The sequence below is a fragment of the Hanamia caeni genome, assembly GCF_003721595.1.
Lineage (GTDB): Bacteria > Bacteroidota > Bacteroidia > Chitinophagales > Chitinophagaceae > Ginsengibacter > Ginsengibacter caeni.
This window is the reverse complement of the sequence record NZ_RJJR01000004.1, coordinates 230687-288357: the sequence shown is the minus strand read 5'-3', so window position 1 is coordinate 288357 and position 57671 is coordinate 230687. Positions and strand designations below refer to the sequence as shown.

Sequence of the window (57671 nt, the reverse complement as noted above, 5' to 3'; positions counted from 1 at the left end):
TGATATTTTACAAGCGCAGGAACAGGTACATATTGATGAATTGCATTTTAAAAGCAAACTCAGCAGCAGCGCGGTTGCACAGGCCTTGCTGATGCTTGAAATGCAGGGTGTCGTTTTCTCCTTGCCAGGAAAAATTTATAAGATGAATTGATATGGCGACTTGTAAGTTGTAAGTTATGAGTTATGAGTTATGAGTTATGAGTTATGAGTTATGAATGAGTGGAGTTAATAAATTGGAATTGCGAATCGTCTTCTGTCTCTTGCCTTTCGGCCTTTCGGCCTTTCTCTTACCTCCCATTCAAACTTCAGCAGTAAACGAACAAAAATATGTGATTACTATTCTACTGATTAATACTTACAACTTACTGCTTACAACTTATAATCCAACTTTTCTTACCTTTGCTCATGGCTACAATAAATAACCCATCTTCCCACACAAAAAAGATTTTTGGAGAAGGATTAACCTTCGATGATGTGCTTTTGCTTCCTGCATACAGTGAAGTTTTACCGCGCGACGTAAATACATCAACCCGGCTTACAAAAAATATTACGCTCAATATTCCAATGCTAAGCGCTGCGATGGACACCGTGACAGAGGCCAATTTAGCAATTGCGTTGGCACGGGAAGGCGGTCTTGGCTTTCTTCATAAAAATATGAGCATTGAACAACAGGCGGCGCAGGTTAGAAAAGTAAAGCGAAGCGAGAGCGGCCTCATCCTTGATCCCATCACACTTATGCACGATGCCACCATCGGTGATGCGCTGCATTTAATGAAAGAAAACAGGATTGGAGGCATTCCGATCATTGATACCCGAGGAAAGCTCGTTGGAATTTTAACCAATCGCGATCTCAGGTTTGAAGACAATATGAAGCGCCCGATAAGTGAATTAATGACCTCCGAAAACCTAATCACAGCGCCCGAAGGAACCGATTTAAAGAAAGCCCAATCTATATTAAGAAAACACAAAATCGAAAAGCTACCGGTCGTAAATAAAAAAGGAATTTTAAAAGGGCTCATCACTTACCGTGATATTTTACAGGTGCACAATCACCCGCTCGCTGCTAAAGATCAATTTGGAAGATTGCTTGTGGGCGCAGGAGTAGGAATCACTCATGACATCATGGACAGGGTTTATGCACTGCAGCAGGTAGGCGTAGATGCCATTGCGCTCGACAGTGCTCATGGCCACACCAAAGGCGTGATGGATGCATTAAAGAAAATTAAAAAAGATTTCAAAGACCTTGAAGTGATTGCAGGCAACATCGCTACAGCTTCCGGTGCCAGGGCGTTGGCGGAGGCTGGCGCTGATGCAGTAAAAGTAGGCATAGGCCCGGGTTCCATCTGCACTACAAGAATAGTGGCAGGCGCGGGTGTTCCGCAGATCACTGCCTTGCTCGAAGTTTATGATTCCATTAAAAATAAAAATGTAGGCATCATAGCAGACGGCGGTATCCGCTATACGGGCGATATGGTAAAAGCCATTGCAGCAGGAGCCGATTGTGTAATGATGGGCGGCGTATTTGCAGGAACAGAAGAAAGCCCGGGTGAAACAATTATTTACGAAGGAAGAAAATTCAAACAATACCGCGGAATGGGCTCTTTAGGCGCTATGGCGCAGGGAAGCAGCGATCGCTATTTCCAGGACAATGAATCCCAAACAAAGAAATTTGTTCCTGAAGGAATTGAGGGTCGCATAGCTTATAAAGGCTTTTTGTCGGAAGTAACTCACCAGTTTACGGGCGGCTTAAGGGCAGGCATGGGTTATTGTGGAGCAAAAGATATCCAGGCTTTAAAGGGCGCAACTTTCATTAAAATTACCAATGCAGGTATGCGCGAAAGCCACGCCCATGACGTGGAAATAACCAAGGAAGCGCCGAATTACAGCCGATAATAACCTCATTTAAAAGAAAATATAATTACCTCATTTCCCCTCTGTATCGACGGTGGTGGAAACTGTCGGCAAACCATCTGATACTGCGGTTATTGTAATCTTTCCTTTCTTTATGCCGGATTCTATAACAGCAAGGCAGAGGCCGTTAAAAGCTGTATGAGCTTTAGCTTTAAATGATTCATGATTGGTTTCGCTGCCATTATCTACTCCCACAAGCGAACCATCTCCAGTTACTTTAAAATTTATAAGATTATCCGCATGAGGCACTAAATTGCCATTCGCATCTTCCAGCTTAACCGTTACAAAAGATAAGTCTTTGCCGTCAGCAGAAATTTTGTTTCTGTCTGGCTCAAGCACCATTTTTGCCAACTTGCCTGCAGTATGGATTTCTCTTGTTAACACTACCTTGCCATTTTTATAAGAAACTGCTTTTAATGCGCCAGGCTGGTAGGGCACCCGCCACATTACATGCATTTCATCACCTTGTTTCTCCCTCGCTCCCAACGATTTGCCATTGAGAAATAATTCAACTTTATCGGCATTATTGTAGTAAGCCCATACATCAACCGAATCACCAGGTTGCCATCCACTCCAGTCTGGCAAAATGTGCAAAACCGGCTTATTTGTCCAGACACTTTTGTATAAGTAATAAGCATCTTTGGGAAAGCCTGCCAAATCAATAATACCAAAATAAGAACTGCGTGCCGGCCATCCGTAAGGTGTCGGTTCGCCAAGATAATCAAATCCTGTCCAGACAAACATTCCTGAAACAAAATCATGTTCCATTACAGCTTTCAATGTCGCTTCATGCGTAGAGCCCCAGGGAACGCGGCAATTATCATAAGCCGAACAAGTGAAATTTGCATTCATTTCTGCGCCTTTGTGTGGCCAAATAAAAATGCTGTCTGACGGCATATTATATTCGCCGCGGGTTTCCAAAGCAGAAGTAGTTTCGGTAGCGATAAATTTGCCCCCGGGAAAATTCTTAAAAAAATCATCATAATGTTCATGCCTGTAATTGTGGCCAATCAAATCCATAGCGCCTGAATGAGAAAGAGAATTATTTTTTGCTTCAGGGTCGTTCATCGCTGAAGTGATTGGCCTTGTTGTATCCAGTGAACGAACAATTCCGGCAAGTTCCCGTGCAATCGTGGCTCCGGCGCTGTCCCATTGATCAGGAATTTCATTTCCAATGCTCCAGATAATCACAGAAGGATGATTGCGATCGCGAAGTATAAAATCTGATAAATCCCTTTTGTGCCATTTGTCCCAATACAAATGATAATCGTATTTATTTTTTCCTTTCTTCCAGCAATCAAACGCTTCATCCATAATCATAATGCCCATTTGGTCAGCCAATTGCAACAATTCAGGCGCCGGGGGATTGTGCGAAGTCCGGATCGCGTTACATCCCATATCTTTCAATATTTGCAATTGACGTTGCAACGCCCTTTCATTAATGGCTGCTCCAAGGCAGCCAAGGTCGTGATGGTCGCAAACGCCTTTTATCAATACATGCTTCCCATTTAAAAAAAATCCTTCTTTACTATCAAAATGAAAATAGCGGATTCCAAAAAGCGTATTGTAATTATCCAGCTCTTTTCCATTTGCTTCTACCACAGAAACGGCTTTGTATAAAACCGGATGGCTAGTTGACCACAATCCAGGATTAGTAATTTTCAGTTGCTGCGAAAAGGTTTTTGAAGAACCACCGCTGATAGATTCTTTTGCAGATGAACTTGCTACTTCTTTTCCATTTTTATCCTGTAGAATTGTTTTTAAAGTAACTATGGAGGAATTAGCCATTTCATTTCGAATCGTTGTTTGAACATTTATAATTGCCTTGTTTTTGTCAACGGTTGGAGTAGAAACAAATGTGCCCCAATGATTCACATGAATTTTACCAACCGTAACCAACCATACATTCCGGTATATGCCCGAACCTGAATACCATCGCGAGTTGGGTTGGTTTGAATTATCCACCCTTACAGCAATAACATTCGGCTTATTTCCATAATTCAAATAGGGCGTCATTTCATAGCGAAACGAACTGTAACCATACGGGCGATTGCCAAGAAAATGGCCGTTTATCCAAACATCACTATTCATATATACGCCGTCAAAATCGATGAACACAGATTTATTTTTGTCAGTTTCAGGAAGGGTAAAAGTTTTTCGATACCAGCCAATGCCACCCGGCAACGCGCCTCCACCCACGCCCGCAGGATTGTCTTTGCTGAACTCACCCTCTATACTCCAATCGTGAGGAAGATTCAATTGTCTCCAAGAATTATCGGCAAAATTTATTTCTTTTGCCGCCGGCACCTCTCCCAAATGAAATCGCCAGCCCATGTCAAAATCCGCTTTTCTGTTAGCGTTGATTCCCTTATTGCCGGGCAATGCAATACTGTTTTGTGTGACTGTAACAGCGGCCATAAAAACAAGTAAAAAAATATAGCCTTTTTGGTTCATGATAATTGGAATTTAATTTTTGAAAATATGAAATGAGGATGTTAAGGTACAAAGTGTTTGAAAATTGAATCGCGAAAATGTTCATGTGGGACTATTTTTAATTTTGCTTCAACCGAATTTACAACACTTTGATACGGTGAATTTCACCGCAAAAAAAACCTGAGAGAACCAGAAAAAATAACTTAGGAATAATTTCCTTCACATGAAACCAACGCACTCTGCAAGCCTTGCATAGCTTCATTTATCAGTAAAAGAACAATTAATCCAAATTTTTATTTTGCAGATGAGTTATCTAACTTTTCCTATTTCAGGATCTTTCACCATTCAGCTTTTGTCTGTATTCGCCAATCATATTATCTGATAATTTTTTTCCCTGCTGTGTTTCTTTGACGAGACTTTCAATGTCATCTTGCAAAGTTTCATTTTTCATATCGGGATAAGGCGCTCCTGAACCAAGCCGCTCGGGCCATTGGCGGGCATCGCTAATTTTTTGAAGTGCAGTTTTATATTTATGTTTTTGTAAAAATTCTAAAGCAAGGTTCAGCTTTGTCTGAACATACAACCGGTGCGCTTCATTCGCTCCTTCATAAGGAAGAACATGAATGTGATCAAGTATTTTTTCAGCAGATAGATAATCCCGGTTTAGCAACAGGCACCACGCGTATAGCAGGCCCGCCATGTAATTGTCGTTATCTTTTTTATAGTAGGGCGCTATTGTTTGTAATGCTTCTTTAAATTTTTTTTGTGTTAATAAAAAATCAGTAAGGTATTTTCCATACCTCCAGTCATTTTTATCGATTGCCATAGCCCGCGTTAAATCAGACTGAACAGATTGGGTATCCGAATCGGATCGCAATCTTGAGCGCAACACATAGTATGGCGCAAAATTTTGAGGAGTGCTCTCGTTTTGCAATAATTCGAGGGCTTTATCTTGATGGCCATGAAATGCCTGTATCATTGCAAGAAAATAACGGCATTTCCAATCAGTGGGTTTAGAATTATTCATAGCCCAACGCATTACCACAGCGCTTTCTGCGCGAAAAGGAAAAATCAGGTATGCATCACCGTTAGCAGCCTGGTTTAAATATTGATTTCCGGAGGCATTGTCGCGGTTAAGCCAAGCCAGCCAATAAAATATTTCGTCATTTTTTTCAGGACAACTTTCCAACACTGCTTCGCTTTCTTCCTGTAAGCCAAGATTTGAATACCAGACAGCCAGGTTCAGATAGGTTTGCTGAGGCAATTCATCGCGAATAAGAAAATTGAATTTTTGTTGATTTACTGCATTCCTGTTTTGCCAATACTCTTCAAAGCGGATAAAATGATTCATCGGATCCAGGCGCAGAATTTCATCTTTTATTTTTTCCTGCTCCTCTTTATTATTCATTAGCCGTGCACAAACATATTGCAATTGCATTGCCGAAATATTTTCGGAATTATTCACCAGGCTTTTAGTGGCATACTCAAAAGAAAGCGCATAATTTTTTTGCCTCAATTTTATTTTACTCAATTCAGTATAAGCTGCAGAGCTGTATTCAGGCGTAATTGCAGCAACTTCAAAGCCATCTTCCGCATCGTAGATTTTATTAAGCTTCAAGGATGCTAATCCATAACAGTAGTTAGCTGCCGGGTCGTAGGTATTAACGCTTAATGCTAAGCTCGCAAAATGCCAGGCCGAATCATAATTCATTTTCCGGTATTGCAAAAATGCCATTTCATCCAAGGCAGGAACAAAGCCCGGTTCTTTTAAAAGAGATTTCCGAATATTGGCTTCTGCTGAATCATAATGCCGCGTATCCGATAGGTATTTCCCTTTCAGATAAAAACCATAGGCCGTATTCCAATCAAATTCTTTAAAAGGTGTTAGCGGCCTGTCCAGGATTTTTTCGGTGCTATCATTTTTGTTGATTACCGTTCCTGCAAGCGAAATCCTGGCAATCGATTCACCATTCTCAAGCGCTATATCTTGCTGGAAAGATTCAAGTGGAGCAAGGTTTACGAACTTCTCCAAAATTATTTTTCCTGCATTGTTCCATGCTTTCAAAGTATCATTGATATAGCTGACAGGCGAAATAAAAATAACCTCCTTGCCATCTTGTTTTTTAATATTAAATACGCCGTTTAAATCTGCTTTTGCTACCCCATCCGTATTCTGAAAAGGATACCAATACTCGCTCCATGAATCTGTGTTGTATGGAGCAAAATCAAATTGTTTAAACGGGCTGAATAAGCTTTCGGCAGCGTTTTGATTATACAATCTTCCGCTTTGTATTTCCGTGTATTGGCCACTGTTATCTGTCAATAATTTTTCCCAAATCATTCCCTGGCGCGACAAACCCCATATCCAAATCTTCTTCCCAATCTTCGCTTCGCGCTCGGCGTAATGTATCATTCCAAAATTTTCTTTTTGCCAAAGTACTCCGAAATATTTGCTGTGAGCGCCGGTAACGTGATACGATTTGGGGCCGCCAAAATCATTTTGATTGTAGATAGAAATGTTTTTGTGATTGTTGGGATTTATCGGAAAGTCATACACTTTTCCATCATGATAAATGTATTTGTTTCCGGGAAAAATATATTCAAGGCTGTCTGAAACCTTTTCTCCAAGATTCATCCATGTGTAATAGGGCTGAGGCAATGGCGTGCTGTTTTGCCACAAAAAACGCGTGATGAAGAAGGCCTTATCTTTCGGTAAATTGATTTCCATATTCCACCGCGTATCAGTAAGTAAATCCAGGAGACTGATAACGCAGCTCACGCTTCCATCTTCATTTTTTTTAGTAAGATAATTTACCGGAGTAGCCACGCCGGGCGTATGGCCTATGATACCAAAATTAGCTTCGAGGCCGCCACTCGTCCATGGGCCGCGCATCGCAATATCCCTGAATTTAACAGCATCATTGTCATAAATGAATGGCTTGTTATTTTTCTTGTCAATGGCCGTCCATATTTTGCCGCCAACTTGGGGTAAAATTAATATCCGGATAAAATCATTTTCCAATTCCACTACCTTCCAATCTTTTTGAATAGCCTTATCAGTAAAGCCATCATACCTGAAATAGGGATAGATAAGAGAAAGCGGATTGGGATCAGGATTTGGATTTGAAAAAGGATAGGTGGTGAAAGTTTTATTGTATTCTCGGAAAGCCGCATCTGACTGGGCTTTCATCGCCTCCGGAATAGCAAGCAATAAAAGTATATTGAAAAATATTTTAGGATAAGCGCTTTTCATTCTTACATTTTTAAAGTTCTGCATGATGAATGGTTTATAGTAACATTTTCATTCGCAGAATATTGCAAAAGAGTTTTATAATGCGCGCCAAATGCAGAGCCGCGTTTTAGCCGTGAAGCATTTGGCTGCAATCAAACACAAAGAAATTCTTATGCAACATTCATCAAAAAATAAAATTGATTTATTTGTTCATTTACTGCCAACTATTCCTATATCTAAGAAACCACTTTTAAGTTTTTGGGATCCCATTTGATTATTTTATTCTCAAAATAGCTTTCGTTACACAGAAGCGCCGGCGCAGCAGCCCTGTAGCCAAACAATGCGTCTTCAACTACTTTTCCTTTGGTACGGATAGCATTTATCCAATTATAATGGTGATCGAAATGAGCGCCCTTGTATCCCTCTTCAGCCGCATAAATCATCGTATCAGGCGGAAGCATTTTCTTGCGTGTATAAACATATTCTTTTTGCGCTGCAGAATTATTTTTGGTTTTTAATAAAGGATCAGTTGCATCAACAATATTGCGATTTCTATAAAGTGTTACCTTATCCCATTCTACAGTCATGGAGCCTTCGCTGCCTACCATTCTAAGATAATTTGTTCCTCCCGTTCCATCTACAAAGTTTACCCTGAGCGACAGGTTAAACGCGGGATGGACGTCGGTTTCAGGATAATCAAAAGTGCCCAACATAATGTCAGGAACTTCTCTGCCATCTTTCCAATAACGCAAGCCACCTGTAGCCATAACTTTATTCGGGCCAAGAGAATTGGTTATAAAATGCAAGCTTGAAAATACATGCACAAACAGATCGCCTGACACGCCGGTTCCATAATCCCTGTAATTGCGCCAGCGAAAAAATCGCAATGGATCAAATGGCCTTTTTGTGGTAATAGATAAATACCTGTCCCAATCTACCGTAGCGGGTGATGCATCGTCAGGAATAGGATATTGCCAGGCGCCTTCCGGCGACATGCGTGCATAAAACGCTTCGGCATAATTAAGCGTGCCAATGGCGCCTTCTTTCAGTAGCTGTTTGGCTTTTTCATTTCCTAAAGAACTCATTCCCTGGCTGCCCACCTCAAAAACTACTTTGTTTTTATTTTGTGCATCTATTACTGCCGGCGCTTCTGAAATATTATGGACCATAGGCTTTTCGCAATAAATATGCTTGCCTTTATTCATGGCAGCTACAGAAATATCCTTGTGCCAGAAGTCAGGCGTAGCCACAATTACAGCATCAATATCTTTTCGATCTAAAATTTCTTTATAATCGCGTGTAGTGTAAATATCGTTTCCCCAACGTTTTTTTGCTTCTGCCAGGCGGCCATCATATAAATCACAAACCGCCACCAATTTTACGCCCGGTACTGTGATGCATGTATTGGTATCTGCTGTACCCATTCCTCCAGCACCAATCAGTGCCACCTGAACCTGGTCATTAGGCCCATAACTATGCGGAGCTCTTATCAGTTTTTCAATATTCCTTTGAGAATTTCCGGCTGTTACGATTGAAGGAATCAAAGAAGCGCCAATAACGCCTTTGGTTGCATTAAGAATAAAAGAACGTCTTGAATTTGTAGATTCATTTTTTGCCATAGTAATGTAATTATGCTGTTTAAAAACAAGTTTTAGAATTAAAGAAATAATTTTAAAAAAAATGAAATGGTAATCTAAAAAGAAATAAATATAAGAAGGAAACTTTAAAGAAAGGCAGAGGACTGGTTAATTGCTATCTCGCCAATCTCGTTGAACAATTACCAATTATTCCTGATTCCATTACCATGAAAATAAAAAGAAGTTTTATTACGCATTAAATTAGTAACACATTGCGATTGCCGGCGCGAATACTGCAGATTGAACAAGGAAAGTTTTCATTATTCTAACGGAGTATTCAAAGTAGTATTTGCCATCCTTACCTCTTCGCCAGATACAGCTTCCACATATAGCCTATAATATTGAGGATTGGACGGAATTTTCAGCTCGATATATGGCTGATCGCCTACCTTGTTCATAAACATAGTATTTCCATATCGATCCTGCCTTACGAGATACCATTCAAAGCGAATATCTTTTTTATCATCATTGATAAGTTTCCACAAGTCGCTATTTTTATCCTTATACACTATATGGTATAATAGCTTGTCGTTAGCAGCGGCAAGCTCTGCAGGCTTTAGAATTCTTATTTCCGGTACAGGAGATGAGCTTGTCTGCTTATTCCCCCAAAAATTTAGTACATCCCTGTATCCTTGTTTTTTTCTACCCTCCAGGTCAAGCAGTCCTTTTAGCTTTACATAATCCGTGGTTTCAATATCCTGCCATTGAGGCACAGTACCGGATTGCTGAATGCCTGGAATAAGGGGCCATAATTGTACGTCCACCTTTCCCCATGTCATTCCGTGTTCCAGCGGTTCTTTCAGTAAAGCCGAATCTTTTACATTTACGGATAACATATAAGTATTTATCTGCGGTATATGGCTTTTGTAATTATTAAATTGTTTCCGGCCATTTATATCCCAGTCTAAATCCATAACGATAGGCCTTATAGCATCTACTTTTCGTATTTCGCGGCACAAATCCTCTAACCAGGCAATATATTTTTGTTCGTAGTAAAAGTAGTCTGGCTTATAGGTTTGACTGGCAAGATCATGCAGTACATCATCTCCAAGATTCCATGCTATAATATATTTTTTATCAAGATTATTTCTTATCACACCGAGAATCTTTTCCTTCTGCTGCTTCATTTTTTTATTGTCGTCAATTACCTGGGGCGTAACCAAAAAAGAGAAGCGAACTATTAAATTCATTTTATTTGATATCACCGCTTTTTTGAAATCACGATCGTATATACCGGGCATGATTCTTTCGACTGTGTTCGCTCCAATTTTCTTTATTGCTTGCAGGTCTTCTTCCATTATTTTCAGGCCAAGCGTATGCCTGTTTCTGAACCAGTTATATCCCTTGTCATAAACAATACTTTTGACCGGAAAAGGCAGATTTTGCAATTCAGGGTGAGTGTAAGTCTTTTGCCAAATTATTTCATCCACGTTTATTGGCATATTCGCTCCAGGTAAATTCGCGAGCATAGTATAATCGCCAGGATTAACGAGGATCGATTTTATCTCTTTGAATGCTGTATCAAGCGTTTGCCAGGTTTTATTCCACCATTCTACTCTGTTTGCTGCTGAACCGGCTGTTTCAGTCAACATAACCGGCAAACCCGATTTGAAAAGTTGTAAAGAGTGGTATGGCCGGTAAAGGGAATCGAAAATATTCTGATCGTTTTTACTGGTCTGCCAGTTTGTGTCCAGTATATTTACGCCAAGCCAGTCAACAAAATTGTCGCCGGGAAAGTAATCATTGGCTTTGGCTGCATCCGGTGGATTCCATATCCAGATTACTTTATTAGCGCCAGCTTCGTCAAATTTCAGATGTACATATTGCCATGCTGCTTTAAAATCACCAGGTTTACAACCTGAATAGGAAAAAAGGGAGCGTTTATCAGCAGTATTCTCATTTATAAAACGCAGAAATACAGGTTTATTTAAAACGGCAATTTGCTTGGCAAACGATAAAAACAGTTCATCATATTTGCCTTTAAGAATATCCTGTATGTTTTCATTATCCGTAGTTAAACCCGAAGTACCCCTTTGCCATGGATTCCAAACAATGAGTGGTATAGCGTGACGCCTATAAACCTGCTGCAAATAATTCGTGTCAAGGCGATTATTTTCATCCACGTTCCAGGCAATTTCGGATGAAACGATAGCAATATCCCTGCTTTTATCAGCTATGGCAAAATTTAATTTTTCACTTCCATTATTTGTAGTTTCATGGTGGTATAAACCGCGGTAAAATACCTGTAGCCCTTTCAATGGCTTAGGCAGAAATTGCGGTAACTGTTGGTTCTTCCAATAAGCAAATCCAAAAAAAGCGATAACTAAAACTGAAAGAGCCAACGAATATCTTCTTAAAAAGCCGTGTGTTTTTTTAATAAGCCAGGTATACTGCCTCAATTTCATAACGAAACTACCTACCCTACTCTTCTTGTTAATGTACCCTGAAATCGAGAGGTTAAAAACCATAAAAGCTATCTGCAAACTTGCCAAGCCTGCCATAAAAATAGTATACGGATTAAAATCTTCGAGCAAACCATATATAATAGCTGCCAATGAAATCGCTGCCACAAGTATATTTGGGACATTAAGCAATAAGGGTAAAGGTTCATTATCATTCTTGGGAGTTGGTATATACGGTACCTTTTTTCTAAGTAGCGTATAAATAATACCGACCGTATGCACCCACCAGGCCCCAATTTGAAGAATGCCTCCAACTATATGAAAACCTCTTTCCTTTTCATCTGGTAGCCACTTTTGGGCATAGTGCCTGATAAGCAAGCTCATGGAGAATAATGGCAAAGCTGCCAGGAAGAAAGTAAGCACATCCATTTGTAGAGGGATGTAGCCAGTGAAAAGAGAAATTACCGGTATTAAAAAATTAATAAAAAAAATCAAGCCGCTGAGATAATGAAATGGCAGGGTGAAATAATGAACTTTTTGCCTCCAGGAAAATTTGGAAAACAGCTTTGGATAAGTAATGAAAAAAAGCTCCCAAACCCCGCGGCTCCACTTTAATTGCTGCTTATAATAAGACGACATGGTCGCTGGCACCAACCCCCGGGTTAAGATAGCGGGCACATAAAATGAGCGCCATCCCGCAGCATGCAACTTCATCGCTGTATGCATATCTTCTGCGAGCCCGCTTGCATGGCCTCCTATTGAATCAAGTGCTGATCTGCGAAAAGTGCAGTTGGCACCAATAGCCTGGACAGTACCATACTTATGCATGCTCATCATCATAGGGCCATAAAAAGGATATGTTTGCTGAGCCGCCCCTTTAGCCACTAAACTTTCTTCCTGGTTATAATAAGCTTGTACGATCTGTACGAATCCAACTGAAGGATCATCAAAATAATCAACTACCCCATCCAAAAAACAAGGTGCCGGAATATGGTCGGGATCGAGCACGACACATAACTCTCCGGTGGCAAACTGTAAGGCATTATTGATATTGCCGGCTTTAGCATCTTTCTTGACAATCCTGGTAACGTGCTTAACACCTAACCGACAACATAGTTGTTTCACCCTCCTATCATCCGCTTCATCACAGCACCAGGCAGTATGAGGATAAGTAATATTCTGTATGGCAGCCAACGTTTGTTCCAGCATATCAAAAGGTTCGCCGGCACAATAAGTAGTTAAAATATCAACAGTATAGTCTCTTTGCCGAGCGGGCTTTCTGTCAGATGAAATTGAAAAATAATGGTACCATTCATGCAGGTATTTCAGGGAATAATAAATCATTGTTATTACCAGCAAAATATATAGTGGAAAATAACTAACTGCTTTATTTTGAAACAAGACATGCAACAAAAGTCCCATGGAGATAAGCCCCCCGAAAATCATCAGGCGGAGCGCCTTTTTCTCATTAGGCGACGGGGGTTGTACAGGATTAATTCTAAAGTCCATTAACGTATTACATAAATTGGAATATTGGCTGTGGCAAAATATCCCTTTGAATTATACACGGTTATAAATACACGGTATGGCCCCTCTTTCTGGGGCGCCCTAAAATCAGTAACTGGCAAAGTACTGTCTGCAAATAATCCTACTTCTGCAGGGCTCATTCCATAGAACCAGTTTTCTTTATGAATTTCCCACTTATATTGAAGAGTGTCCGATCTTGTGGACGATTGCATTTCTAATAAAGCATTATGTTTTGAACCGCCGGTTACAATAATATTACTTTTTCCATCAAGATTATCTATTAACATAAAATTGATCTTTGGAGAAAGATGTTGTGTACTGGTATCTTTCCAGCAATCATTCAATGCTTCTTCAATTTCATTCGGATAACCGTTTTTGCTAAAAATGCTAAACCAGCTCTGTGTGTACTCTTGCCGGTGGCCCCAGTAAAAAACCAATGATCCCATAAAGCGAGGATCTTTTACTGGCATATATTTAGTAAAAAATTCGTAAAAAAGCTGCGCCTTTGTAGTGCTGGAATTTTCTATCGGCGCTTGCCATGCTGTCATAGGTGCTTCCCACCCGCCTTCCGGGGCCCATTCGCCTACCAGGTAGGGTCCATCCCAAAGCCATTTAGTGCGTTCAAGGTTATGCTTCATAATCTTTACACTATTATAAATATTCATTGAATAAAAATCAAGAGCAGGCATGCGCCATTTCAACGTCAGGATCTCGCCTATTGTTATATTTAAAACAGAAGTTGATACCGGGTGGTTTGGGTCAACATTATGTATGCGATCAAGGATCCTGTTGTATGTTTTGTAAAATGGCCCCGGAGTTAACGAGTTGGGAAGTGTCATTTCATTCCCAAGGCACCATGCCAACAAACTGGGATTATTTTTATACCGGGTAACCACATCGATATAGGCGTTATACAAATCTTCTATTTTTCTTTTATTATTGTAAAAACCCGATCTTTCGCCAGGTACATCTAATCCTATTATAACGGCCACATTGTATAGTGCGGCTTCTTTGAAAACGCTTTCCAATTTGGAGGTATCCCAGCACATGATAGTGTTGCCACCAGTTTCCGACAATTCTTTAATATGGTCCAGGCCAGTTCCTCCTTTTACAAAAAAAGGTTTGCCGTCTTTATAAAAGCTGTACTTACCATTTTTATTTTCGATGCTTACCTTACGGGGCCCCCTATAGGTACTGGTATTTTTCGGCCCCATGTTGATATAAAAAAAGAACATTAACGCCGCTATAAACGCACCAAAAACCACCAGCAATATGATTATCAGGGTTCGTATTCTTTTTAAAAGTTTTGACCGCTTATTCAAGCTGTTCATATTCTATTAAAGACTTCGTTTTATATGATTAATTGGGAGTTACTGAAATGCAAACGAAAATATGTCTCAATTATGGTGTTACGGTTATTAAAAATCAGGTCGTTATTGTAAAAATCGCATTTTTAGGACAAAAACAACTTGTATTTTGATAATTCTTCCAATTTTAGCCCTCTCGTTCCAAAATAATAATACCTTATATATTTAGCTCCGGCATTGGTTATCTTCCCTCTTTGCAGGATCTATTGTGACGTATTGAATATATCAGTGGTCAGCTGGGAGATTTTTTTGCAAGAAATTAAAAGCGTTTGCCCAGTAAACAAATAAATAACCGTGATTCATGTTTTCATTAAATTTAACTTTTGCCTCTGAACGTATTTTCCCTAAGAGTTTAAACAATATTTCAAGTTTTGAAGGCCCACACATGTTCAATTTATTTCCAGTTTATAATTTCAAACCTGATTTCTTTATATCCATCGGCCTCATACAAAACGCCGATTTTATTTTCTGAAATTTTTACAATATCTGAATAGGCGGTGTTCTTTGGATCAATTAAAAATTTCTTTTTCCAGGTTTTGCCTTCGTCAAAGCTAATCCGCAAGGTAAGGCTATCACGATTTTTTTTACTATCATTATTGCAAAAAGCCAAAACAGATTTTCCGTTTTTAGTTCCAATATTTAATAAGCTTCCTTCGCAGATAGGGTCGGGCAAGTTTGTATCAATAAAAGTGGTATCCCATTTTTCACCACCATCTTTACTTAGGGAAACAATACGAAAATTGCCTACCTGGTTTCTGCTGTTCATCATCAACCCATTGTTGCTTAATTCTGCAGCAGTGCTTTCATTTGAACCTTCAAAAGTCACCGTTTCGCTCAAATGAAAAGTGGCGCCATGATCATCTGTAAAATATCCATGTGCCTGGTAATCTCTTAGTTCAGGTTTCGGGTCACCGGAAGAATGATTCGCAGCTACGTAAATTCTGCCTTTATATTTTCCATGTTCAAACTGCAAGGCATGCCCTGGTGTATTTGCGTAACTGCGCCAGTCTTCTTTAAAATTCCAAAGTTTATTTATTTCCGGCTGATTAATCCTGTTGACCTCCAGGGTAATGTCTGTGGGTTCGCTCCATGTCTTGCCATTGTCAATGCTCGTTTTGAATAACACGTCCCGATGCCCATGGCCTTTCCTCAATTCCGCTTCATGGCCATTACCTGTATTATAGAAAAGGAAAATTCTTCCCTTTGGAAATCGCGGATCAGTAAAATCTGCAACCGGCGCGGGATTGCCTGCCTGCAAACTATCATTGCTCGCTACAATTTGCAATGCGCTCCATGTTTTTCCATTATCACTGCTTCTTTTCAACACGACTTTGATATCTCCAAAATCTCCTGCACCGTTAACCCTTCCTTCGCAAAATGCCAGCAGGTCTCCGTTTGGCGCCGTTATAATTGCAGGAATGCGGAACGATTTGTATCCCTCTGTTCCCGACACATACACAGCGGTCTTTTGCGCAAAAAGAGCTGAATAAAAAAATATTAATGTAAAAAACGTTACGGCAATATTTTTCATACGAAAGATTTAAGTCTTAATTTTTGAAAAGGATTTCTTTAATAATTAAAGTAAGAATAAAAATCCGGTTATTTGTTTGTTTACTATTAAACACGAGCAATTTCTTCCAGCAATTTCCAGCAATACCATTCCTGTCGCGGCAAATGAAAAGGCCCTTTAAATAAATTTCCCTTTGCAGGCTGCGCTACAGTTCCATCGCGATGCAGATAGCCAAACCACTCGCCAAATTCCTTATCATGAAATTTCGTGTAGGCATAACCGTGAACCTGTTGATGCCATTGTTTATATTTTTCATTGCCAGTCATAGTATAAGCCAACAATGTTGCAATGATTGCTTCATTTTGCGGCCACCAGAATTTCATATCCTGCCAGTATTCCTGCACCGGCTTATTATAAACATCCCTGTAATACAAAATTCCTCCGTATTCTTTATCCCATCCCCGCTCCCACATATAGTCGAGCATTTTGCAACCGAGTTCAATAAGATGTTTGTCATTATTTCTATATTTTGCTTCGTGTAAAATAAACCAGGCGCCTTCAATTGCGTGGCCAGGATTTAAAGTTCTTCCATCGATGTGGTCAATAATGCTTCCGTCCGGCGCTACCTGCTCCATTACGCATTTGATATCATCTTTTACAAAATACGTTTCAATTTCAGTTATCCATTTATCTATCCCTGCCTGAACGGCAGACAGGCATTCACTGCAGGTTGGCTCACCAATCGTTTCACGCAATTGCTGTGCAGTATTCATCATTATCATAGGAACGCCTATCCCTTTTGATGGCCGGGTGTTCTCGAATTTCGGCTGAAGCTCTATTTCGCCGGTTGAATAGGCGATACATTTATCAAAAAGTCCACGCGCCATCTTACCTGTTTTTTTATCGCCACTTGCCTTGCCGTAAGCTGCAAACGCTATCACGGCAAAAGTTTCAGAAAAAAAATATCTTCTTTTTCGAATTGGCTTTCCATCGCGTGTAACATGAAAATACATTTGCCCATCTTCTGCAAAACAATGATTTAATAAAAAATCAACGCCTTTTTTTGCACCTTCCAGCCATTCCTTCTTCTGTTCAACCGTATTATACAAAGTAGCTAATAGCCACGTTGCACGCCCTTGTATCCAGACCGCTTTGTCATCATCAAGCAGACTTCCATCCCTATCACGCATTAATAAATAACCACCAAATTCTTCATCAATACTTTTTGGAAACCAAAAGGGAATGGTGTCGTTGAGTAATTGATTTTTATAAAACTCTGCGTGTTGTTTTAAATAACCTGTGTCTAAATTCATTATTAAATTATTGGATTATTAAATTATTATTATTGGCTCATGTCATTTGTTCGATGATTAATTATTACTCATTAATAATTTTTTCAAATCTTTCCCCAAAACCTCATATCCCTCTGCATTCGGATGCAATCCGTCTTTTACAAACAATTTTGAGTTTACTTTATTTCCCATCAAAAAATCTTTTCCAAAATCAACATAATCAATATGATTTTGCAGCGCCATCTGTTTTATTTTTTTATTAATCATTGCAACGCGTTCTTCTGATTTTGCGCGGGGCAAAATTCCCACCATTGTAATGTTTGTGTTTGGCTTTCTTTGCTTAATTGCATTGATTAAAAATTGCAATCCATCTACAATTTCAGAATCATGATTTTTTTCAGATAAATTATTCGTACCTATCATCAACACAATATTTTTTCCATTGAAATCATCAAATTCGCCATGATAAACACGCCACAAAACATTCTCAATCCTGTCCCATCCAAATCCTGCATTCTGAACTTTTAATGGCTTCAAATACTCGTCCCATGCCGATTCGCCGCGGGCAATATGATAAGCAGGTGCTCCTCCAAAATAGTGAATGATTGAGTTTCCTATAATTAAATTCTGCGGATTATTTTGTTGAATATATTTTTTCACCTGCTCATGCCGGGCTATCCAATCATATCCATCACGATATTGTTCGACAGGAATTTCAGTAGAAACTTTACCCACAGGCTCGTTTAATATTTCTCTGATTTTTTCTTCATAAGCGGCTGCATATTTCATCATTCCTATATCATTCGGGTGCAGTCCTTCGGTGGTAGAATTTATGTCGAAACCAATTTCTTTGTCAGTAAGCAAATAAATATTGCGAATTCCTGTTTCGTGTAATTCATTAAAAATTTTTTCGATAACCAGACTGCTGTTGTGATATTCATTCAACCTTGCCGTGTCCATAAAATACGGCGCATAACCAACGGCATGCCCTACAAACAAAAGCGGAACGTCTTTATTTTTTTCGCGCAATTTATTTACCCCATAAACTACCCGGCTTTTAATTTCTTCATCAGAATAGCCGCCGGTAAGATTCGGCATACAATCTAAAATATACAGTTTCGCGTCCACGTTTGCCATCAAATCAAAAATGGGTTTTTCAAATCTTCCATTGCCTGAAAAGCCAAGATTGACAATGGTTCTGTCGATATTTCTTTCCAAAATATTTGTCCAGGCAAGTCCCGGCCGTGATGCCACCGCGCCCTGCATAATAGAAGTGCCATAAGCCACAACCGGTTGCTCTTTTCTTTTTTCAGCAAATGCAAAAGAATCTTTTTCGTTGACCCCGATTGACAACCATTTCACTGAATTATACAAAGGCAAATACAAGTAAAAATCTGAAACTTTAGTTTGATTTTTTGCAAGAAACAAATTTTTAAAAACATAAGAACACGTATCGCCGAAATGATATCTTCCCGGTGCCCAGTTCCAGTTTCCATTTACATCAATCGCAAATAAATCCAAGCCACTAACGCCTGTTGAAGGCATGTGTGACATTGAAAAATTATTGCTTGCTAATGTATACCGCACCGTAATTTCTGTTGCGCAAGTTTTAAAATGAATAAATTCTCCTGCAGTATTTTCAGACAAATCCCAAACGGGCTTTCGCACAATGTCTTTCATTGAAATGGGAAGACGATGAAAAATATTGGATGAATCCAACATACAAACGCCTTCAACAAATTGCGGCGCATACCATTTAATTTGTTGTTGCGAAAAAGAGATTTTTGAAAAAGAAAAGAGAAAAAAAGTTAAAAGAGGCCTTATCATTTGTGAAGCATTTCGTCAAAATTAAAAATCTTTGTTTGCAGTAAAGGAAGAAATATGCGGAATTTAATTTTAGTCAGCAAACTAACGCAGAATCGCATATTTTGTAATCAGCGTACCCTTCTTATTTACCTTTTCAATACTTAGCAATTGAAGGTCAATATCTAGTCTTTCTTCAATTACAAGATTACCACCAGTTCCAAAAATTTTTGGTTCGATGGTGAGCCAGAGCTCATCAATTAATTTCTTCTGAAAAAAAGAAGTAGTCAGATGCGGGCCTCCTGCCATGATCATATTTTTATATCCTTTTTGTTGGCATTCCGTCACTATATCTTCCGGACTTTGATCAGTAAATTCAATCTGGCCGGGCACTTCATATTGTTTATATGTCGACGGATGTCGGGTCATCACCAAAAGCAGCCGCTTCGGTGACGATGAGAATTTTTCCGCAAGATATGTATTGCTACCCATCACTATTAAATCAAAATCATTCCATATCTGCTTATAATATTTTTGATCCTCCTGCGAAGTCCAGTCTCTTACACGAGGGGCATTCCATTTCGTAATTTTCCCATCCAGGGTGGCCACAAAAACACATATTACTTTCATTGAAACAGAGATTAATGCTCAAAGTTGATACAAATATTGAGGCAACATTCATTCCATAATTATTAGTCGTAAACTCATCTATTGAGAAACATCAATACGATTTCTTATCATTTATCATTGGACACAAAAGGGCTTCAGAGGTATTTTTGTAGAACGAAAAATGAATGGGTCGCAACCCAATTTTGCTTAAACAGGACAAATCATTTTAGACATAACAAACAATTATTTAAAAACAAAAACAAACAAAAAAACAATCATGAAAAGATTATTTTCTCTATTAATCGTAGCTTTTTTTAGTACGGCGATTTTTGCGCAGACGAAATGGAATGCAGACCTTAATCATTCCAAAGTTACTTTTAGCGTAACCCACCTGGGTATCTCTGATGTGGATGGCTTGTTCAACAAATTCGAAGCATCTGCGATCGCCAATAAAGCAGATTTCAGCGATGCGGTTTTTGAACTTTCGGTGAACGTCGCCTCCATCAATACACAGATTGAAATGCGCGATAATCATTTAAGAAGCGCAGATTTTTTTGAAGTGGAAAAATATCCTTCCATGACTTTTAAAAGTACTTCTGTTACTAAGGTAACAAAAGACAGATATAAGTTGAATGGCAACCTGACACTTCGCGGTATTACCAAACCGGTAACGATGGACTTATGGTACAGAGGCACAATTGAAAACCCTCAGTCAAAGAAATTAACCGCAGGTTTTCAACTAACAGGCACCCTTAAACGTTCTGATTTTGAATTAGGGCCTAAGTTTCCTGCGCCTATGCTGAGCGATGAAGTAAAAATAAAAGCTGACGGAGAATTTATATCCGAAGGCTAACAATTAAAAAAAAAAGGAACATTAAAATGAACAGTCTTGCAACATTCAATAAGTTTACCAGCGGTTTAAAAGAACAGGAATATTTAATGCCTGTGCTTTTCATAGGCCATGGTTCGCCAATGAATGGAATAGAAGATAATGAATTCAGCCAACGCTGGACACAGATGGCCAAAGAAATCCCCACGCCCACAGCGGTGTTAGTGGTTTCTGCGCACTGGTTCAGTAATGGCACACGTATTACGGCAATGGATTTTCCTGAAACAATTCATGACTTTGGTGGTTTTCCGCAGGCATTGTTTGATGTGCAATATCCTGCGCCAGGCAATCCGGCGCTGGCTATGGAAACCGCGTCACTGATACAATCAGCGCATGTGGAATTAGACCACGATTGGGGATTGGATCATGGTGCGTGGACTGTGGTGAGGCGTATGTATTCGGATGCAAAAATCCCAGTATTGCAATTGAGCATCGATTATACCAAAGGTCCGGAATATCATTACAGCCTTGCAAAAGAATTGTACAATTTGCGTAAAAAGGGTGTATTGATTATCGGTAGCGGCAATATGGTACATAACTTGAGGATGGTGTCGTGGCAGAATATGAACAATCCGGGATTTGGATATGACTGGGCTTTGCAGATGAATGACACTTTTAAGCAATTGATTACCGATGGCGACCATAAACCATTAATCAATTATGAAAGCCTGGGTGCTGAAGCGAAGCTTGCGATTCCAACACCGGAACATTATCTGCCATTGCTCTATTCATTAGGATTGAAAGGAAATAAAGACCATGTTTCTTTCTTCAATGATAAGGCGGTCGCCGGTTCTCTTACGATGACCTCGGTTTTAATTAAAAATTAAGAATTTATAATTGATATAATGTACAATCTTAAAATAATCTCATCAACTGTCCGCCCCGGGCGTAAAGGCCCGATGGTGGCGGCATGGATTACAGAACTGGCAAAACAAAACGGAAACTTTAATGTAGAGTTATTGGATCTGGGCGAAATAAAATTACCAATGATGGATGAACCCAATCACCCGGTGATGAGAAAATACCAGCATGAACATACCAAGTGGTGGAGCGCCAAAATTGATGAAGCGGATGCTTTCATTTTTGTAACTGCCGAATACGATTATAATTATCCCGCGCCTTTAAGAAATGCGCTGGAATATTTATCGCAGGAGTGGGGCTACAAGCCCGCGGCAATCGTAAGCTACGGCGGCGTTTCAGCAGGCACAAGGGCTGCCAATGCGTTGAAGGCAGACCTTTCTACTTTAAGAATGGTTCCGCTCACCGAAGCAGTAAACTTTCCTTTTTTTCAACAAAATATTAATGATGAAAATAAATTTGTAACCAATGAAATTTCTTACAAAGCAGCGCAAAATATGCTGAAACAATTGGTACGATGGACAAAAGGATTGAAGGCAATAAAAGAAGACAAGGGATAAGATGGAAGAATAAAAATCTTCATTATTTACCCGTTTACTATCATCTATTATGGGAAGAAAACGCAGAAACACAGGAAAAAGAATCAGCATCCGGTGTTTGTCACCGTTCATTTTCAATTTTTCATCTTAAGAAAAATGGAAGACATCGTTTCTGCATCCAGTGCTTCCATATCAATCAACTTTAATGACCTGACCATTTTTAGCGTGGTGGTTTTATATTTCAGAAAATGCGCGGTTTTTAAATGCGATTCGTACGCCTCCCTGTTTTTATAAATTTCCAAAATCCTGATCTCTGTTGGATGTTCTTGTTGATTCATAGGATAAATGGCGATAACACCGGGCTCTAATTTTACAGATGCCCGTGCTTCCTCTTTGAGAATGGCATTGTATTGATCGAGATAGTTTGAATCAATTTCTATTTCTGAAATACGAATCAGCATGGTATCTTTTTGAGCAAAAACATTACCAAAAGAAAAAAGAATCAGTGCGGTAATTAAAAAAATTTTCATTTGATTTTATTATCCATTTTTTGAAAAATATGTTTTAAATCTACTCAATTCTTTTTATAATTTTAGCGGGGATACCGCCGACAATCGTATTATCCGGAACATCTTTGTTTACAACAGCGCCTGCAGCCACCACTGCGTTTTCCCCAACAGTAACACCGGGAAGTATTGTTGCATTTGCCCCAATCCATGCATTACGTTTGATATGAACAGGCGCCGGTATAAGTGCTTGCCTGCTTTGCGGCGATATGTCATGTCCTTCTGAAAGCAGGCTTACTTTTGGAGCGATCAGCACATTATCTTCTATGATAATTCCGCCCAAATCCAGGAATACACAATCAAAATTGATAAACACATTTTTACCAATCTTCGTGTGCTTTCCATAGTTGATATATAATGGTGTAAACACCGCAGTACTTTCATCGATCTGCGAACCGGTGATCTGGCTCAACAAATTCCGAATTTCTGCCGGATCGTGGGAATCATTCATCTGAACAAGCAATTTCTTCGTTGCATAAGAAGCATCACGCATCCTATAAGCTTCAGAATCACCGGGGGGAATGGTTTCGCCCTTTCTCAATCGCTCAAAAATATCTTTGTTGTGCTGATCCTGGTTGATTTCTTTTCCTGGTTGTTCCATATTCTTTGAGTTTGAAAACTATCTGCAAAGGTAGTTCCAGAATTGCGCTTTGTGGTTGCTAATGATTTTTTAGAAAGAAAATAAAAGTTGGCATTATTTGTTCGTTTGCTGTCAATTATTATTCGGATTAAAAATTGTGGTAGGAAATGTTGTCAAATCCGACACGTAAAGATGCAAATGCAACCAGGATGGTGAAAATTAAAGGCTATTTTCTGCACCTGGCTTCAGCCTCGCCAATTATGTAAGGTGGTAAAAAAAGTAACATCTAAACTGGTGTGGAAAAACAATAATTAATTATCAGTCATCAATATAAATCATCATGCAAACAGAACAAATCAAGGCCTTCAATAACAGCCTGAATCCTTTTGTTGATAAGCTGCTTCCCGAACTGGAAGAAATTTACAAGGATATTCATAAGAATCCTGAATTGTCTATGCAGGAATTTCGTACGTCTAAAATTGCGGCGGATTATTTGACGAAATATCAGTATGAAGTTTCAACGGGCATTGGTGTTACGGGTGTGGTGGGTATGATGAAAAACGGTGATGGCCCTGTGGTAATGCTACGTGCTGATATGGATGCGCTTCCTGTAACGGAAGACACGGGCCTCCCTTATGCCAGCAATGTAAAAGCGAGAGATGAAGAAGGCGTGGAAGTGGGCGTGTCACATGTATGTGGCCACGATTTGCATGTAACCTGGATGATGGGTGTGGCAAGATTATTTTCGGAACATAAAGACCAATGAACGGCACGCTGATGGTGGTCTTTCAACCCGGCGAAGAAGTAGGGCGCGGCGCACAGGGAATGATTGATGATGGCATGATGACGCGTTTCCCTAGACCGGATATTATTCTCGGCCAGCACGTGATGGTAGGAGACCGGAACTGTTGGCTACCGCGGCGGCGCTATACTTTCCGCAGGCAACAGCATTAAGGTAAAACTTTTTGGCAAGGGAGCACATGGATCGTTTCCGCAAACATCTATTGATCCGGTAATCATGGCGGCTGCTACGGCCTTACGTTTACAAACAATAGTTTCGCGCGAAATAGCGCCATCAGAAACGGCTGTATTGACTATTGGCTCATTACAAGCCGGTACAAAGGAGAATATTATTCCGGAAGATGCGACGCTGAAATTAAATGTCCGCACCTTTAACGATGGCGTAAAAGATCATATTCTTTCTGCAGTAAAACGAATCTGTTGCGCGGAATGTGCCGCTTCCAATGCTCCCAAAGATCCGGAATTTACAGACCTGGATTCGTACCCATTGACAGAAAATGATGCTGCTGCCACCGAAAAGGTAGCTGCGGCCTTTCATGAAATTTTTGGCGATAACGCCCACGAAACCGGGCCGGCAACTGCCAGTGAGGATTTCAGCATTTTCGGAAGAAGCTGGAAGGTGCCTTATGTTTTCTGGTTTGTAGGCGGCACTGATCCAAAAACTTATTTAGATGCCATAAAAAACAATCAGCTCAATTCGATTCCGAGTAATCATTCTCCTAAATTTGCCCCGGTTATCAATCCAACTTTAAAAACCGGCTTACAGGCAATGATGACGGCTGCAGCAGCCTGGCTGAATTAAAAGTTTCTTGCAATATGAATTATCTGCATTCGCTTTATACATTTATTGACCTGGCCGGTACTTTCGCATTTGCCGTAAGTGGCGCTGTGGCTGCAAAAAACAAAGGCCTCGATATATTTGGCATTTTGGTGGTGGCATTTACGGTGGCCTGTGGCGGCGGTATCATCAGGGATTTGTGCATCGGTGCAGTGCCGCCTGCCGGCATATCAGACTGGCGCTACCTCGCGACGGCTATGATTGCCGCCATCATTACAATGAGTTTGAACTGGCTGTCAAGTTGGTTAAATAAACCCGTGCTTTTGTTTGATGCCCTGGGCTTATCGCTTTTTGCCGTGTCGGGCGCGCAGAAAGCGCTGGAATATGGACATAACTATGAAGTGGCCGTGTTGCTGGGGATGATTACTGCTGTGGGCGGCGGTCTGATGCGCGATGTTTTGCTGAATCGCATTCCGGTAATCCTGGAAAAAGAAATTTATGCATCGGCGGCTTTGGCAGGTGCAGGTGTAGTAGTGTTGGGAAAATATTTGAACTGGTATAGTGATTGGACATTCCTTGCCGGTTTTTTGCTCTGTTGTACTCTGCGAATTTTGGCCCTTTATTTCCACTGGGAGCTACCTGCATTTCATAAAAAAACAAATAAAGAAAACTAAACTTTTGCAGGGCTAAAGTAGCTTAATGTTCCGGAATTATTGAAACAGAAAACTACCCGCCGGAAATCCTGCTTCATTCTCCAGGTTGGCCCTGGTAAAAGGTTTGAACGCATACAACACTTTAATAATTTTTTCTTCTTTATTCAAAAATAAAATCACCTGGGTATTTTTAATCTCCGCCCCCGGTGATAATATTTTGCCCTTTTCATTCATTACCTCAAAGCCAATTAATGGTTCATTATTTCGGGTTTTTAATTTTTTTGCATTGAAAAAGTTATTGCAATGTCTTTCCCATTTTGCAAAACACTTTTCACTTCGGGGCCGTTGGCAATAATATTTTTATGATAACTATTTTTTAATGCAAGAAGTGCCAAACGCTCTCCTACAGGCTGTTTGTGTGTAGGATGCACATTTAATGAATCGCCATAATCGCTTGAAATGGCCATGAAAGTATTTGGAATTTTCAAGGAAACTTTCCTCTGCATGTCCCTGAAATAAGGCCACGAAGGACGGTCAATAGAAGACAATTGCACAAAATAAAATGGCAGATTTTCATTCCATAAATTTCTCCATGAAGAAATTAATTTTTCAAAATTATAAGCATACAAATCAATATTGTGTGCATCATTAATTAATAAGAAATATTTTAGTAAAGCAAGGAATATGAGCGATTGCGATTTGCTTGTTATTTATTGAATTCCCGCAGCCGGTTTATTGAATTGATTTAATTTTACCGATTCTATTATTATTATTATTGCACTTTCTATTTTTATAGATGAAACACATAAATATGTCTAATCGCAAAGCCGCTTCCATAGCCGCTTTTGGATTAGTTCCGTTATCCGGATTTGCTACCGATTTATATCTTCCTTCTTTTCCCGAAATGGTTCGTGTTTTCCATGCCACACCTGCCCAGATCCAGTTAACCTTATCTGTTTTCCTCATCAGCTATGGGGTAGGCCAATTTTTTGCAGGCAGCCTGATGGATAGTTTCGGTCGCTACAAGCCCGTTATCATTGCGCTGATATTATTCATTGTTTCGAATATCCTGATCATACTTACGAGAAATTTATTTCTGTTAGATGCCTGTCGCATTCTTCAGGGCCTTTGTGTTTCTTTTATTGCTGTAGGAAAAAGAACTTTTTTTGTAGATGTTTATTCAGGCAAGCAACAGCAAAGCTATACAGCGTTATTGACTATTGTGTGGGGCGCAGCACCCATCGTTGCCCCGTTCCTGGGTGGTTTTCTTCAAGTGCATTTCGGATGGACTTCCAGTTTTTATTTCCTGGCTGTTTATGCCGTCATCCTGCTTATTGCAGAATTAAAATACAGCGGGGAATCGCTCAGATATCGTACCCACTTTCATTTCAAGCCCGTTACCAATATTTATTTAAAACTGATGAAAACAAGGGATTTCAGTGTGGGCGTAGTGATTCTTGGATTGAGCTTTTGCCTCGTCATATCCTTTAACATAGCCATTCCATTTATTATTGATAAAGTGTTTCATCTTTCCCCCGTTGTCACGGGTTATTGTGCACTTTTTTCAGGGATTGCACTTTTTTCGGGAGGGATTATCGGAAGGTATATCGGCATTGCTCATTTATTAAAAAAAGCGATCATCTTCTCTTTCATTCAAGCCGCAATCATCCTTTTAATGTTCACCTTTTTGGATTTTCTGAACACCATATTTCTGTTGATGATTTTTGTGGTCTTTATTCATTTGATAGAAGGGATCATTTATAATCTTTTCTTTACTCATTGCCTGATAAGATTTCCCAAAAACGCTGCTACTGCCGGCGGCATCACCAGCGGCGGATCGTATATTGTACTTTCTGTTGCCCTATCCGGTTTGTTAACTTTATTTCCCATCCCCGGACAGCAAACGCTGGCTTATAGTTATTTGATCCTTTGCGTTTCTGTTATTGCCTTGTTATTGATTTTTAGAAAATCAATTGTAAAAGGAAATGAACTTGAATTGAATGAAAAAATTAAATGAATACTTTTATATGCCAGATAAATGGATCAGCTATTCAAGTCAAACTTTTGCTGCAATTCAATTTCCTGAGTTTTAGCATAAGCCTGGTAAGCTTTCCCGAAATGATTCTTTGATTCTAAACAAAAGATTTTACAGTAAATAAGGAAATAAAGCAATTTCTTTTTTACCAGAAAATAATTACTCTATATAATTATTCACCTTTGGCTTCAGAAAACTTATCTGTATTATCAGCGCAATTACAACAATCCCTGCCAGCATCGCAAAGCTTCTTCCGAGGTTGCCTGCATCTGAAGATCTTCCCAAAAGATCGGTGATGAATGCTCCGGCAAAAACACCTACCATGTTCATAATTCCGTACGCTGTGGCTCTTAATTTTTGCGGAACAAACTGGCAAAGGATGGGCATATTGTTCGCATCAAACATGCCAAAGCCAATACCGAAGCAAAGCCCTGCTCCGACAACATTAAAAAGAGAATGGCCAAAACCTAAAAGCAATAAAGAGGGAATCGTTAAACCCAGTCCGATGGCGCTGGTATAAATCCGTCCGCGGATATTTTTCTGGACCCAGCGGTCTGATAAAATTCCTCCAAATATTACCCCGATAAAAGATGAAGCCGCAATTGTTATTGTTGACAATGGGCCCGCTTGTGACATGGGAATATGAAGATTTTCTGCAAATAAAGTAGGCAACCAGTTTTTAGTAGCCCAACCCGGCAAGCTGGGCACAGCAAAATAAAACAGTATAATCCAGAATGAAATATTGCTGAGCAATATTGCCAATCCTTTAAAAACAGGAACTTTTTCTTTTATCAGTGTTCTACCAGCCGACTGTTCTGAAGGATCTTCTTTTTTTTCTCTTAAAAAAAGAATCAGAATAACTGAATAGGCAATACCGATAAGTCCAAAGGTATGGAATGTATAATGCCAGGTATAGGCTGCAGCAATAGTGGCCCCAAAGCCGCCAAGGGCCTGGCCTACATACAATCCTGTCATGTGAATTCCAATCGCAAGCGATCTTGTTTTATCAGAGTGAAAATCAGCGATTAGGGATAAACCGGCAGGAATGTAAAGCGCTTCACTGATTCCCATAACAGCGCGAAGCCAATATACCTGTTGGAAAGTGTTTGCCAGGCCCATTCCATAAGTTACCGCAGACCAAACAAACAGGCTTCCAACGATGAGCCACTTACGGTTGAATTTATCAGCAATAATTCCTGAAACGGGGCTCATAAAACCATACACCCAAAGAAAGATGCCCATGAGATATCCGAAGTTGGTTGCTGATTGCAATTCATGAATATCAATTTGCATGGAAGGGCGCATCGTTGAAAGCATTTGCCTGTCCATATAATTGAGCAAGGCCACTACCCAAAGAAGCGCAACTAAAATCCATTTATAATTTTTATCTTTTTGCATTATTTCTTTTGGATTACTGTTCCCATCATCACATCCGGCGTTCTTATTCCCGGTTTTATTTCTCCATTTGAAATTATAATTTTATTTCCCCATACAACATCTGTTGTTGTAACGTGAGTAAGAAAAGGAAGCTCTCCTATTTTCGTCCATGCATCACCGTTAGTATTATACAACAACAGGCTTTTATCAAAACCATTATGATGGATGCTCAAATTATTTTTTTCTGTTGTGAGCTTTGCTTTTTCCTCAGGTGATTTTGCAGAAGCAATTTTTGAAATGAGGATTTCAATCTGATGGAAAGTTTTTCCGTTATCACCACCGGTAATTAAAATTTCATTTTCTCCCAAAGCCACGCCTGAAGCCGCAGATAAGTTAGTTGTAGTTTTTCCGTCAGAAATATCAGCGCATTTTCTCCACTCCCGTGTTTTAGGATCAAAAGCGAAAGTGGTATTATTCAAATCACTGATACCGGAAGAAGTTTTAGATCGTCCCCCAATGATAAAAATTTCTTTTCCATCTTTTCCTGATTGCGCAATTGCAGCGGCATTTGCCAGTGCAATTGGCAGTGAAGGAAGTGTTTTCCATTGTGTATTTTCGTCGTTTAAATCAATACTAAAAAAACTATTGGAAGAACTTTTAGTATTATCTCCACCTGCGGCAAAAACAATATTATCAATATTTGTAACTGCCACATTCGTTAAGGCGATAGGCAGGTCAGGCAACGGCTTTATATCAACTTCATTTTTATGTTCGTTCCATTTTACTAAAAAACATTTGTTAGAAATTCCGTTTTTATTTTCTCCTCCTGCATAAACAATTCCTGATGGTGTAGATGCGGTTCCGCAGTATGCTATTGGCTCAGGCAAAACATTTTTTACTTTTTTATTCCAAATAAAATCATCACCATTTTTTTCAAGCACAAAAATTTTATCAGAGTATGCTTTCTTTCCGCCCTCCCAGGGTAATGCACTTGGAAAATTAGATCCGCCGGCAACAATGAGAACATTGTTATTTACGCCATTTATAGCGCCGGCAAATCCTAAAGATTTTTCATTGGAATGAGATGATGGAATAACTGCAATTTTATTCCAGGATATAGTTAAAGCGGGATTTTGAGCCATTGAACCAGAAGTAAGCAACAGGGAAATAAAAATAAAAAAAAGAATAAATCGGGCCATAGTTTAGCTTTTAACCGGTGAAGGTTTGGATGAGCAAAAGCTACTGAAATCTAATTTTTCCACCTCTTTTTTAAACAATTCAAATTCATTGCTGCTCATATTTTTTACCGGCAAACGGAATTCGCCGCAATCCAAATTGACCAATTTCATGTAGGCCTTACCGGTAGCAATGCCGCCATATTTTCCCAGCAAATAAATCATGTCGATAGATTGTTGTTGCAATGCCTGCGCTTTTTTCAAATCATGTTCATTGAATGCGTCAATCAACTCATAATAAAGCGGAGCTGCATAATTGAAAGTGCTACCCACAGCGCCCTTTGCGCCAACTGCTAACGCCGAAAGCATATTTTCATCGCGGCCCCAAAGCATGTCGTACTTTCCATTTTGAAAATTGAGGCATGAAAGAAAATCCATAAAATCTTCATGAGTATATTTTATCCCTGCAAAGTTGAAAATGGTTTTATCTACGATTTTCAACAAATCAATCATAGGAAAACCAACTCCGTTTAACACAGGAATGTGGTAATAATAAAATGGCATATCAGGAACTGCATCAGCGATTTCTTTACAACAACCAGCAAGCATTTCAACACTCGCTGGCTTAAAATAAAACGGAGCTGTAAATGAAACACCATACAATCCGCATTGCTGTGCATATCTTGCGATGTCTTTTGCATCTTCAATGCTCGTTCCTCCAACCAAAGCCATTACCTTAAAATTCTTATCATCTTTTGCAGCATCGGCCCATGCTTTTATCACTGATTTTTTTTCTTCCGCGGTCATTGAAACCCCTTCCCCTGTTGATCCGCAGATAAAAGCGCCCGTATTTCTATTATCCCTCAGAAACCGGTAATAATCCGGAATTAAATCAAGATTTAATTTCCCGTCTTTGTCCATTGGTGTAAAAGGAGCTGCTATCAGTCCCTCTAAATGCGCTATTTTCATTGTAATTGATATTTTATTTTTTCTTTTATTTTTTTTAAAATTCCCCTTCGGGTTGCGATACAAAATGAGAAATAAAAAATGTGATTATTTCTTTGTTCACTACAACATTTTTAACCATTAAACAATTCAACAATGAAACAACCAAATAATTTCCTGAACAGTTTAATAATTCAATAATTAAATCATTCAATAATCCGCATCCCAATTCACTCCACTTCCTTTCTTCACCGGAACTGCTGTAAACATCCATTTTACAGGGTTTTGCCAGTCTTTTCCCTTAAAAGTTTTTACCGGAAGCTTTACCAAAATCGTATTCCATCCTTCCTTAAAATTCACTTTCGTTGGCTTGCGATAAGAGTAACCTTCATCTGTCAATGGCACTTCTGAATTACCTTGTTTGCCGGCATTCTTCCATTCAGGCGGAGGAATTATATTTCCATTCAGCCAAATCTCGCTTTGCCTGTTATCCCATGTTCCTCTATCAGGATAGTCAGTTGCGGTTGAACGTGACAAATCATTGAAGCCAATCCACATGTTTCCAACTTCCTCTGTATCCCGATAAATTTTCGTGTAAGCATACCAGGTAGTATTTTCTTTTGGATTTTTAATCCATGAAGTGTGCACCGGATACCACCAATGACGCAAATAAATTGTAGCGCCGCTTACTTGTAAATCAGAAATAGAATCGTTTAGAGAAATATTTTTTTCTTCAGGCCAAAAAGATTTTTTCAAATCGCCGTCATTTTCAAAAGGGCCAAATAATTCCCAATGCAGATCACTTTGGCGAACGTAAGGAAATGGAAGGTTCTCAAAATACAGATGTTTGTGATTGATGAGCCTGTTTTCAAATTCTTTGAAAGTTTTTACTCTTTGGGAATCTGTCCCGATATTCACTACCACACCGCTGAAACCACCGCCACGCCACGATCTTTCTGCAAAAGCAAGCATCGAAGGATAAACAGGATTCATTCGAAGCAGATCGTTTTCATTGCCTGCGCGACGATCATTCCACAAACAAATTTCACCACCCAACTTTTTTTTATCTCCATGAGTAGTATCACAAAGTTGTCTTTCAAAAATGCTCACCACACTTTCCTCGGGATCCATGTGGTTCAGGTATAAACTTCGTGAATCAATGTAGCGTGAACGCGGATTGTCCATCCCTCCGCTTTCCCACATTTGCCGGATCGTTGAATCATCATAATTTCCGCCTGGGTACCAGCCAATTGTTTGTTTTCCATGATGATGAATTAAATCCGTGATTTCAGGTATAAAATTTTCATTCGTAAATTTTACTTCATCAGCGCCGATATGAAAATAGGGAACATTATAAGTGTCGCAAAAATCGCTCACTATTTCTTTGATGATTGCAAAACCTTTTTCACTTTGCATGTTGAAACCAAATGCTCTTGTAAATGCAGCGCTGTGGCCCGGCATATCTATTTCAGGAACAAAAGTGATAAAGCGGTCGCGGCAATATTGAATCAATTCTTTAATTTCTTTTTCAGAATAAAATTTCCCTTTATCGCGAATCATATTTTTTGCCTCAATAAGCTGTGGATATTTTTTAATCGCAATTCTCCACGCAATATCTTCTGTTGGATGAAAATGGAAAACATTCAATTTGTAGCGAGACATCATATCGATCTGTTGTTTCAACAAATGCATAGATTGATAATTTCTTCCCACATCCACCATATATCCGCGCCACTGAAACGAAGGCCAGTCTTTAATTTCACAGCCGGCTATTGTTTTATTCTTTGAAATCAGTTGACGCAATGTTTGCAAACCATTAAAAATTCCGTGGGTGGTATTTGCTGTTAATACAATTTTTTCCTGCAATACATGTAGCTCGTAAGCCTCCATAACAGAGGATGGCGCCATAACATTTCCCAGCTTCAATTCAATAAAGGGACCGTCTTTTTCCGGAACGCTAAAATCTATTCTTACATTAATTTTGTACCCGGAAAGCATTTGCTGCAGATATTGCGCCGGCTTTAATAAAGCATCCTCCGTAATCAAAATGGCTTTACATTGATGTAAACTAAAATCATTTTTCTCCCATTCTACTGATTGGGGTAAAGGAATAAGCGCGGGTTGAGATTGAACCTTAAAAGCTAAAAAAGAAAAGGCAAAAATTAGAAAAAAAATTTTTGGAATAATTATATTTCTCCTGTCAGGCATCATGAAGAATCTTAAATGAAAATATTGGTTTCCCCTTTGATAAAAGTACAATTATGTTGTGCCAATCTTTAAACAAAAATGGCATTGAAGATGATTATTCCTCAATGCCAAAAGCTTTCTCAGGTACCCGGATAACCTGGATTTTGATCGTTTACAAGCGTTTCATCAGAAGTTAAAGTTGACCTGTCAATCGGCCAGAGTAATTTATAAGCATTGTCTTTACTTAAAACGCCCACCAAAGGCACATCGGTTTTAAATGCCAGCGGATCTCCATTAGCATCCTGCATGCGGCGTAAATCGTACCAGCGCTTTCCTTCACCTACAAATTCTTTCTGCCTTTCTTCGAATATAGCCAGTTCATTTTCTTCGAAACTGCCATTAACATACACCGGATAGGGATTGCTTCCATAAGCGCGGGCACGGATTAAATTGATTTCAGCGGATGGATCTTCGCCTTGTTTGTTTTTAATTTCTGCAAGAAGCAAATAGGCTTCTGCTAAGCGGTAAACCGGAATATCATCTGCGAAAATGCGACTTCCGTTGTCAATAGTCCCTAAGAATTTAGATAGCAACACAAATTTATTATCGGCAATGGGTGGCTTATAAATATCAAAAAATGTTGACTTTGCTCTTGAATCCAGGGCTGTATCAAATTGCTGATAAAGCGCATATTGATATTCGTACCTGATGATGCCACTTCCCAAAAGGTTCATGGGATCGCCGGTTTTGGAAACATCGGATTGATAACGATTAGGAACCAGCGAACCACCGCTTGAATTTACAAAGCTTGCCATCGGGTCAGAGGCCTGGTATACAAACTGGCTGAAATTGTTAGACGCTTCTCCTACAGCATACCTGAGCGCAAAGATGATTTCGCTGTTACCTTTGTTCTTGTATTTGAAAACATCCCCGAAATTAGATTGCAGGGTGTAATGAGAAATTAAATCCTCCAAAGCAGTTCTTGCTACCGTAAGATCTGCTGCTGTGTTTTGAGGAGCCTGACCATCAGTTCTTACTTTTGCTGTCCACAAATAAACTTCCGACTTCAGCATGTTGGTGGCTCCAAGCGACCACTGGGATTTGTTGCCCTTGGATGTGTAATCACCGTTGAAATTTTTTACTGAATTATCTATATCGCTTTTAATAAAATCAAGGGTTTCCTTTTCTGTGGCCGCCCGGGGCAGGTAGGCCTGGTCTGCAGAAGTTGGTGTGTTCGTTAGCACTTTAGGTTCTTTGGCAAGAGGCACCCTTCCAAATGTGCGGTATAAATTGAAATAATAAAAGGCACGCAATCCATAAGCCTGCCCTAAATAGTACGATTTATCCTGGCCTGTTAAATAAGTAGCTTTCTCTACTTGTGAAATAAAATTATTGACCTGGAAAATTGGATTATATAATCCGCCCCAGTTGGATATTCCAGGACTTGATTCGCGTAAATCCTGCGTAATGATGGATTGCGAATTCAAAGAGGAGGTGCCTGTAGCTCCGGTTCCTGTCATCAAATCGCCACCGCGCATTTCGCCCATCGTATAAAAAGTGAACTGGTAATCTCTAAGCTGGCTGTGCAACCCAATCATAGCGCCATCCACCTGCGATTTATTTTTCCAGAAGTTGCCGCTTCCAAAATAGTCGAGTGGCGCCAGGTCTAATTTTTTACAGGATGCCGCAGAAATAACAAGCAGGCCTGCAAAAAGATAGGAAAATATTTTTTTCATGTTGTTATGTTTTTTGCTTTTTTGCAATTGATTTTTTTATTTAAAAAACAAATTTTACTGCGGCTATAAAAGTTCGGGGCAAAGGATATCCGCCGCCTCCAATGCCAACACTTGCTGATTCAGGAGAGTATAAGGTAGACTGGCTTATGTATCCCAGGTTTTGGCCGGTGAGCGAAACCGTAATTCCCTGGCTTTTGATTTTAGAAGCTACGCTGGCAGGCACATTGTATCCAATACTGATTTCGCGGAAGGCAAGGTAGTCGCCTTTGTGATAAAACATGCTGGAACCGCGGAACGTGTTATTTTTATAAAGCTGGTCCGCCCAATAATAAGTAGGAAATTTTGCATTTGCATTTTCAGGGGTATACGTGTCTTTAACATCTGTAGTGGTATTAAATGTTCCCTGGGCCATACTCTGGAACCATGCGCGTGGTCCATCATAGGCAACGAAGCCTAAAGCATAATCACACCGTGCGCTCGCCCAAAAATCTTTATAGCTTGCGCTTAAAGTAAATCCACCCACATAGCGGGGAACGGTACGCCCCATATATACCCTATCTCTGAAATCGATAGTATCATTCTTATCTACATCCTTCCATTTCACATCTCCGAGCGCAATAGGATAATAGCTTTTTTGTTGATCTGCTGTGAGGCTGTTGTATTTTGACGGGCCAAGCAGTACTTTATATCCTTCAAGGTCCACACGCTGTCCATCCTGCTGAAGATCTTTTTCAGTTCTGTACAATCCTTCTACCTGCCAGGCGTAGGCTACATTCGGATCCTGGCCTTCCTGATATCCGCCTACCCAAATCAACTGCCCTGATTTAGGATCAAAGATTTGCAACCCTCCCTGCCGGTTATTCGGCAGCCCGTTTGCCGGCAGTTTTAAGATTTTATTCTTATTAAAAGCGCCATTGATGGCAAAATCTACCTTCCAGTTGGCCGAGCGGTATACCCTGTAATTTATATTATATTCAATTCCCGAATTCTGCATGCTTCCATTGTTTGTGGTAAGGCTGGTATAGCCCGAAGTAGCCGGTAGATTGAAGGAAGAGATCTTGTCATCAGTTTTCCGGTTATAAATTGAAAGCGATAAATCAATTTTATTAATTAAAGTGGCGTCCAATCCGAATTCATAAGTCTTGCTTCTTTCCCATCTCAGGTTCGGAAAGGGCAGGTCCGTTAAAAGATAGCCTACACTTCCATCATAACGGTTGGTGCCATAACTTCCCTGAAGATTATAGGCCGTAATTTTATTAGGATCCACATTTCCATTAATACCGTAACTGGCTCTTAATTTTAAGTAGTTGATTGTCTTGGTATATTTCGCGAAAAAGTTTTCATTTGTCAGATTCCATCCTATTGAAACACCGGGAAAATTTCCCCATCGGTTATCGATGAGTTTTGAATAACCGTCTCTCCTGAAGGTTGCAGTTAATAAATACCGGTTTTCATAGTCGTAGGTAGCACGGCCAAAGAAGGAAAGAATGCGTTGTTCAGAATGATCAGAATTTACACCACGCTTGCCTTCATCAGTAGAGGTCAATCCAAGATCCATAAAATCATCGGTGGGTGCTCCTGAACCTGAAGCAGCAAGCCCTCTTGAATAAATATCGTAATACTCAGAGCCGGCCATCAGGTCAAAATGGTGTTGTTTAATTGCACCATTATACTGCACGACTGCATTATAAGTTTGAGAAAAATCCCTATCGAACGAAGCGCTTGAACTTCGCGTGGTGTTTATCTTTCCAGGGCTTTGCAAAAAGTCTTTATTAAACGATTCATAAACACCTTCGCTGTAAAACCAGTTGCCACTTACCCTTAAATAAAGATTGGAGAGGAAATCCACTTTGAAGGCCTGTGATAAAGTGAATTTATCCGTTTCATTTTTCCTTATAAACTTGTCATCATTTACAGCAGGGTTTCCATCTGAATAATCCCTTCCTACCAATAAATCCCCATTTTCATTTTTCCCGCGCATGGTAGGCGGAGCGCCCAACGACCGTGTAAGGTAATTGCCTTCATTATTGGTTACGGCATCTCTCCATCTTGCACGTGCGAAGTTTAAACCGGATTGAGAAGTAAGCCACGATTTCAATTTATATTCTCCGTTAAAAACGAAAGTCGTTCTTTTATAAAAGGTATTGATAGGAAAGCCGGGCTCATTGTAGGTTCCAAAGCCCGCATAATATTTCCCTTTGTCATTTCCGCCCGTCATGGATATATTATAATCCTGGGTAACAGGAGATGATCGCAAAGCATAATCTGCATAATCAAAATTGGTAAAAAGTAAAGTATCGCCATACACGGGATCAATCATGGTTTGCCATCCTTCGTTAAGTTTAAACCGGTTTTGATTATTCAGAATCATGGTGCTCCACACACCCAGGGAATTCTGATTGCCATCTATGAAATTGCCATCTGCATCAAACAATTGGTTGCCGGTTCCGAAAGGGCCTGAAGAAGTTAGCTGGCTAAGCCTGCTTGGATCATACAAGCCGGAATTTTTTATTGAAGTTCTTGACCAATACAGGTAATCCCTGGCATTCAAAAAGTGAAAAGGAATATTTAAGCGATTCATTCCGACGCGGGCATCCAATGTAATATTAGATATGCCTTTTTTCCCTTTTTTGGAGGTAACAAGAATTACTCCATTATTTGCCCTTGCACCATATATTGCAGTGGCGGAAGCGTCTTTCAAAACTTCAATTGACTCGATGTCATTTGGATTGATATCACTCAGACTTTGCCTTACAATTCCATCTATCACCACCAAGGGTGATCCTCCTCCTCCATAGTCGGTTCCCCCTCTTAAAACTATGCCGGGCATTGCACCCGGCCTTCCCGATGTTTGCTGCACCCTTAAACCCGGAATGGTTCCTTCGAGCGCCGCTGCCGGGTTTGAACGAACACCTGTTTCCAAAACCTTACTATCAAGTTTGGAAACAGAACCTGTAATCTGTGAACGTTTTTGTGTGCCATATCCTACAATTACTACTTCATCCATCTTTGCCTGGTGAGGTTCCATCACCACGTCGATTATAGAAGATTTGTCGACTTTTTTCTCTACAGGGTCAAAACCGGTAAATGTGAATACAAGCGTTGAGCCCGCGGCGACATCTACTTCATAATCGCCGGTGGCATTAGTGATGGCTACTGGCTCTTTTCCTTTAATGGCTACAGTTACACTTTCAAGAGGAGACCCATTCTCCTGGGTAACCTTTCCGGATATTTTTTTCATCTGGGCCCATGAAGCAGAAGTGAAAAAAATCAAAACAGCCAAAAATCCCGTTTTCAGGTATGACAATTTCATTTTACAAAATTTTAATTATTTGGATTATGTATGACATAACAAAATTAAATACTAATTTTGCATTCAGCAAAAAAAAATTTTATAATTTCTTTAAAACATTAATCCTCATTGGTTTTTGGTCATAACTGATTTACATTTACAAATACAAAAAACCTTTTTATTAAAAATGGACGCCACAGTATTTAAAAAAAATCTGAAAACAATTGATACTTCATCCCTGGTGGACAGAGTAGAAAAAAAACTGGTGGAAACCTTACAAAAGAAGAAGCTTAAAACCGGCGATTCCATTCCCAAAGAAATTGAGCTGGCAGAAACGCTTGGCGTTAGCCGCACTGTTATCCGCGAAGCGCTGCTCCGGTTAAGAATGATGGGCCTTATTGAGTCTAAAAAGAAAAAAGGCGCAGTAATAACCAGCCCTGATTTGTTCGGCATCCTGGGCAAAAGCATGAACCCGCACATCCTTGACCAGGATACATTAAAAGAGATTTTTGAAATCAGGTTAGCACTCGAGATAGGCATGGCCGATTTTCTCTTTAAAAGAAAAACAGATGAAAACATTGAAGAATTGAAAAAAATTGTCAGTAAAGAACCTGAATTTACTGATCAGCATTTGTTCAATATCAGCCATGAGATTGCCTTTCATGGAAAATTGTATGAGATCACCGGAAATGAAACCATGAAAAAATTTCAGAAAATGTTATTACCGGTTTTCGATTATGTGCATCACAGTGGCTTGCTTGGCAAACCAATTACTTTTAAAAAATTTGTTTCTCATAAAGAACTGGTGGATATTTTAGATAAAGGAACGCCCGAACTATTCAGGAATGCCATGCGCCATCATCTGGAAAATCATTTTGCGAGGATTTTTGATTGAAACATGAAATTGAAAATGTGTAAATGTGAAAACAGGAATAGGCTTTATTTATTCGTTTACTGTTTCCAAAATAACTTTTAGCGGTATTTAATTCTTTCCGTAAAAAAGGACAACTAACGATTCTACGACTTTTATAAATCCGGTTTTATTAAATAATTTTACACAATACATTTATTCAAAAGTATTTCAACCGCTATAAAAATTATTTACCAATTGACACTTAGCATTTCAAAAAACAAAATCCGGCTATTTAAAATCATCTTACTATTTTTTGGTTGCTTCGTTCTCATTTCTTCTACAGCCCAGGCGCAGCAAGACTCCTGCCATATCAGGATAAGCCTGCTGACCGCAACGCCGGGTGAAGAATTGTACTCAACTTTTGGCCACAGCGCTTTACGTGTAACCGACACCGTTAGAAACACGGACATTGTTTATAATTACGGTACTTTTAATTTTGAAGAGCCGAATTTCTATTTAAAATTCGTAAGAGGAAAACTTCCTTTTTATTTATCTACTGATAATTTCGACAATTTCATGGCCGAATACCGGTATGAAAACCGCGGCGTAACCGAACAGATTTTAAACCTTACCTGCGAGGAAAAAGCTAATATACAAATGATGCTCATGGTGAATATGATGGGCAACAACAGGGGTTATAAGTATGATTTCACATTTGATAATTGCACTACACGTCTTAGGGACCTTGTTGAAAAAGCTTCTGACTCTACCGTAAACTTTGGCCAGGTTTTACACACAAAAATGACATTCAGAAATCTTATTTATGAATACCTGAATAAGAATGACAAACAATGGAGCAAATTAGGAATTGATATTTTATTGGGAAGCAGGATGGATGTGGCGGCCACTCCTTACCAGGTGATGTTTCTACCGGAATATTTAATGAAAACTTTTGATAGCTCCACAATTGACGGGCGGCCATTAGTTTTGGACGAGCAATCATTGATAAGACAAAGGCACACCGGCGAAATTAAAAACAACCTGACGCATCCCTTTTTTCTTTTCGTTTGCCTTTTTGTACTGATAGCTTTTTTCAGCTTTTCCAAAAATAAAAACACCCAAAAAATTCTTGCTTCTTTTGATGGATTTTTATTCTTTATCACAGGCCTGCTGGGCATTTTAGTGCTCTTTATGTGGTTCGGAACCGACCACTACATGTGTCGTGATAACCTGAATATATTATGGGCATGGCCTACGAATGCAATCGCCGCATTTTATATGCATTCCCGGAAAAAATGGGCGAAAAACTATTTTTTAGTATATGCTCTTTTCAATATCCTTCTTATCATTTCCTGGAAGTTTATTCCGCAACATTTTAATATTTCCCTTTTACCCATAATCTGCCTTTTGATTTTCAGAAGTTTAATTTTTACCTTAGGGAAAAAGTAAACCAATGAACACCTTCCGCTATCAAAATAAAAAGATATTTTACCGTAAAGAAGGAAAGGGCAAACCCTTGATTTTGGTTCATGGCTTTGGCGAAAATGGAAATATTTGGAATGAGCAGGTGGATGTTTTAAAAGAAAATAATCTTTTGATAATACCCGATCTGCCCGGCAGCGGGAATTCTGAAATGCTTGATGGAACAGCATTCATAAAGGATTATGCGGAAGTAATAAGGGCGCTGGCTGATGAAGCTATTTTTCAGGATAAGGAAATTAACGACGAACAATTTTCACTGATTGGGCATAGCATGGGTGGTTACACCACGGTTGCTTATGCGCAAAAGTATCCCGAATCGTTAAGTTCATTTGGATTGTTTCATTCGTCCGCGTTTGCAGACAGTGAAGAAAAAAAACAAACCCGGAAAAAGGGAATTGATTTTATAAAAAGCCATGGTTCCATCGCATTTTTAAAAACCATAGCCCCTAATTTATTTTCCCCGAAAACCCAGAAAGACAGGCCTGAGCTTATTAATCAATTAGTAGATTTAGGTAAAAACATCACCCCGGAAGCCCTGATACAATATTATGAGGCGATGATGGCAAGGCCCGACAGAAGTTTGGTATTGGAAAGCTTTTCAAGGCCGGTGCTTTTGATTGCGGGCAAATATGATACAGCCATTCCTTTGGACGCACTGTTGCAGCAATTTAAAATGCCTTCTATCGCGTCGGTGCATATCCTTCAGCAATCAGGGCACATGGGCATGTGGGAGGAAACTGATTTATCCAATTCAATCCTGAAAAATTTTTTAATCCAGTTAAATTAACCTCGGAAAAACTACCGGCATTTCCATTTATCATTTCTTTTAAAAGTTATCTTTTAGAAAAACTAATTTGCATATTTAACCCGGATGAAAAAAGCAGCAATCATATTACATGTGATTTTGTTTTGCGCCCTCGCTTCAGACGGGCACCACATCGTTGGAGGTGAAATGGTTTACCAATACCTGGGTCAAGGGTCTTCGGTAAATACCAGCAAATATTTAATAACACTTAAAATATTCAGGGACCAGAATGTTCCGCCAAACACGGCGCAAATGCCCGCTGAAGTGTATATTGGCATATTTAATAACGATAACGGCCAGCAGTTTCAGGGCCCTTATCCTTATTACATAGTTCAAAAGAACAGTGAAACTCCGGTAAAGATTAATGCTTTCCCCCCCTGCATGAGCAATGCGCCAAGCCTTAGTTATCATGTGGGTATTTACCAGTTTACTGTTGACTTGCCGGACAATGAAAAAGGGTATACTGCTGCTTATCAAACCTGCTGCCGGGTTGATGATATTGAAAATATTACCAATTTCAATGGCAGTTCAACCGGCTCTACTTTTACATGCACCATTCCACCGGGGAAGTTTAAAGACAGTTCACCGGAATTTTTAACGAGTATAGATGTAATATGCGCCGGAAAGCCATTTCAATTGTTTTATGAAGCTACCGATGCTGATAAAGATTCACTGGTATATAGCTTAGGCGCTGCGTTTGATGGCGGCAGCTTCAGGGATGACAAAAATGCAAACCCGGCGCCACCGCCGTATAATCCTGTAAATTATATTAATGGCTTTACTGAATCAGGACCTTTGGGCACCGGCGCCACTATCGATACCAAAACAGGAATCATCAGCGGCATAGCTCCGCAAATTGGTAAATATGTTTTGGAAGTTAGCGTGCTCTCGTATCGCAACGGAGTGTTGCTCAATGAACATAGAAAAGATTTTATCATTAATGTTACCAATTGCGATTTTGCCGGGGCGCAGCTTAATCCGAGGCCGGTGCTTTGTGATAGTTTTAATGTCGCTTTCCAGAACGACAATGCTTCGCCGCTGAACACTTCCTTTTACTGGGAATTTGGCGATATAAAATCAGGCGCAAATAATATTTCAACCCTGAAAAGCCCGAACCACGTTTTTACCGATACCGGCACGTTTACCTATAAATTGGTTGTAAACCGCGGGCAAAATTGTTCTGATTCTACTACACAGGTTTTAAAACTTTATCCCGGCTTCTACCCGTCATTTGATGTAGATGGCCAATGTATTAATTCGTCCATTTTGTTCTTTGATAAGAGCATTACAAATTTTGGTTCTGTTAGTAGCTGGTCATGGGATTTTGGCGATGAATCTACCACCGCTGATTCATCCAACAAAAAAAACAGCAGCTATGAATATGCAAAAGCGGGCAATTATAGCATACGCTTAACGGTAGGCAACAGTAAAGGCTGCAGCAAAACGATAAGCAAAACAATACCTATAAAAACGCAGCCCGATTTTTCATTAAGCAATGATACCCTGATATGCAATATTGATACCTTACAATTGAAAGCGGTTGGCAATGGCACCATCTCGTGGACGCCGGATTATAATATCAGCAACCTGAATAGCTTTAATCCTTTGGTAAGCCCGAAAAGGCCAACTGTGTATTATGCCACCTTGCACGAAGGCCGCGGCTGCATTAGCACTGATTCAGTTTTTGTAAACGTGGTAAATAAGGTGGATGTAAGCCTAAAATCAGATACCACTATTTGCCTCACTGATACGGCAAGATTAAACCCTATCAGTAACGGACTTCAGTATTTGTGGACATCTTCTGATAACAGCGTAACCGATACAGCTAAAAGTATCCTGGTAACGCCTGCCCGGAATACGATTTATCACCTGGTTTCTACTATTGGCAAATGCAATGCGGCAGCAAACATTCATGTAAAAACCGTTCCTTACCCGCTGGCAACGGTTATCAGCGATTCAACGATTTGTTTGGGAAACAGCATTCAATTGCAGGCAAGCGGGGGAAGCATTTATCACTGGTCGCCTTCAGTTTATTTAAATAATACGGAAATTAAGAATCCTGTAGCCAAGCCAACGGAATCCATCAGCTATACGCTACAGGTAAATGATGTGTTGGGGTGTCCTAAACCTGCATTTGCAACTGTAAATATAACGGTCGAAAATTTAGTAGCTGATGCAGGGCCCTCCGATACCTCTATTGTTCAAAACCAGCCTTTGCAGCTAAACGGTAGTGGCGCCAAATTCTATCTATGGACGCCATCCACCGGGCTAAGTAACCCTGCCATAAGCAATCCCGTGGCTATTTTAAATGAAAGCCAAAAATACACGTTACAGGTAAAAAGCCCTGCCGGATGCACTGCCGAAGATTCTATTAACGTGCTGGTGTATAAAGTGCTTCCGGATATATTTGTTCCTGACGCCTTTTCACCAAACGGCGATGGCCTTAATGATATTTTCCGGCCTGTTGCGGTGGGAATAAAACAACTGATTTATTTTAAAGTATATAACAGGCGCGGGGAATTGGTTTTTTCAACCACCACACAAAACCAGGGCTGGGATGGCATTTATAAAGGAGCGCTACAGGATGCGGATGTATATGTATGGATGGCCGAAGCAATAGATTATCTGGGAAAAACAATTTTTAAGAAAGGTACTGCCGCTTTAATCCGATAAAAAAGCTTGGTCTGTTTAATTTGTTTTGATTGCTTATTCGATAAAGTACCGGAAAATCATTGGGGTTTTTTATAGTAAACCAACATGTAATCTCTTTTTTTATTTTATATAGTACTCGTCGCTGGTTCTTTTTTTATAACGCTTTTGAAACAGGCCAATGTTGTAACCCGCCCTGATTACCGGGCTCATATTTCCATATTGGTCACGGTAAGGCGAATTTATATCGCCATAGACATCCCACATGATGGATAAATAATAATAAGAATTTCCGCCATTTTCGCGGCCACCCGCATATCCTGCGCCAATCAAAAAGCTTTTTGCATCGAGGCTGTATTTTTGAGTTGGGCCAACGTTGGGAATTGATTTTACGTGAATGGAATTATATTCAAACTGGCCGGAAGCGAAGAGAAAATTAACAGGAAATATCCTTACAAATGCGCCTGGCCCAAAAGTGGTTTGTCTTACTTTATCCTGCGAAACATAATATTTTACAGACAAATAATTAATATTAAAATTAATGCCCGCATCCAGCCAGGGGGTAAGGCTGTAGCCAATTTGGGGTGTAATTCCAAGGCTGGTGCTGCCGCTGCTGAATCCTACATTGGCGCTGCCGCCGGTAAAAAGTTTGGAAGGATCAAATCCTTTTTGTTTAACCTCAGGGGAATTGTAATTATCCTGTGCCTTTGCCTGGAAAAACAAAGGCAATAGTAAAAGAACGATCCATTTTTTCATAATTCAGTTTTTATCTGTTTTATAAGCAAAGTTGAAACGAATTTAATACAAGGATATTCAAATTAATCGTTAATATGTTGGAAGGCAAACAGCTTGTAATTCCGGTTAAGGGGTTGCTACTTTCTTACAAAAAATGGCTTCAAAATCGCTCGGGCACGAATTAACAACTGTTTATGGTTTTTACTTCTGGTTATTTTGTTAGTTCAGTTTTAATTTGTAATTTCAATCACGATGGCATTTTTACATTACATACAGGCATTTTTAAAAGATAAGGCGCCAGCCTTAGCTCGTGTGTGTAATGCGTCGAATCCAATACTAAACAGCCGAGATCTTATTCTGTTTTTTTCAAAGAATAAGGACTTAGAATCTTTTTCCCCGTACTATATCAACAAATAAGTTACGGGGTAATTCCTTTAATTTTTAATGTATTATCAATCAGGCTTTTCCTTCAGGGAATTTTTATCTTTTAAATAAAATTACACTAACAAATAAACATTTTACAAACACTTAAAACTACAAAATAATGGCAACTGCAACCTTAAACCCGGCAACTACTCCTGTTATTATAACAAGAACCGATTTTGAAATATTAAACAGCTACGTAAAAAACCTGCATGGAATGCAGGTAAATGAAAGAGAAAATTTTAGTAAATTATCCGGCGAGCTAAAAAAAGCACAAATCGTAGAAGACGACTCAATGTCTGCAGATATTGTAAGGCTTGGATCCACGGTGGTTATTAAAGACCTCGTAACCAGGCGCGACATGACTGTCACTATCGTTTTGCCTTCTAAAGCAGATATCAAACAAAAGAAGGTATCAGTATTGGCTCCTATTGGCACCGCCTTAATTGGCTTCCGCAAAGGGCAGACTGTAAGCTGGAACGTACCTTCCGGAAAAAAGGATTTCAAAATTGTAGATGTAAACAATGATAATCTTTCAGAATAATTGAATCTTTAAATTCATTTATCATGCATACTATTGAATATATCGGGCTTTCTATTATTGTTTTTTTCCTGTTGCTGGCGCTGTCTATATCGTGGGTAAAGCGTGCCAACAGGAAAAAACTTAATAGGAAATTACAAAGAGAATTCGATGATTTTGTTGTCGAAAATGATCTTACTATAGACAATAAGCAAAGGTTTAACCGTAACATTATCGGCATTGACCGGCTTAATTACGTAGTGGTTTTTTTTAACAATAAATCAAAAGATATTCAATCGGTGCACCTGAAAGACCTGCAAGAATGCCGTGTGGTGAAAGAAAAATCCGAACCGGGAGGCCATATTCACCAGATTTATTTAAAATGCAACTATAAGCAAAAAGAACGCGGAGCAGTTATTTTTCCCTTTTATAACGCTTATGACGACGATCTGTTTATGATGATGGCCATTTCCAAAAAAGCAAATAACTGGGCGAAAAGAATCAACATTTTCCGTGAGGCTGCGGTGCTTAAAAACAATCAAAGATTAACCGCGTAAATAAAAAAAATCACAAAAGTTTTTCTCACAAAACAGTAAAGCAACAAATTTCGTAGATTTCTGTTTTATGGATTTATTGACAGGATACAAGTAAATTTGTTGCTTCGAAAAACTTTTATTTTTATAAACCTATTCTGGTGAAGAAAGGATTGTTATTAGCTTTGTTGGTCATTGCCGGATTGTTCACCTTTGCCCAAAAAAAATACACGCTCAGCGGCACTATAAGAGATCAAAAAACAGGGGAAACCCTGATAGGCGCCACCATAGTGCTGAAGGGAACAAATACCTACAATGTATTGAGCAATGGATATGGTTTTTATTCAATCACTGTTCCTGGAAATGATTACGTTGCTTTGGCCACTTTCTCGGGATACCAAACTGACACTTTTGATATTTCACTTACCACCGACCAGGTTAAGAATATTTTTTTGCCGCCGCTGGCCACCAGGCTCGATGAGGTAGTTATTACTTCACGAAAAAATGACATCACCCATTCGCTGCCAGGAATGCAAAAGATTTCGATGAATGAAATTAAAAACGTTCCGGTTTTATTTGGAGAAAAAGACATTTTAAAAACCATTCAGTTGCTTCCCGGAATCAAGTCTGCAGGCGAAGGCTCATCGGGATTTTTTGTTCGCGGCGGCGGTGCCGACCAGAACTTAATTTTATTGGATGAAGCCACGGTCTATAATGCATCACATCTTTTGGGCTTTTTTTCCACTTTCAATTCAGATGCTATAAAAGATGTAACGGTGTACAAAGGGGACATGCCCGCTCAATATGGCGGTCGCTTATCCTCATTGCTTGATATAAAAATGAATGATGGCAATGAAAAAGAGTATAAAGTAAGTGGAGGCACCGGTCTTATTTCATCAAGAATCAATGTAGAAGGCCCGATTGTAAAAAATAAAGGCTCCTTCGTGGTAAGCGCAAGAAGGACATATGCTGATTTGTTTTTAAAAATCTCGCATGATTCTGATGTGAACAAGAGCGTACTTTATTTTTATGACCTGAACGCCAAAGCCAATTACCAATTCAACAATAACAACAGGCTGTATCTTTCCGGATATTTCGGCAAAGATGTATTAGGCTATGGGCAACAGTTTGGCATTAAATGGGGAAACAGTACAGCTACACTTAGATGGAATCATATTTTTAATAACAAATTATTTTCCAATACTTCTTTTATTTTCAGCAATTACGATTATAATATCTCTATTAACCAAACGAATAACAATGTGGGCATACTCTCTAAAATAAAAGACCTGACGCTGAAAGAAGATTTACAATATTATGCGGGAAATAAAAATAAAATAAATCTGGGTTTTAAAATTACAAGGCATGTATTTACGCCCGGAAATATTAAAACCTCAGAAACATCATCCTACAATTCTTTAATTCTTCCTGATAAATATGCAATAGACGGCGCAGCGTATGTTTCCGATGAATGGGTTTTAAATGATAAGCTGAAAATCAATTCGGGCTTACGGCTCTCTTCTTTTTCAATGACAGGGCCCGGAGATTTTTATACTTATGACCCTAATGGAAACATCAAGACTATTGAAACTTACCCGAGGGGAAAAATAGTGGCATCTTACTTAAACCCCGAACCCCGCTTTGCTGTTAGTTTCCAACTTAACCAACAAAGTTCAGTAAAGGCTTCCTATTCCAGGAATGTGCAGAATCTTCACCTGCTTTCTAACTCCACCGGCAGCAACCCTACGGATTTATGGATTCCGAGCAGCAATAACGTAAAGCCCGAAATTGCTGACCAGGTAAGTGCGGGATATTACCGAACCATAAAGAATAATCAATATGCCTTTTCTGCGGAGATTTATTTTAAAAATCTTCAAAACCAGATAGACTATAAAAACGGAGCAATATTAGTGGCCAACCAGTTGGTAGAAAGCCAGTTGGTATTCGGAAAAGGCCGCGCCTATGGTCTTGAATTGTATTTGAAGAAAAACTATGGCAAGTTTACCGGGTGGGTTAGTTACACGCTTTCACGAACAGAGCGCAAAATTGACGGCGTGAACAACAACGCCTGGTATCCGGCAACGCAAGACCAAACGCACAATCTTTCCATCGTAGGGATATACCAGATTAATAACAAATGGACGCTATCTTCCGATTTTGTATTTTTTACAGGAAATGCAGTAACCTGGCCTTCCGGAAAATATGATGTCAACGGAAGAAGAGTTTTTTATTACACGGAAAGAAATGGTTACAGAATGCCGGCTACGCACCGGCTAGATATAAGCGCCACGCTTCAGGGTAAAAAGACTAAAAAATTTGAAGGAAGCTGGACATTTTCTCTTTACAATGTGTATGGAAGGCAGAATCCCTATTTCGTTCAATTCCAGGACGACCCGGCCAATCCCCAAAAAACACAGGCAATACAATATTCGCTGTTCAGGTGGGTGCCATCAGTTACCTATAATTTTAAATTTTGAGCCAGATGACGTTTATCAAAAAAAATATTTCTTTTCTCATCTTCCTCATTTTCGTTTGTAGTTGCAAAAAAGTGTTGGATGTTAATCTCAAAGAATCGGCGCCGCAAATCGTAATTACCGGCGAAGTGAACAATCTGCCAGGCCCTTACAGGATATCCATTTCAAGGTCCGTAAATTTTGGAGAAACCAATGATTTCCCGCCCATATCCGGCGCTTTGGTTACCATCAAAAACAAGAGAATTACGGATACTTTGTCAGAAGACGAACCCGGAAAATACTTTACCAAAAGAATAAAAGGCAAACCGGGTGAAAGCTATACGCTAAAGGTGGACCTTCAGGGAAAGATATATACCGCCACTTCTGTGATGCCATTGCCTGTGGAACTGGATTCAATTTCTTTTTTATCAGGTAGGAAAAATACCATTTATCCGGTGGCTAATTTCCAGGATCCGCCGGGAGTTCATAATTACTACCAGTTTATAGAATATATAGACGGCGCCACTTTAAGAAACGGCCGGGGCAATTCAGTATTTGACGACAGGCTTTCTGACGGAAGATATATTACCTCGGTTATTTACAACGACAGCTCTGTAATTAAAACCGGCGCTACACTTACCGTTCAGATGAACTGCATTGATGAAAAAGTATACACGTATTTAAGCGAATTATTACAAATCACTAACGGCAGCGGCGGCGGATTTGGAAGCCCTGCTCCCGCCAACCCCGAAAGCAATATCAGCGGAGGCGTATTAGGCTATTTCAGCGCCAATTTCGTCAGCTCAAGAACGGTCACCATTGAATGATATACAGGAAATAAAAATAGCGACTATTTGTCCGTTTACTGCAAATAGATTGTCGAAAATATCTTAGTCAGAGAAATCAGTAATTTTTTTTCTGCCGGTTTTAATAACCCCTTTTTCTTTTTTCAGTTTGATTCTCTTTTCCTTTGCGGCCTGCGTTGGCTGGGTAGGTTTGCGTTTTTTTCTTCTGATTAAAGCATTGGCTAAAAGAAGATGAAGTTTTATGATCACCTTTTCCTTATTCTCTAATTGTGTTCGTTCCGATTGGCTTTTGACGATCAGATTTCCCTCTTTACTGATTTTGTCAGATAGTTTTTCAAGGATCGTTTCTTTTTGCTTTTCTGAAAGTATTTCTGAAGAAGCAACATTAAAAAATCCCTCGACCATAGTTTCAACTTTGTTGACGTTCTGGCCACCCTTTCCTCCACTGCGGGCGGTCTTAAAATCGATTTCTTTCAGCACATTTATCATCAGATAAAAATACAAAATTACTCAATGACTTAACGGCATGGATTTAGCTTGCATTAAATTCGTAATTTGGGGCCTTATTTTTATAATACAGAAAAAAAATTGATTTTTGCAGATAACCATCAGTGAATGAAGTTGAAAGATATATATGTATCCTTATGCGAAAGAAAAGTAAACGGTAAAAAGTCTTTTGCTGTTTTGATAGATCCTGATAAAGTAAATCATGAAAAACTTGAGCGCCTTATTGAACTCGCCATCAATTCAAAAGTGGATTATTTTTTAGTGGGAGGCAGCCTGGTGATTTCAAATTACCTGGATGAATGTGTTCAGTTTATCAAAAAAAATTGTACAATTCCGGTGGTATTATTCCCGGGAAGCTCAGCGCAGGTGTCAAAATTTGCCGATGCATTATTATATCTTTCATTAATCAGCGGCAGAAATCCCGAGTTATTAATAGGTCAACATGTAGTAAGTGCCCCGGCAATAAAGATGAGTGGCCTGGAAATAATGAGCACAGGTTATATGGTAATTGATGGTGGCGCGCCTACCACCGTTTCGTATATTTCAAATGCCACGCCTTTGCCTTGCGACAAAAATGAAATAGCGATGTGTACAGCAATGGCCGGAGAGATGCTTGGAATGAAACTGATATACATGGATGCAGGCAGCGGCGCCAAAAAGCCCATCTCAGAAAGCATGATTGAACTGGTAGCTAAAAATATAAAAGTTCCATTGATAATTGGCGGCGGCATTACAGGCGCCGAAAAAGTATATTTAAATTGTAAAGCAGGCGCCGATGTAATAGTGGTCGGCAACGCGATAGAAAAAGATGAATCTCTTATCATGGAAATGGCATCTGCCGTACATTCAGTGCCACAGAAAATGATTGGGTAGCAATCTTTTGTCAATCTCTTTTTTCAATTCTCGCGGGCGTATCTTCTCCACTTACGATTGTTTTACTGCTGATGGCAATCGCTGTTATAATTCGTGCCATACTTTCCATGTCTAATGTATTCAATTCATCACTTTGCTTATGATAATTAGGTTCGTTATCCATTTTGGAAGTAGAAATTGTATGCGCAGGAACCCCTAATGCAGCCAAAGTAGCATTGTCTGACCGGTAAAATAGATTTTGCTCGGGATAAGGATCGGGTTCAAAATGAAAATCGCTTCCTTTTAAATTTGATTGCAATATTTTTCCAAAATCAGATTTTTCATAACCGGTGATATATGCACTGTTGCTACCCCATTTGCTTTGGGTGCCAATCATCTCGATATTGAACATGGCAACTACTTTGGCAGGATCAATTTGTTTGGAAAAATATTGAGAACCAAAGCCGCCAATTTCTTCAGCAGTAAATGCCACAAAAATTAACGTACGCTCATTGTTGCTTATCCTGTTAAAATAATCTGCCAGCATTATAACTGCTGTAGTGCCCGCTGCATCATCATTTGCTCCGTTATAAATTGAATCACCCGTTGCATCAGGCTTGCCGATACCTAAATGATCATAATGAGCTGAAAAAATTACGTATTCATCTTTTTTACTTTTTCCGGGCAACACGCCAATCACATTAGCTAAGGAAGGTGTAGTAATGCTGTTTTTAATTTCAAAATGAAAGGAAGTAGGATTTTCATTGGTCAATACAAAAATAACCGGCGCCCTGTCCTCAAAACTTTCCCGGTTAAATCTTTTCAACTGCTGGAAATTATCACTATGGCTGGCATTAACCAATACTAAACATTTGTGATTGCTTTTCAATATGTGGAAGGCCTCCCTGAATAAATTGTCAGAGTCTTTAATCACCGTTATTTTAAATCCTGAATCTTCATTTATATTTAGATCCGCAGCGGTAGTAATGGCAATTATATTTTCAGAAGCAATCAATTTTCGATTCAAATTTCCCGAAGCAGAAACCATTGTAGCTTTTTTCAATGAAAATGTTTGCTTGTAACCTGGCAGTTCGTCAAAATATTGCAACCCCGATTTTTTAAATTTACCCGCGATAAAATCTGCTGCCCGGTCAATAGAAGGAGTAAAGGTTTTTCGCCCCTCCATTTTATCGGATGAAAGAACGGTTTCTATCCGTTTCACTTCTTTGGCATTAACGATCTTATCTATGTTTTGAGCAAAAGAGACAGAGGTAAAAGCAGCAAGAAGAATGGTAAAAATTAATTTCATGGGAATGGATTTACAGTTAATTTCCGGTCTTAAAATTTAAATACCTGCAGCGTTCATTTAATGCTTAAACAATTCATCAATTAATTTATAAACTCATCATTTCTTTAAACTTAACTGCCTGCCTGCGGCTTACTTCAATTTTTTCACCTCCTGCAAGGTCAATTAAAAGGCCACCATTAAAATAAGGTTCTATTTTTTCAATCATTCTCATATTTACAATGTGCTTACGGTTGGCCCTGAAGAAAACTTTCTCATCAAGCCTTTCTTCTAAGGAATTAAGCGATTTTAAAATAAGTGGTTTATTGGTTCCAAAGAAAACCTTGGCATAATTTCCGACGCTTTCAAACAAACGCACATCAGACAATTTTACGAACCAGCATCGTTCGCCATCTTTTACAAACACCTGGTCGTGCTCGCTCAATATGCTGCGGTTGGTGTATGAAGTTAATTCTTCTTCATTTTTCTGCCTCACTTTCAGAAGCGCTTCGGCGAGGCGCTGTGGCTCCACGGGTTTCATCAGGTAATCCAGCGCATTCACTTCAAAAGCTTTCAGCGCATACTCATCATAAGCGGTAACGAAAATAACATGTGGCGCCCTATCAATCATGCCCAGCATATCAAACCCGCTTTTGCCCGGCATTTGAATGTCCAGGAAAATAAGATCAGGATTTAGCGTTTCGATTTTTTCAATTCCTTCGGAGGCATTTGCAGCTTCTCCAATAATTTCAACGTCTGAAAATTCACCTAACATTCTTCTAAGTTCGTTTCTTGCCAGGCGTTCGTCATCTATAATAACAACTTTAAGCATAGTTTATTCTTTTCAGGTGTTCAAAATAAAAATAGACATTATTTATTTGATTACTGCCAGATTTTTTGCATCCTCCGCGGGCATTACAATTTTTGATTGCACACTCGGGCCTTCCACTTGCTCCACTTTAAAATAGGCATGGTCATTAAACAAGAACCGCAGCCTGTCGCGGGTACTTTTAAAACCAAACCCTTCTTTATATTTCGAGTCGAGGCTACCCGAATTTTGAACAATTAATTCAAAATTTCCCTCGGAAAACCTGGAAATAATTCTGATAACTCCTCCGTTTATTCTTTTGCTGATGCCATGTTTGATAGCATTTTCGACAAGCGTTTGCAGCATCATTGGCGGTAAGCTTTGTTCCAGCGTATCTTCATCGATATCCAACTCCACTTTTAATCTTTCTTCAAATCGCATTTGTTCTAATGCAAGATAATCTTTGACTATATCCAACTCTTTGTGTAAGGGAACCGTTTCAAGCTTTTCTACCTGCAGGCTACTGCGCAGAATATTTGAAAGCTCGGTAATGGCAGTTCTGGCGCGCTTGGGATTTTCTTCCACCAGCGCGCGAATGCTGTTTAAAGAATTAAAAATAAAATGAGGATTTATATGAGATTTTATGGTTTTGAGTTCAAGTTCTTTCACGGTTTTTTCAAGGCTTACTCTGCCCAATTCATCTTTGCGGTTTCTTTCAAGGTAGTGCCAAATCATATAAAGCAGAAGCCATAGCGAAATAAGAATAAACGCAAAAATAATATCCCACCAAAAGCGTCCCTTATGCTGTTCTTCATAGTTCCATACTCCGTTTGTATCGCGATACCAACCTGTAGACCTTTTTATTCTTTGCATGGATACATAATTGGTAGAATCTGACGGATTGTTTTTTTGAGCCAGGTAATAATCGGTTCCTTTTAATCCTAGATTTGCTTCCTTTTCAACGGCTGCCTTCAGGTTTTCGTTCTTATCATATTGAACAAGAGAATATCCGGTGGTTACCGCAGTAGTCTTTGAACCATAATACGCCAGCAGTCCCGTAGCCATCACGCTTACGATAAAAAGTGCGATTACTTTTTGAGTGGGAAATTTAATCCATCCTATTTTTTTTAGAATAAATCTGAGTAAATGTGTTGATCCTACATACCAGATAAATTGTATCAGAAGAATCGCCAACAGCAAAGTTCTCCGTGGTCCGGGCGTCCAATACACATCGTGCAAAAAGAAATAATAAAATGAAAGATTAAGTACAGTCCACCCGCCCCAGCCAAACACCTGGCATACCCAATACCGAACCATAGTTTTATTCATCCTGCTAAATTATTTAATAAAACAGCCAAATTGGGTCTGGACTTGATTAGTGGCTAAAAGCAATACCTGAAAGGTGTTATAGTTTCGTAAAACTTACGCTTTAAGGCATTTTACTTTTAAAAACTTTAGCTTTACAAGGTAGAAAAATTTTTGCATGCAAAACCAAAATTTAAACTCAGAAAAGGAACTTTTGACACCAGCGGATAAAGAATTTGAAAATAACATTCGTCCTGCTATCATAGAAGAATTTAGCGGGCAAGGGCAAATAATCGAAAATTTAAGAATTTTCATAAAGGCAGCGAAGCAGCGAAAAGAATCCCTTGATCATATATTATTTCATGGGCCGCCCGGATTAGGGAAAACTACGCTAAGCAGGATTGTCGCCAATGAGTTGGGCGTGCATATTAAAGAAACCAGCGGCCCCGTAATTGAAAAGCCTGGCGACCTGGCGGGATTGCTTACGAACCTTGAGCCGCACGATGTGTTATTCATTGATGAAATTCACCGGCTTAGTAATGTGGTTGAAGAATATTTATATGCGGCGATGGAAGATTTCAGGATAGATATCATGATTGATACCGGCCCAAATGCGCGGAGCGTTCAGATTAATTTAAATCCTTTTACCCTGATAGGCGCTACTACACGCAGTGGGTTGCTAACCGCGCCATTACTTTCCAGGTTTGGGATTAAATCCAGATTGGAATATTATGATACGGCTACGCTGCAAAAAATTATTCTCCGTTCGGCCTCAATCCTTAAAACCAAAATCACGTCAGATGCGGCCACAGAAATTGCAGGAAGAAGCCGTGGCACACCAAGAATTGCCAATGGATTGTTAAGGAGAGTGAGGGATTTTGCACAAGTGCTTTCGAATGGCATTATTGATTTAAAAATTACAGAGCATGCATTGAAAGCCCTAAATGTAGATAAATACGGGCTGGATGATATGGATAATCGCATCCTTAACGTGGTGATTGACAAGTTTAAAGGCGGACCGGTGGGAATTACCACCATTGCGACGGCAGTAGGAGAAGAACCCGGAACGCTGGAAGAAGTGTATGAACCCTTTCTGATACAGGAAGGATTTATAATGCGCACATCACGCGGAAGGGAAGTAACAGAAAAGGCCTATCGCCACCTGGGAAAAATTCCTCAAAGAAAAAATAAAGGGCCGGAACTATTTTTCTGAATTTAAATCTTGCAGCACATTCATTAATTATAGTTGCATTGAATTAGTTTTCGTCGGAAAAAAATTAATAATTTTTTTATTAATCAGGTATTCTCATAACTTTACTTACTATTAGAATTATCCCAAAATTACCAATTCTTAGAAAACCCAATCCCCGGTGTTTTAAACCAGCTAACTAATTTCAAATTGGCTTATTAGTAATAAAATTACTTAGTTCAAATTTTTTTCATGAAAGCTAAGCTGACACGTAATCATGGCTTTCTATCAAAAAATGATACGAATATCATTAAAGGGGTGGGGATATTGATGATTATATTTCACAACTTTTTCCATCTGATAGAAAAGGCAACCGGTGAAAATGAATTTTCATTTTCTGAAGATAATTTCAGAAGGTTCATTGATTTTTCAGTTGGCACTCCTCTCGATTTTACCCGGTTTGCTTCTTCCTATTTTGGACATTATGGAGTTCAATTATTCATTTTTATCAGTTCTTACGGACTATACCTGTCGTATGCGCATAAAAATATCAGTTGGTTTCCCTTCATGAAAAAAAGAATAATAAAGCTCTATCCTACATTAGTGCTGGGCATTGCCTTATCAGTATTGATTAATTTAGTTCAACTAAAAATATTACCAGGCTTACCGGTTATAAAAAGCATTTTATTAAAGCTTACTTTGCTCTATGGATTTGTGCCGAATGAAGCCCTCACCATCAATGGCCCGTGGTGGTTTTTTTCATTGATTGTACAGCTATATGCGATCTTTCCTTTTTTGTTATGGCTACTACGAAAAGCCGGACCTGATTCTTTATTGATTGTTATGTTTTTATTTATTGGAATATCTATGGCGCTTGATCTATTTATTGGCATTCCGGGAACGAGCGTGTACTTTACTTTTATAGGGCAACTGCCTGTTTTTTCGCTCGGGCTATATTTTGCAGCGCGGGGCCAAATAAAAATTTCTACGACTATTTTGCTTATGGCGCTTGTTATATTTTCATTGGGCAATATAAATCAATATGCCTGGTATTTTTCGTTTTTAGCAGTTACGCTCATTATGCTGAAAGCGCTGATTTGGGCTATTCCGATCATCCGTAAGTTTGCAAATCTTAACTTCTTTCTCGAATTTACGGGAAGCGTATCACTTTACCTTTTTGTTGTTAATGGACTGCTGCGTCATCGCTTGATAACAACCGCAGAAAAATATAATAATCCATTTATCACCTTAGGATTATCATTTGTTTTCCTGGCATTTGTTTATTTAACGGCGCTTATCCTTCGCTCTTTGGAAAAGCAACTAATGGAATTTATTGACTCCGGCTTCAAAATACGGACACTATTACAAAAAATAAAAACAAATAAATATTAAACCATTCCTGCGCCTACATTTGATCCGGGTAATACGGATTAAATTGCATCTTTCCAGTAAAGCAACAAATAACCGTGTTTTCTTTCACAATATCTTCTTTTGTTTCTCCGCATTTTTCCACCCAATCAGGGCATGAGTTTTGATTTCACTGACATCCTGATTATTACCATTTCAAAATAAAAAATTATGAATAAAGCAAAGAAAACGAACCCGGATAAAGAGAAAGACTCAGGAAAAAAATCAGAGGAGACCCAGGAAAAAGAGCAAATCGAAAAGAGAATAGATGAAGAGCTCGATCAATCGTTCCCTGCCAGCGACCCTCCCTCTTATTCGCAGCCCGGAAATGACGATATTAAACATTATGAATAGGAACCACAATGAATAACAAAATGTCAGGCATAAAAAATTGGATCCCGATGGCAAAAAAAATCTTAAATGCATGTGGAATACGAAAAATAAAACGCTTTTCAAGTAACTTCGTTACATGCCAACTTACAGAGAGAATTTAATAAAAAAATTCAGAGAAGATTACCTAAAACTTAACGCAGAACAAAAAAAAGCCGTAGATAAAATTGAAGGCCCCGTGATGGTTATCGCAGGCCCCGGAACTGGAAAAACGCAAATTTTAGCAGCGCGTATTGGAAAAATTTTATTGGACACGGATGCGCTTCCTCAAAATATTTTGTGCCTCACTTATACGGATGCCGGCGCTATCGCCATGCGCAAAAGATTGTTACAATTTATTGGCCCGGATGCCTACAAAGTAAATATCTATACGTTTCATGGTTTTTGCAATGAAGTTATTCAGCAAAATTTGTCCTTGTTCGAAAAAACGGCGCTGAACCCGGTTTCTGACCTTGAAAAAATTCAATTGTATAAAACACTTATTGATAATCTTCCAAAAAATAATCCCTTAAAAAGATACCGCGGTGATGTTTAT

At 39.3% G+C, this 57671-nt stretch carries 47 protein-coding genes (2 of these 47 running past the window's edge); 23 read left to right on the top strand and 24 right to left on the bottom strand.

Annotated features, from left to right (window positions below; all coding sequences use genetic code 11):
* Nucleotides 1-151, top strand: partial view of a DNA-processing protein DprA gene (dprA, locus tag EFY79_RS07215; RefSeq protein ID WP_123120000.1) — the 3' end only. Its footprint begins 950 nt before the window's first position; the window shows 151 of its 1101 coding nt (coding positions 951-1101); the start codon falls outside the window, past its left edge; its stop codon occupies nt 149-151.
* A gap of 254 nt (nt 152-405) precedes the next feature.
* A complete protein-coding gene (guaB, locus tag EFY79_RS07210; protein WP_123119999.1) occupies nt 406-1893 on the top strand; it encodes an IMP dehydrogenase in 1488 nt (495 codons plus the stop codon).
* 30 nt (nt 1894-1923) lie between these two features.
* On the opposite strand, the gene galB is transcribed toward guaB, so the two are convergent.
* The 9 genes from galB to EFY79_RS07165 all read right to left on the bottom strand — a co-directional run bounded on the left by galB (nt 1924) and on the right by EFY79_RS07165 (nt 19744).
* Nucleotides 1924-4365, bottom strand: coding sequence for a beta-galactosidase GalB (galB, locus tag EFY79_RS07205; RefSeq protein ID WP_123119998.1), 2442 nt, complete (start codon nt 4363-4365; stop codon nt 1924-1926).
* A 307-nt stretch (nt 4366-4672) separates the two neighbouring features.
* On the bottom strand, nt 4673-7621 hold the full coding sequence (locus tag EFY79_RS07200) for a DUF5107 domain-containing protein (protein ID WP_123119997.1): 2949 nt from the start codon (nt 7619-7621) through the stop codon (nt 4673-4675).
* A 191-nt stretch (nt 7622-7812) separates the two neighbouring features.
* Entirely contained in the window at nt 7813-9195 is a 1383-nt protein-coding gene (locus EFY79_RS07195) for a Gfo/Idh/MocA family protein (RefSeq protein ID WP_123119996.1), read from the bottom strand.
* Between the two features lie 278 nt (nt 9196-9473).
* Entirely contained in the window at nt 9474-13124 is a 3651-nt protein-coding gene (locus EFY79_RS07190) for a glycosyltransferase family 2 protein (protein ID WP_123119995.1), read from the bottom strand.
* A complete protein-coding gene (locus tag EFY79_RS07185; RefSeq protein WP_123119994.1) occupies nt 13124-14473 on the bottom strand; it encodes a glycoside hydrolase 5 family protein in 1350 nt (449 codons plus the stop codon). Before EFY79_RS07185 ends, EFY79_RS07190 begins: the two co-directional genes overlap by 1 nt.
* A 430-nt stretch (nt 14474-14903) precedes the next feature.
* Nucleotides 14904-16040 (bottom strand): sialidase family protein, encoded by a 1137-nt coding sequence (locus EFY79_RS07180; RefSeq protein WP_123119993.1) that lies wholly within the window; start codon nt 16038-16040, stop codon nt 14904-14906.
* A gap of 86 nt (nt 16041-16126) precedes the next feature.
* Entirely contained in the window at nt 16127-17332 is a 1206-nt protein-coding gene (locus tag EFY79_RS07175) for an AGE family epimerase/isomerase (protein ID WP_123119992.1), read from the bottom strand.
* 57 nt (nt 17333-17389) lie between these two features.
* A complete protein-coding gene (locus tag EFY79_RS07170) occupies nt 17390-19138 on the bottom strand; it encodes an SGNH/GDSL hydrolase family protein (protein WP_123119991.1) in 1749 nt (582 codons plus the stop codon).
* 81 nt (nt 19139-19219) lie between these two features.
* Nucleotides 19220-19744, bottom strand: a complete 525-nt coding sequence (locus EFY79_RS07165; protein WP_123119990.1) for a dihydrofolate reductase family protein — start codon at nt 19742-19744, stop codon at nt 19220-19222.
* Nucleotides 19745-20000: 256 nt separating this feature from the next.
* On the opposite strand from EFY79_RS07165, the gene EFY79_RS07160 reads away from it, so the two are divergent.
* The 3 genes from EFY79_RS07160 to EFY79_RS07150 are packed head-to-tail and all read left to right on the top strand — an operon-like array spanning nt 20001 to nt 22030.
* Nucleotides 20001-20576 carry a YceI family protein gene (locus EFY79_RS07160; protein WP_123119989.1) on the top strand — a complete coding sequence of 192 codons (576 nt, stop codon included), beginning with the start codon at nt 20001-20003 and terminating at the stop codon, nt 20574-20576.
* 26 nt (nt 20577-20602) lie between these two features.
* Complete coding sequence (ygiD, locus tag EFY79_RS07155; protein WP_123119988.1) at nt 20603-21439, top strand: 4,5-DOPA-extradiol-dioxygenase; 837 nt, start codon at nt 20603-20605, stop codon at nt 21437-21439.
* Nucleotides 21440-21457: 18 nt separating this feature from the next.
* Nucleotides 21458-22030, top strand: coding sequence for an NADPH-dependent FMN reductase (locus EFY79_RS07150; protein ID WP_123119987.1), 573 nt, complete (start codon nt 21458-21460; stop codon nt 22028-22030).
* A 113-nt stretch (nt 22031-22143) separates the two neighbouring features.
* Here the strand turns inward: EFY79_RS07150 and EFY79_RS07145 are convergent, their stop codons facing one another.
* Entirely contained in the window at nt 22144-22539 is a 396-nt protein-coding gene (locus EFY79_RS07145; protein WP_123119986.1) for a putative quinol monooxygenase, read from the bottom strand.
* 40 nt (nt 22540-22579) lie between these two features.
* The gene (locus EFY79_RS07140; RefSeq protein WP_123119985.1) at nt 22580-23176 is read right to left on the bottom strand and encodes a DapH/DapD/GlmU-related protein; all 597 of its coding nucleotides are present in this window, start codon (nt 23174-23176) and stop codon (nt 22580-22582) included.
* A gap of 319 nt (nt 23177-23495) precedes the next feature.
* Here EFY79_RS07140 and EFY79_RS21570 point away from each other — a divergent pair, with 319 nt between their 5' ends.
* The 4 genes from EFY79_RS21570 to EFY79_RS07130 are packed head-to-tail and all read left to right on the top strand — an operon-like array spanning nt 23496 to nt 25408.
* Nucleotides 23496-23921: a M20/M25/M40 family metallo-hydrolase gene (locus EFY79_RS21570; RefSeq protein WP_199727475.1), complete on the top strand. Its 426-nt coding sequence runs from the start codon at nt 23496-23498 to the stop codon at nt 23919-23921.
* Entirely contained in the window at nt 23918-24109 is a 192-nt protein-coding gene (locus EFY79_RS21565) for a M20/M25/M40 family metallo-hydrolase (protein WP_394338867.1), read from the top strand. Before EFY79_RS21570 ends, EFY79_RS21565 begins: the two co-directional genes overlap by 4 nt.
* Nucleotides 24084-24758, top strand: a complete 675-nt coding sequence (locus EFY79_RS21560; RefSeq protein ID WP_199727486.1) for a M20/M25/M40 family metallo-hydrolase — start codon at nt 24084-24086, stop codon at nt 24756-24758. The genes EFY79_RS21565 and EFY79_RS21560 overlap by 26 nt, the downstream gene beginning before the upstream one ends.
* Before the next feature lie 14 nt (nt 24759-24772).
* A complete protein-coding gene (locus tag EFY79_RS07130; protein WP_123119984.1) occupies nt 24773-25408 on the top strand; it encodes a trimeric intracellular cation channel family protein in 636 nt (211 codons plus the stop codon).
* 36 nt (nt 25409-25444) lie between these two features.
* Here EFY79_RS07130 and EFY79_RS21400 read toward each other — a convergent pair whose 3' ends face one another.
* Both EFY79_RS21400 and EFY79_RS07125 read right to left on the bottom strand, forming a co-directional pair.
* Nucleotides 25445-25621 (bottom strand): hypothetical protein, encoded by a 177-nt coding sequence (locus EFY79_RS21400; RefSeq protein WP_158605171.1) that lies wholly within the window; start codon nt 25619-25621, stop codon nt 25445-25447.
* Between the two features lie 38 nt (nt 25622-25659).
* Complete coding sequence (locus EFY79_RS07125) at nt 25660-26022, bottom strand: sialate O-acetylesterase family protein (RefSeq protein ID WP_394338869.1); 363 nt, start codon at nt 26020-26022, stop codon at nt 25660-25662.
* A 161-nt stretch (nt 26023-26183) separates the two neighbouring features.
* Here EFY79_RS07125 and EFY79_RS07120 point away from each other — a divergent pair, with 161 nt between their 5' ends.
* Complete coding sequence (locus tag EFY79_RS07120; RefSeq protein ID WP_123119982.1) at nt 26184-27404, top strand: MFS transporter; 1221 nt, start codon at nt 26184-26186, stop codon at nt 27402-27404.
* A 177-nt stretch (nt 27405-27581) separates the two neighbouring features.
* Here EFY79_RS07120 and EFY79_RS07115 read toward each other — a convergent pair whose 3' ends face one another.
* The 6 genes from EFY79_RS07115 to EFY79_RS07090 form a co-directional block, all read right to left on the bottom strand.
* On the bottom strand, nt 27582-28820 hold the full coding sequence (locus EFY79_RS07115; RefSeq protein WP_123119981.1) for an MFS transporter: 1239 nt from the start codon (nt 28818-28820) through the stop codon (nt 27582-27584).
* Nucleotides 28820-29998 (bottom strand): galactose oxidase, encoded by a 1179-nt coding sequence (locus tag EFY79_RS07110; RefSeq protein ID WP_123119980.1) that lies wholly within the window; start codon nt 29996-29998, stop codon nt 28820-28822. Before EFY79_RS07110 ends, EFY79_RS07115 begins: the two co-directional genes overlap by 1 nt.
* Nucleotides 29999-30001: 3 nt before the next feature.
* On the bottom strand, nt 30002-30943 hold the full coding sequence (locus EFY79_RS07105; protein ID WP_123120066.1) for a dihydrodipicolinate synthase family protein: 942 nt from the start codon (nt 30941-30943) through the stop codon (nt 30002-30004).
* A 186-nt stretch (nt 30944-31129) separates the two neighbouring features.
* On the bottom strand, nt 31130-33130 hold the full coding sequence (locus EFY79_RS07100; RefSeq protein ID WP_123119979.1) for a family 20 glycosylhydrolase: 2001 nt from the start codon (nt 33128-33130) through the stop codon (nt 31130-31132).
* 116 nt (nt 33131-33246) lie between these two features.
* On the bottom strand, nt 33247-34842 hold the full coding sequence (locus tag EFY79_RS07095; protein ID WP_123119978.1) for a RagB/SusD family nutrient uptake outer membrane protein: 1596 nt from the start codon (nt 34840-34842) through the stop codon (nt 33247-33249).
* 40 nt (nt 34843-34882) lie between these two features.
* Nucleotides 34883-38155, bottom strand: coding sequence for a SusC/RagA family TonB-linked outer membrane protein (locus tag EFY79_RS07090; RefSeq protein ID WP_123119977.1), 3273 nt, complete (start codon nt 38153-38155; stop codon nt 34883-34885).
* Nucleotides 38156-38321: 166 nt separating this feature from the next.
* On the opposite strand from EFY79_RS07090, the gene EFY79_RS07085 reads away from it, so the two are divergent.
* The 4 genes from EFY79_RS07085 to EFY79_RS07070 all read left to right on the top strand — a co-directional run bounded on the left by EFY79_RS07085 (nt 38322) and on the right by EFY79_RS07070 (nt 43947).
* Nucleotides 38322-39029 (top strand): FadR/GntR family transcriptional regulator, encoded by a 708-nt coding sequence (locus EFY79_RS07085; protein ID WP_123120065.1) that lies wholly within the window; start codon nt 38322-38324, stop codon nt 39027-39029.
* A 213-nt stretch (nt 39030-39242) separates the two neighbouring features.
* On the top strand, nt 39243-40436 hold the full coding sequence (locus EFY79_RS07080; RefSeq protein ID WP_158605169.1) for a lipoprotein N-acyltransferase Lnb domain-containing protein: 1194 nt from the start codon (nt 39243-39245) through the stop codon (nt 40434-40436).
* Between the two features lie 4 nt (nt 40437-40440).
* Entirely contained in the window at nt 40441-41256 is an 816-nt protein-coding gene (locus EFY79_RS07075) for an alpha/beta fold hydrolase (RefSeq protein ID WP_123119975.1), read from the top strand.
* 84 nt (nt 41257-41340) lie between these two features.
* Complete coding sequence (locus tag EFY79_RS07070) at nt 41341-43947, top strand: PKD domain-containing protein (protein WP_123119974.1); 2607 nt, start codon at nt 41341-41343, stop codon at nt 43945-43947.
* 99 nt (nt 43948-44046) lie between these two features.
* Here the strand turns inward: EFY79_RS07070 and EFY79_RS07065 are convergent, their stop codons facing one another.
* On the bottom strand, nt 44047-44679 hold the full coding sequence (locus EFY79_RS07065) for a hypothetical protein (protein WP_123119973.1): 633 nt from the start codon (nt 44677-44679) through the stop codon (nt 44047-44049).
* A gap of 523 nt (nt 44680-45202) precedes the next feature.
* Here EFY79_RS07065 and EFY79_RS07060 point away from each other — a divergent pair.
* The 4 genes from EFY79_RS07060 to EFY79_RS07045 all read left to right on the top strand — a co-directional run bounded on the left by EFY79_RS07060 (nt 45203) and on the right by EFY79_RS07045 (nt 49414).
* The gene (locus EFY79_RS07060; protein WP_123119972.1) at nt 45203-45625 is read left to right on the top strand and encodes a GreA/GreB family elongation factor; all 423 of its coding nucleotides are present in this window, start codon (nt 45203-45205) and stop codon (nt 45623-45625) included.
* A 23-nt stretch (nt 45626-45648) separates the two neighbouring features.
* Nucleotides 45649-46158 (top strand): hypothetical protein, encoded by a 510-nt coding sequence (locus EFY79_RS07055; protein WP_123119971.1) that lies wholly within the window; start codon nt 45649-45651, stop codon nt 46156-46158.
* A 137-nt stretch (nt 46159-46295) separates the two neighbouring features.
* Nucleotides 46296-48611: a TonB-dependent receptor gene (locus EFY79_RS07050; RefSeq protein ID WP_123119970.1), complete on the top strand. Its 2316-nt coding sequence runs from the start codon at nt 46296-46298 to the stop codon at nt 48609-48611.
* A 5-nt stretch (nt 48612-48616) separates the two neighbouring features.
* On the top strand, nt 48617-49414 hold the full coding sequence (locus tag EFY79_RS07045; RefSeq protein WP_123119969.1) for a DUF4249 domain-containing protein: 798 nt from the start codon (nt 48617-48619) through the stop codon (nt 49412-49414).
* A 63-nt stretch (nt 49415-49477) separates the two neighbouring features.
* On the opposite strand, the gene arfB is transcribed toward EFY79_RS07045, so the two are convergent.
* Nucleotides 49478-49882 carry an alternative ribosome rescue aminoacyl-tRNA hydrolase ArfB gene (gene arfB / locus EFY79_RS07040; RefSeq protein ID WP_233577948.1) on the bottom strand — a complete coding sequence of 135 codons (405 nt, stop codon included), beginning with the start codon at nt 49880-49882 and terminating at the stop codon, nt 49478-49480.
* A gap of 126 nt (nt 49883-50008) precedes the next feature.
* Between arfB and EFY79_RS07035 the strand changes: the two genes are divergently transcribed.
* Complete coding sequence (locus EFY79_RS07035; RefSeq protein ID WP_123119968.1) at nt 50009-50773, top strand: geranylgeranylglyceryl/heptaprenylglyceryl phosphate synthase; 765 nt, start codon at nt 50009-50011, stop codon at nt 50771-50773.
* Between the two features lie 10 nt (nt 50774-50783).
* Here EFY79_RS07035 and EFY79_RS07030 read toward each other — a convergent pair whose 3' ends face one another.
* The 3 genes from EFY79_RS07030 to EFY79_RS07020 all read right to left on the bottom strand — a co-directional run bounded on the left by EFY79_RS07030 (nt 50784) and on the right by EFY79_RS07020 (nt 54174).
* A complete protein-coding gene (locus EFY79_RS07030) occupies nt 50784-52061 on the bottom strand; it encodes a M28 family peptidase (RefSeq protein WP_123119967.1) in 1278 nt (425 codons plus the stop codon).
* A gap of 85 nt (nt 52062-52146) precedes the next feature.
* Complete coding sequence (locus EFY79_RS07025; protein WP_123119966.1) at nt 52147-52869, bottom strand: LytR/AlgR family response regulator transcription factor; 723 nt, start codon at nt 52867-52869, stop codon at nt 52147-52149.
* 42 nt (nt 52870-52911) lie between these two features.
* Nucleotides 52912-54174 carry a sensor histidine kinase gene (locus EFY79_RS07020; RefSeq protein ID WP_233577941.1) on the bottom strand — a complete coding sequence of 421 codons (1263 nt, stop codon included), beginning with the start codon at nt 54172-54174 and terminating at the stop codon, nt 52912-52914.
* 154 nt (nt 54175-54328) lie between these two features.
* Here EFY79_RS07020 and ruvB point away from each other — a divergent pair, with 154 nt between their 5' ends.
* The 4 genes from ruvB to EFY79_RS07000 all read left to right on the top strand — a co-directional run.
* Nucleotides 54329-55363 carry a Holliday junction branch migration DNA helicase RuvB gene (gene ruvB / locus EFY79_RS07015; protein ID WP_123119965.1) on the top strand — a complete coding sequence of 345 codons (1035 nt, stop codon included), beginning with the start codon at nt 54329-54331 and terminating at the stop codon, nt 55361-55363.
* A 228-nt stretch (nt 55364-55591) separates the two neighbouring features.
* Entirely contained in the window at nt 55592-56731 is a 1140-nt protein-coding gene (locus EFY79_RS07010) for an acyltransferase family protein (protein ID WP_123119964.1), read from the top strand.
* 186 nt (nt 56732-56917) lie between these two features.
* Complete coding sequence (locus tag EFY79_RS07005) at nt 56918-57100, top strand: hypothetical protein (RefSeq protein ID WP_123119963.1); 183 nt, start codon at nt 56918-56920, stop codon at nt 57098-57100.
* Between the two features lie 115 nt (nt 57101-57215).
* Nucleotides 57216-57671, top strand: partial view of an ATP-dependent helicase gene (locus EFY79_RS07000; protein ID WP_123119962.1) — the 5' portion only. The gene runs 2697 nt beyond the window's last position; the window shows 456 of its 3153 coding nt (coding positions 1-456); the start codon lies at nt 57216-57218; the stop codon falls past the right edge of the window.

Excerpts from the sequence above, each read along its gene's own strand:
- guaB (WP_123119999.1), top strand. The coding sequence starts at position 406 with ATGGCTACAATAAATAACCCATCTTCCCACACAAAAAAGATTTTTGGA.
- galB (WP_123119998.1), bottom strand. The coding sequence starts at position 4,365 with ATGAACCAAAAAGGCTATATTTTTTTACTTGTTTTTATGGCCGCTGTT.
- EFY79_RS07200 (WP_123119997.1), bottom strand. The coding sequence starts at position 7,621 with ATGCAGAACTTTAAAAATGTAAGAATGAAAAGCGCTTATCCTAAAATA.
- EFY79_RS07195 (WP_123119996.1), bottom strand. The coding sequence starts at position 9,195 with ATGGCAAAAAATGAATCTACAAATTCAAGACGTTCTTTTATTCTTAAT.
- EFY79_RS07190 (WP_123119995.1), bottom strand. The coding sequence starts at position 13,124 with ATGGACTTTAGAATTAATCCTGTACAACCCCCGTCGCCTAATGAGAAA.
- EFY79_RS07185 (WP_123119994.1), bottom strand. The coding sequence starts at position 14,473 with ATGAACAGCTTGAATAAGCGGTCAAAACTTTTAAAAAGAATACGAACC.
- EFY79_RS07180 (WP_123119993.1), bottom strand. The coding sequence starts at position 16,040 with ATGAAAAATATTGCCGTAACGTTTTTTACATTAATATTTTTTTATTCA.
- EFY79_RS07175 (WP_123119992.1), bottom strand. The coding sequence starts at position 17,332 with ATGAATTTAGACACAGGTTATTTAAAACAACACGCAGAGTTTTATAAA.
- EFY79_RS07170 (WP_123119991.1), bottom strand. The coding sequence starts at position 19,138 with ATGATAAGGCCTCTTTTAACTTTTTTTCTCTTTTCTTTTTCAAAAATC.
- EFY79_RS07165 (WP_123119990.1), bottom strand. The coding sequence starts at position 19,744 with ATGAAAGTAATATGTGTTTTTGTGGCCACCCTGGATGGGAAAATTACG.
- EFY79_RS07160 (WP_123119989.1), top strand. The coding sequence starts at position 20,001 with ATGAAAAGATTATTTTCTCTATTAATCGTAGCTTTTTTTAGTACGGCG.
- ygiD (WP_123119988.1), top strand. The coding sequence starts at position 20,603 with ATGAACAGTCTTGCAACATTCAATAAGTTTACCAGCGGTTTAAAAGAA.
- EFY79_RS07150 (WP_123119987.1), top strand. The coding sequence starts at position 21,458 with ATGTACAATCTTAAAATAATCTCATCAACTGTCCGCCCCGGGCGTAAA.
- EFY79_RS07145 (WP_123119986.1), bottom strand. The coding sequence starts at position 22,539 with ATGAAAATTTTTTTAATTACCGCACTGATTCTTTTTTCTTTTGGTAAT.
- EFY79_RS07140 (WP_123119985.1), bottom strand. The coding sequence starts at position 23,176 with ATGGAACAACCAGGAAAAGAAATCAACCAGGATCAGCACAACAAAGAT.
- EFY79_RS21570 (WP_199727475.1), top strand. The coding sequence starts at position 23,496 with ATGCAAACAGAACAAATCAAGGCCTTCAATAACAGCCTGAATCCTTTT.
- EFY79_RS21565 (WP_394338867.1), top strand. The coding sequence starts at position 23,918 with ATGAACGGCACGCTGATGGTGGTCTTTCAACCCGGCGAAGAAGTAGGG.
- EFY79_RS07130 (WP_123119984.1), top strand. The coding sequence starts at position 24,773 with ATGAATTATCTGCATTCGCTTTATACATTTATTGACCTGGCCGGTACT.
- EFY79_RS21400 (WP_158605171.1), bottom strand. The coding sequence starts at position 25,621 with ATGAATGAAAAGGGCAAAATATTATCACCGGGGGCGGAGATTAAAAAT.
- EFY79_RS07120 (WP_123119982.1), top strand. The coding sequence starts at position 26,184 with ATGAAACACATAAATATGTCTAATCGCAAAGCCGCTTCCATAGCCGCT.
- EFY79_RS07115 (WP_123119981.1), bottom strand. The coding sequence starts at position 28,820 with ATGCAAAAAGATAAAAATTATAAATGGATTTTAGTTGCGCTTCTTTGG.
- EFY79_RS07110 (WP_123119980.1), bottom strand. The coding sequence starts at position 29,998 with ATGGCCCGATTTATTCTTTTTTTTATTTTTATTTCCCTGTTGCTTACT.
- EFY79_RS07105 (WP_123120066.1), bottom strand. The coding sequence starts at position 30,943 with ATGAAAATAGCGCATTTAGAGGGACTGATAGCAGCTCCTTTTACACCA.
- EFY79_RS07100 (WP_123119979.1), bottom strand. The coding sequence starts at position 33,130 with ATGATGCCTGACAGGAGAAATATAATTATTCCAAAAATTTTTTTTCTA.
- EFY79_RS07095 (WP_123119978.1), bottom strand. The coding sequence starts at position 34,842 with ATGAAAAAAATATTTTCCTATCTTTTTGCAGGCCTGCTTGTTATTTCT.
- EFY79_RS07090 (WP_123119977.1), bottom strand. The coding sequence starts at position 38,155 with ATGAAATTGTCATACCTGAAAACGGGATTTTTGGCTGTTTTGATTTTT.
- EFY79_RS07085 (WP_123120065.1), top strand. The coding sequence starts at position 38,322 with ATGGACGCCACAGTATTTAAAAAAAATCTGAAAACAATTGATACTTCA.
- EFY79_RS07075 (WP_123119975.1), top strand. The coding sequence starts at position 40,441 with ATGAACACCTTCCGCTATCAAAATAAAAAGATATTTTACCGTAAAGAA.
- EFY79_RS07070 (WP_123119974.1), top strand. The coding sequence starts at position 41,341 with ATGAAAAAAGCAGCAATCATATTACATGTGATTTTGTTTTGCGCCCTC.
- EFY79_RS07065 (WP_123119973.1), bottom strand. The coding sequence starts at position 44,679 with ATGAAAAAATGGATCGTTCTTTTACTATTGCCTTTGTTTTTCCAGGCA.
- EFY79_RS07060 (WP_123119972.1), top strand. The coding sequence starts at position 45,203 with ATGGCAACTGCAACCTTAAACCCGGCAACTACTCCTGTTATTATAACA.
- EFY79_RS07055 (WP_123119971.1), top strand. The coding sequence starts at position 45,649 with ATGCATACTATTGAATATATCGGGCTTTCTATTATTGTTTTTTTCCTG.
- EFY79_RS07045 (WP_123119969.1), top strand. The coding sequence starts at position 48,617 with ATGACGTTTATCAAAAAAAATATTTCTTTTCTCATCTTCCTCATTTTC.
- arfB (WP_233577948.1), bottom strand. The coding sequence starts at position 49,882 with ATGATAAATGTGCTGAAAGAAATCGATTTTAAGACCGCCCGCAGTGGA.
- EFY79_RS07035 (WP_123119968.1), top strand. The coding sequence starts at position 50,009 with ATGAAGTTGAAAGATATATATGTATCCTTATGCGAAAGAAAAGTAAAC.
- EFY79_RS07030 (WP_123119967.1), bottom strand. The coding sequence starts at position 52,061 with ATGAAATTAATTTTTACCATTCTTCTTGCTGCTTTTACCTCTGTCTCT.
- EFY79_RS07025 (WP_123119966.1), bottom strand. The coding sequence starts at position 52,869 with ATGCTTAAAGTTGTTATTATAGATGACGAACGCCTGGCAAGAAACGAA.
- EFY79_RS07020 (WP_233577941.1), bottom strand. The coding sequence starts at position 54,174 with ATGAATAAAACTATGGTTCGGTATTGGGTATGCCAGGTGTTTGGCTGG.
- ruvB (WP_123119965.1), top strand. The coding sequence starts at position 54,329 with ATGCAAAACCAAAATTTAAACTCAGAAAAGGAACTTTTGACACCAGCG.
- EFY79_RS07010 (WP_123119964.1), top strand. The coding sequence starts at position 55,592 with ATGAAAGCTAAGCTGACACGTAATCATGGCTTTCTATCAAAAAATGAT.
- EFY79_RS07005 (WP_123119963.1), top strand. The coding sequence starts at position 56,918 with ATGAATAAAGCAAAGAAAACGAACCCGGATAAAGAGAAAGACTCAGGA.